We start from the raw sequence: 57,671 nt of genomic DNA on the forward strand, positions 1-57,671 counted from the left end.
CCGAAGGACAAGATCCGCTCGACTTGCATGTATTAGGCACGCCGCCAGCGTTCGTCCTGAGCCAGGATCAAACTCTCCATAATAGGCGAAATGGCAGAGCCATTTGCGCCAAATGAATTTGCTTGTTAGCTCATTCAAAAAACTAGCTCGTCAGAAACACTTTCACCAAATGGCGATCGTTGTTTCGACGTATTTTATGACCTTTTGACAGGTCGCTCATTGTTCAGTTTTCAAGGAACAAATTACTTTGTTTTTCTCTCGTCTGCCGTATGTCTCAGCGGCGACTTGATTAATATATCATAGCCGCCTAAAGGTTTGCAACCCCTATTTTAAACTTTTTTTGATTTTCTTCGTAAAAAATGCAAAAACCGCCGGAGAATCCTCTCCGGCGGTCCTTATAACGAAGTGTTATTCGCCTGTACGTTCACGCATAAGCGGGAACAACAGTACATCGCGAATGGATGGAGCATCAGTAAGCAGCATAACCAGACGATCGATGCCGATACCAAGACCACCTGTAGGCGGCATGCCGTACTCCAGCGCACGGATGAAGTCTTCATCCATATCATGCGCTTCGTCATTGCCTTGCTCCTTCTCAACCAACTGCGCTTCGAAGCGTTGGCGTTGATCTATAGGATCGTTAAGCTCCGTGAACGCATTCGCGTGCTCACGCGCTACGACGAAGAGCTCGAAACGATCTGTAAATCGTGGATCGACATCGCTCTTCTTTGCTAGCGGAGAAATCGCAACTGGGTGACCCGTTACGAAGGTAGGCTGAATGAGTGTATGCTCACAGAACTCTTCAAAGAATGCATTAAGGATATGACCAAACGTCATGTGCGGCTCAACCTTCACATTGTGTGTCTTGGCATGAGCATGCGCTTCTTCATCCGTCATTTGCTGATTGAAGTCAACGCCTGTCGCTTCTTTCACGAGATCGACCATAGACACACGGCGCCATCCTACAGTCAAATCCACCTCTTGGCCTTGATAGTTGATCTTCGTTGTTCCAAGTACTTCTTGCGCAATATGTGCAATAAGCGACTCGGTTAGAGCCATAATATCTTTATAGTCCGCATATGCTTCGTACAATTCAATCATCGTAAACTCAGGGTTGTGGCGTGTCGAGATGCCTTCGTTACGATAAACGCGGCCGATCTCATACACTTTCTCCATCCCGCCGACAATTAGACGCTTCAAGTGAAGCTCAATCGCGATACGCATATAGAGCTGCATATCAAGGGCATTGTGGTGCGTAATAAATGGACGAGCAGACGCGCCGCCTGCAATCGCATGCAAGGTTGGCGTTTCAACTTCTAAGTAGCCACGCGCGTCGAGGTAACGGCGCATCGACTGGATGATGCGGGAACGTGAAATGAACGTTTGTTGTACTTCCGGGTTCACAATCAGGTCTACATAACGCTGACGGTAACGCAGTTCTACGTCCTTTAAGCCGTGATATTTCTCAGGCAGCGGAAGCAACGATTTCGTTAGAACCACTATTTCCTTTGCTTTGATCGACGTTTCGCCCGTGTTCGTCTTGAAGACCGTACCGCGAACGCCAATGATATCACCCAAGTCTAGCAGTTCAAATGCTTGATACTGGGATTCCTCTACAGTATCTTTACGCGCGTAAACTTGGATTTTACCGCTGAGATCCTGGATATGTGCAAATCCTGCTTTACCCATGCCGCGCTTCTGCATAATACGGCCAGCGACTGTTACTTCAATAGCCTGCTCCTCAAGCTCTTCCTTACTCACATTCTCATAAGCGTCAACGATAGCTTTGGCATGATGAGTCCTCTCGAATTTGCCGCCGAACGGATCAATTCCGAGTCCACGCAATTGGTCCAGCTTGTCTCTGCGAATTTGCAGAAGCTCGCTCAGTTCTTGCTCTTGTGTATTTTGCTCCACCGCTAGTCATCTCCTTGTAGTCCCTGGAAGCCCCATAATGAGGAAAAAAGCTTCCGAAGGAAGCTTTCTCAAAATATAAGAAAGTATAAGTTTATCTCTATACTCTTGGCTTATATTTCACCGCGAACCGTCTGCCTTTACCCTTGTGGACGGCATCAGCCCTCTCGCTTGAGGCACCTGGTTATTTTTTAATATCAACGATTTTATATTGAATAATGCCGGCCGGTACGCTTACTTCAACGATTGTTCCTTTGTTCTTGCCGAGAATAGCTTTACCAACCGGGCTTTCATTCGAAATTTTGTTGTTCATAGGATCAGACTCAGCTGTCCCCACGATTGCATATTCCATCGTATCGCCAAACTCCAAATCTTCAACCGTTACGATCGAGCCAATGCTTACCGTATCAATATTGATGTCATCGTTATTGATGATACGCGCGTTGCGAAGCATCTTCTCCAGAGTGATAACACGTCCTTCGATAAAAGCCTGTTCATTCTTCGCATCTTCGTATTCGGAGTTCTCACTGATATCGCCATACCCGATGGCCACTTTGATCCGCTCAGCAACTTCACGACGCTTGACGGACTTTAAGGTCTCGAGCTCATCTTCCAACTTCTTCAGACCATCTTGCGTAAGAATAATTTCTTTATCGCTCATGTTACCATTTCTCCTGTCGTGTGCCATTTTTTCATACCGCGTATGAATTCACTGATATTTAATATATTATGCTGCAGGCTCTTGATGACACCGCACAGGAATCTGATTCAGCTGTCATTACGCCAGGCGGTCGGTTTGTTATTGGAAGATTATATTGCAACTTAACCTATATGTCAACGAAAGGCAAACAGCAAATGTAATCGCTTACCCGCAGGAAACGCGAGAGGCACCCGTCATTGGGGCTCCTCCTTACGATGTAATCAGTGATAAACAACTTCATCCGTGGATGCGGAGGCATCGGCAGTGGCAGGCACTACGCCAAGCTCTCCAAGCGATTCGACATATTCTCCTAAAATCTGCACCATTTTGTCGCGTGTCGTTTCTTCCATAATAACGTCCTTCACACGCGCTGCGCCTGGAAGCCCCTTCAAGTACCAAGCCAGATGCTTACGCATCTCGCGAACTGCTGTACCTTCGCCCTTCAGTTTCACAAGACGGTCCATGTGCAAAATCGCAACGTCCATCTTCTCGCTCGGCGACGGATCAGGCAACAGTTCACCTGTCGTCAAGTAGTGAATGGTACGGTACAACATCCACGGGTTACCCAATGCTCCGCGGCCGATCATAACGCCGTCGCAGCCTGTATGATCAAGCAGCTTGCGCGCATCTTCCGGCGTGAACACATCACCGTTACCGATGACAGGAATGGATACTGATTGCTTAACTTCCCTTATAATGTCCCAATTGGCTACTCCTGTATACAACTGCTCTCTTGTACGGCCATGAACGCTGACCGCTTTGCCGCCTGCACGCTCAACTGCCCGTGCATTCTCAACGGCATAGATATGCTCGCTGTCCCAGCCAATCCGCATCTTTACCGTGACCGGCTTATCAACGCTGTCTACAACGGCGGATACCATCTCGTAGATTTTGTTAGGGTCGAGCAGCCAGCGAGCGCCGGCGTCGCATTTTGTCACCTTCGGCACAGGGCAGCCCATATTAATGTCGATAATGTCAGCATTCGTTTGTTTATCGACAATTTTTGCAGCCTCCACAAGCGACTCACGGTCACCGCCAAATATTTGCAAGCTAAGCGGCTTCTCCCGATCATCAACATACAGCATCTCCAGCGTGCGTTTGTTGCCGTGCAAAATGGCTTTGTCGCTTACCATCTCCGCGCAAACAAGGCCTGTGCCGAATTCTTTGGCGATCAGTCGAAAAGCCGGGTTGCACACACCTGCCATCGGCGCCAGCACGACTTTATTCTTCATCTCGATGTTTCCGATTTTGAGCATGGACGTCCAGACTCCCTTCTGATTGTAAAAAGTAACTTTAGTTTTGATTATTGTAATCAGCGGTCAATTCACTATAGCTGATACCTAGTGTTTCAGAAATCCGCTCGAGCAGCTTCGGATCAGGCTTGCGTGTTCCTCGCTCTAGTGAGCCAAGCACCGCTACCGATACGTTCAGCTTCGCAGCCAACTCCTGCTGGGTATAGCCCTTCAGCTTCCGGAATGCGCGGACGCGCCCTGCCAATTGATCGTATTCCATAGCGCAATCCCTTCCCCTCTGTCCAATAACGCTTGTTGTGCGATAGCACGCACTTCATCTTGCAGAACATGTCCGTCCTGCATGACATCATATAGCGGAACGAGCACGAAGGAACGCTCCATCATCCGCGGATGCGGTAACATCAGTTCTTCACCCTCGAGAGCAACGCCTTCGTACAGCAGCATATCGAGGTCGATCGTTCGCGGACCCCAGCGGATATCCCGTGTGCGTCCAAGCAGCTTCTCCATCTCCAGCATGACATGCAGCAGCTGCAGAGGTTCAAGCGTCGTCCGTAGCGCGGCCGCCATATTGAGAAAAGCCGGCTGGTCTGTATAGCCGACAGGATCTGTTTCATAAATGGCGGATACACGCGTAACTTCGATAGCCGGATGCTGATCCAGCAGCTGCAACGCATCCTGCAACTGCTTCTCACGATTGCCTACATTAGAGCCGAGTGCAATATAAGCTTCAACCCATTCCGGGTGAAGCTGGTCGTTAAAGCCTTGCGGGCCGTGTCTCTCCATGTTCATCCCGCTTTCTGCAAAGTTCAACCGTTACCCCGTCAAAATGAATTTCAAACGGCGGATGCGGCTTCGTTACGGACACCGTCACTTCATTTACACTAGTATAAGCGTCTAGCACACCCGATGCAATCTTGCCTGCCAACGCTTCAATCAATTTAAATGGCGGACCTTCGACAATTGTCTTCACCAGGGCGTGAATGTCGGCATAGTTGATTGTGTGGTCAAGCTCATCTGTTTCTGCCGCAGCGGACAAGTCCATCTGCAGCGACAAATCGACATAAAACTGCTGGCCCAATCGGTTCTCCTCTGGAAATACGCCATGGTAGCCGAAGAAACGCATTCCTTTCAGCGTCATCTTATCCATCTTCGTGAATCCCTCCATTCCTTTGGCAAACTTCGCTTAGATGCGATTTAGTCCGCGAGTGCGATACACAACCGCATCGCTCATTAAAGCCGTTCGCTTGTTGTCTTGCACATCGTGAACGCGAACGATCTGGCAGCCCTGCGCGATGCCAAGCGCCGTCGTTGCGGCAGTGCCGTAACCGAGCTCAGCGGTATCCAGCTGCAGCGTCTCGCGAATGAACTTCTTGCGCGAGGTGCCAAGAAGCACCGGATAGCCTTCCTCAACTAGACGGTCGAGCTGTCCCATAAGCGCGATGTTATCGTCGTATGTTTTTGCAAAACCGATGCCAGGATCTAGCCAGATCGCTTCATCTGCAACGCCGGCCTGCTTCGCGATTGCAATGCTTTCACGAAGATCCCTAATGACGTCCGTTACGAGATCCGAATAATTGGGCTCTTGCCGATTATGACTAATGATGACTGGGCAACCCAATGTCGCTGCAACTTCCGCCATCTTCGCATCTCCCTTGAGTCCCCAGATATCATTAATGATATGGGCACCAGCTTCGAGCGCTTGACGCGCAGTCTCTGCCTTGTATGTATCGATGGAGAGCGTCATCTCCGGCAACGCTTCGCGAATTGCCCGAATGACCGGAATGACGCGCTTCAGTTCTTCTTCGAGCGGGACGGGAGCAAAGCCCGGTCGCGTTGACTCCCCGCCGATATCAATGATATCGGCCCCTTCAGCAGCCAGCTCGCGTGCATGGCGAACCGCTGCTTCGACTTCATTGTAGAGTCCGCCGTCTGTGAACGAGTCTGGTGTTATATTGAGAATCCCCATGAGCAGTGTCCGCGAGCCTAGCTCGAGCTTCACGCCATCCGGAAAGGTGTACGACCTTTGGAATGGCCACTTACTCATCGTGCTCGTATTTATATTTTGTATTGAGTTGATCATCGCTCTGTATCCTCCCGGTAAGCAGCCAGCAGCTCAGTCGTGAGCGGCCCTGCTTGTCCATTGCCTATCATTTTGCTCGTGCCTGTCAGATCTCGTAAGCGGGTGACTGGTACGAGCTCTTGAATGGAGTTCGTAATAAACACTTCATCCGCTTCTATTAGCTCCGACCAACTGTAGAAGCCTTCCTTCACCTCTGCTACGATACCGGCGCTTCGATTTCCTGGTGCCAGCTCCAGTACACGTCCGCGCGTCACTCCCGGCAGGATGCCCGTCTCAATTGAAGGCGTGTAGAGTCGGCCGCCGCGAACAAAAAACAAGTTGCTCACAATGCCTTCAGCTAGATGGCCTTCCTTAGTCAGCATAAGTCCCTCTGCTCCGGCAGGCGCGCCACTAGCCGCCAATTCTCGCTTCGCAATAATATTATTCATATAATGCAGCGATTTCAATCGCACCTCGCCTTCAGGCGTGTTCCTCTTCGTACTCAGTAGCGCCAGCTCGCGTCCATTCTGATAAAGGGAGGGGTTCGGCCCAGGGAGCGATTTGACCATGAGCAGCGTATTCGGCTTCTCGTAGTTGCCTGAGGGAAGACCGAGAATATCCTCTCCGGCTGTAACCGTAAGGCGAACATAAGCATCTGTCAGACTGTTGGCTTCCATCAACTGATGAAGCCAAGCAGTGAGTACATTTTCGCTCAACCACCCGCTGTTACAGATGCCTAGCGACTCGCACCCTCGAGCCAAACGCTCCAGATGCCGCTGCAATAAGTACGGCTTGCCTCCGTATGTACGGAACGTCTCGAACAGCCCCATTCCATACAAAAAACCGTGATCGTAAACCGAGATCACGGCTTCCTCCTGACGAATGATGCTGCCATTCCAACCGATGTTCATCGTACAGCGCCTGCCCGCATGTTCAGGAAATTGCGAAGCAGCTTATGTCCGTTCTCAGTAATGATTGATTCGGGATGGAATTGAACACCTTCGATCATGTACTCTTTGTGGCGCAGTCCCATAATTTCGCCTTCTTCCGTCTCTGCGCTAATTTCGAGGCAGTCCGGGAGTGTTTCTTTTTTGACAATTAGCGAATGATATCTAGTTGCCGTATAAGGTGAAGGGATACCTTCAAAAATCGTACGTCCGTCATGATGAATCTGCGAGGTCTTGCCATGCATCAGCTTCTCTGCGCGAACGACGTCGCCGCCGAACGCTTGTCCAATCGCTTGATGACCAAGGCATACGCCAAAGATTGGGATAATGCCCTTGAACCGCTCGATCAGAGCAAGGCTAATGCCCGCTTCGTTCGGGCTGCATGGCCCTGGCGAGATCAGAATATGATCCGGAGCAAGCGCGGCAATACCATCCAAGCTGATTTCATCGTTACGCTTGACGACAATCTCCTCTCCCAGCTCGCCAAGGTACTGCACCAAGTTGTACGTAAATGAGTCGTAGTTATCGATGACCAATATCATTTGCGTTTCCCCCTTTTGGAAAATACATCGTTCGATTAGACGCGGCTCTGTTCCGCCCATTGCTCGCTATATTGAATAGCCTTCCACAACGCTTTCGCCTTGCTCAGCGACTCGCGGTATTCGCGCTCTGGCTCGGAATCAATGACAATACCCGCTCCGGCCTGAATATGAACGACTTCGTCCTTCACCAGCATCGTTCTAATAATAATATTAAATTCCATATCCCCATTATAGTCAATCCATCCGAGCGATCCGGTATATGGACCGCGTCTTGTCGGCTCAAGTTCCTCGATGATCTCCATCGTGCGAATCTTCGGCGCGCCTGTAATGGTGCCGCCCGGGAAGGTCGCTCCAATGACATCGTAAGCATCTTTGCCTTCGGCGATCGTGCCTTCCACTTGGGAGACCAGATGCATGACGTGGCTATAATACTCGATGACCATCAGCTCTTCGACATGCACGGAGCCAAACTTGGAGATACGACCGAGATCATTGCGCTCCAGATCGACGAGCATGATATGCTCCGCCCGCTCCTTCTCGTTGCTGCTCAGTTCTTCGGCCATCCGAAGGTCTTCTTCCTCCGTCCGTCCGCGCCTGCGGGTTCCGGCAATGGGGCGCGTCGCGAGCTTGCCGTTCTGCAGCTCAACGAGCAGCTCCGGCGAAGCCGAGACGAGTTGAAAGTCCGGACAGCTCAGATAGCCCATATACGGCGATGGATTGAAGAGCCGCAGCCACTCATACAGCTCCTCGGGACTCGTCTTCACTTTGCGGCTTTGTCGCTGCGAGAGGTTCACCTGGAACACGTCACCAGCCGCGATATAGCCCCGGATGCGCTCAACCGCCGCCTTGTACGCCTCCTTGGCAAAAGGAGACTCGATGCCGTCCACTGCTTCAACGTCAATCTGCAGCGTGTGATCTTCCATTAAGCGGGCGCGTGAGCGCTTCAGCGCCTCGTCCTGCTCAGCTGCCGCTCCGCCCATAAGCTGCGACCAGTGCGCGGATAGCCGCTCTACGCTCTCGCAAGCGGCTGCATAGAGTACTTCCAGCTGCGAGACCGGTTCATTGCCTGTGATAGCGGTATGTACCGAGATGTAGAGATGATCTTCCTCATGATCCACGACCCATAGCTCATCCATGCGCATAAACAGATAATCCGGTAGCCCGAGATCGTCGGACGCCAGTTCTGGCAGACGCTCAATCGTTCGGATGACGTCGTAGCTCCAGAAGCCCACGCAGCCGCCAGTCCACTTCGGAGCATCCGGTACACGCGGCGCCCTGCGTTCGCCCATCCAGCTGCGCACCGCTTCGAGCGGCTTCGCGCTGTAGGTAGTCTTCGCGCCGTCGGCGATATTGACCGCTTCAGCCTCGAGATCCTTGCCGCGAATGACGGAAGCCGGACTTAATCCGAGGTATGTATATCGCCCATCCTTACCGCTCTCCAGTACGAAAGCATACGGCGAGCCTGAACCGAAGTTCTTACCCGCCGACTTCCATGCACGCTCCCACGACGCAGGACGCCCTTCACCGCCTATAAGAGGACGCTTCGCAATAAGCGGCAGCGAGTTGTAGCCCTGCTCTCGCCAAGTTAACCAATCCTTAAAGGCTGTCCGTTGCACTATTGCAGCCCCTCCACTTCCAACCGATCATAAGAGTCTCTTGATACACAACGGACGTATGAAGAAAAGCTGCCCACTGCAATCACCGCTCTTTGTTTGGAAGCTAGTATACCGAAATTGCACGAAAAAGGAAAGGGTCACGCTGGTGAGCAGCAATAAAGAAGATCGCTTCTTAAGGGACCTGGAACGGTTATCCGATTAGTGCTCCTGCCGCTTCCTTACTTGTCTCGAAGCAATGAATAATGTCCTTGGAAATGTCTTTATAGGTTTCACGCAGATAATGCCTGATATTATTAGTTACATCTGATGAGTTTTTCACGTAATTACGTACATCTACGACTTGGACTCGTTCATTCTGCTCCGCAAAGCTTTCGAGGACTGCATTCATTGAGCGATGGTGCAAATGCCGATTAATTTCCCACTCATGCTCCTTCTCGACTTCACTGCCATTTAGGAAAATAATCGGCACATGAGCCGGTGTTTGGTTTAGTAGCCACGTCAGGCTTTCCCGGAACTCCTGTTCAGAGTAAGGACCTTCGAAATAAAAATGATCAGCAAACCATTCCAGAAATGACTGCGTTATTCTTCCTTGCTGCATCTCAATGATACGCTCCCAGGAAGAGGTTTCCGTGAGCGGCAAATTAAAGTCCCATACCGCTATCCGAAGTTCCGGATCTATTTTATGGCGATAGATGCCTAACGAATAATCCATTAGCACACTATAGACGAAGAAATCGTAATTGATCTCATTCAACTTGGTTTCAAATATCTTTTTATCATAAAAAGGGATATGTTCGATGAGATATTCCTTCTTCTCTTGTGGGAGGGAAAAGAACTGACGCAGAATCATCGTATGGTCCCGATGCATATTAAAGCCGCGTTCAGATACATAATTAAACTCCGTTTTTATGGAGTAACCTGCGTGCTTCAAATAATGGGCGATCTGACTTAAGTCGCAACCACCACGTAAGAAACACGTTAATTGAGCGTTATCGTTAGCTGCACCTGAAGTTTGGTGCGTACCAACATACTGTTCTTCCTGTATCCAGCTTAGAAATACGGCTGGCTGCAGCGCTGTCGCTACTTGTCCTTCAATGGTGACCGAAGGATAATTCAGCTTCGCATAAAGCCATTGTTCAACGCCAATGTTTAAAACGCGGCAAGAAAATAAGAAATGAATACATTTTTGATGTTGAATCGCATAAAAGCCGACGAGGCCATAATCCCCGTAATTGTCTTTAACATGAACACAAGCAGTCTGCACGGATGAATCTCGGATCAATTCAAGCAGCTCTTGTCTAGCCATCCGGTTTTTCGTGTAGTTTAATTGGTTTGTCCGATGCACCATTTCATGGATTCTTTCTAAATCTGCTTCACAATTATGATTAATAGCGACCCTAATATTAGACTGGATGAGGAACTCCTCGTTCGAACTATATCCCTCATAATCCTTAGCTCGCAATTCTAAATTTTTATAATGCTGCAGCCTGGTGCGCTTAAGATCGAGCTTGCCTTGAAGCGTGGGCTGATTCAATAAATCACGAATTTGCTCAGGCTCCATGACTTGAATGCCCGGCAAGTAATAGCTAATCTCTTCACGATTACCGGAATTATCATCAATGAATAGCACATGCGCCGGCTGCAGCTGGGCTCTTTCAATGATCTTTTTGACAAGAGGCCCCTTCGGTATAAAAGCAATCTCAGGAAATATAAATAGGTCCCATATCGACAGTTCTTCCATTGCCTTCCTGGTATCCTCAAAATTATTTTTAGAGCAAATCGAGTTCATAATTCCTCTGTCCGTAAGCTGCTTCACGATCTCGACATGCTCCGGAATGATTACAATTCCCTCTTCACTTAAAGTGCCTTTCCAAAAGGTCTCATCCAGGTCCCAAATGACCAGCTTAATGTTCTCGATCAGTGGACGGGAGTTGTTCTCCATGCTAGCACTCCTTCATCTAAACGCCTTACTGTTTGTTATCGGAATATGAGATTCCATTGTTTAATTCCTTCATTCTCCAGTTAGACTCTTGCAAAATAAAATTAACCCATGTAGATGCAGCCATTATCGGCGCACTACACGGGTTATGATGAATTGCAGGCTGCTGACAGCCTTCGTATTAGTTCTCGAAGTTGAACAGTGGCGTGGACAAATAACGTTCGCCGTTCGAAGGAACGATTGCAACTACACGCTTGCCTTTGCCAAGCTCTTTCGCCACCTTAAGTGCTGCGAAGATTGCTGCGCCGGAAGAAATACCGCAAAGGATACCTTCTTCTTTCGCTGCACGGCGAGCCGTTTCAAACGCTTCCTCGTTCTCAATCGTGATGACTTGATCATAAATCTCACGGTTCAGAATGTCCGGAATGAAGTTGGCGCCGATACCTTGGATCTTATGGCCGCCTGGGTTACCGCCAGAGAGAAGCGGAGAAGCAGCTGGCTCAACCGCTACGATCTTAATGCCTGGGAAGTTCTGTTTCAACACTTCGCCTGCACCGGAAATCGTACCGCCTGTACCAATACCCGCTACGAATGCATCCAGCTTGCCATCAAGCGAGTTAATCGCTTCTACGATTTCTGGGCCTGTCGTTTCGCGGTGGATCTTCACGTTCGCTTGGTTCTTGAATTGTTGTGGAATGAAGTAATTCGGATTCTGCGCTGCCAGCTCTTCTGCACGGCGAACTGCACCGTTCATGCCTTCCGCTCCAGGTGTAAGCACCAGCTCTGCGCCATAAGCGCGAAGCAAGTTGCGGCGCTCAACGCTCATTGTTTCTGGCATAACGAGAATGGATTTATATCCTTTAGCAGCAGCAACCATTGCAAGGCCGATACCTGTGTTGCCGCTTGTTGGTTCAACGATTGTGTCGCCAGGCTTCAGGCTTCCATCTTGTTCAGCAACTTCAATCATGCTGATTGCGATTCGGTCCTTAACGCTTGCACCTGGGTTCTGGTACTCCAGTTTCACGTAAATTTCTGCGCTGTCCTCTGGTACCAAACGGTTCAAACGAACAAGCGGTGTATCCCCAATAAGCTCAGTCACGCTCTGTACAATTCTAGCCATGAAATGTGCTCCTCCTTATTCCGACTAATTCAGTTGGTATTACTTACATCTTACCAACCAAACCCATTAGTTGTCAATAGCCTGGTTCATTCAAAAGTCCTTATCGTATCAATAAGAAATGATTATGGCTGTACCGTTTTTGCATCATACTTCTGAAGAAGTTGATCCTCGAACGGACGAAGCCCATTCAGCTTGGACAATGCAATGTCCTTCCGCGCTTGTTCTCGCTGTCGACTGCCGCTCATTTCCTCTTCGGTCTTCTTCTCTAGCAGTTGGATGATTGCTTGCCCGCTCTCGACTGCAATTGGACCGCTCACTTCACCGACACCTAGCTGACCAGCCGCTTCAAGCATTGCCTGATCGGCGAACGGATCATCTGCGTCAATAAAGCCAAGATCGCCGCCGCTCTCCGCCGTATCCGTATCCACTGAATACGTACGAGCCATCAGGGCAAAATCTTCGCCGCCTGCAAGCTTATCCAGTATATCGTCCGCCGATTTCGTGTCCGGGACTACGATCCAGGCCAAATGCAATTGCGTCCGTGCCGCATATTGCTCTTTATTATCCGCTATATAAGCATCGATCTCCGCATCGGTGACATCCACCGAACGGACTGCTACCTTCTCGAGCAGCAGCCGGTACATCGTGTCTTCATGGAGGGCTTCCCGCGTTAAGCCAAGCTGTTCCTTCATGGCATCATAATAATGCTGCTCATCCTCATAGCCTTCCATCAACGCCGCCAGCTCATCGTCGATTTCCTGATCTGTCACTTGCAGGCCGTAGGCATCCGCTTCGAGCTTGGTGGCTGCACGCACCATGAGCGTCCGCAGGAGCTGATCGCCATACTGCTTACGAAGCTGCTCATTGAGCTGCTTCACTGTAATCTGCTCGCTGCCGACTTTCGCCGCAATCGGCTCTTCCGCCGATGACGGCGTGCTCCCTTGCAGCTGCCCGCCGTCAACCTCTGTCTGCGGTACTGTCTTGGGCGGGAGCAGAACCCGGAAAACAACGACAATCGCCATAATAATCATACATACAGCCTGAAGCAGCACAATGCTCCTCAGTACCCGGTCTTTCTTCAACATTTGCGCTTAACGCCTTTCGATTATTGAATCGGTTTCGGCTTTGCCTGTTCTAGCAGCATCTCCATCTGCGAACTATCAAACGTATACGTCTCGTTGCAGAAATGACATACCACTTCAGCTTGGCCATCATCTTCAATCAGCCGTTTAATTTCAGGCTCGCCCAAGCTGATCAGTGTCCGCTCGACGCGTTCCTTTGAGCATAGACACTCAAAAGCAATATTCAGCTCATCCATCAGGTTTATATCATCGCCTACGACATTGCGAAGCAAACTCTCCGGGGTCTCCCCTTGGCTAAGCAGCGACGAAATCGGCGGCAGTGCGGAGATCGCTTGCTCGAGCTTCGACAGATCTTCATCGGAAATGCCCGGCAGCACTTGCACAATAAAACCGCCTGCGCTAATGACAGTACCATATTCGTCAACGAGTACGCTTAGTCCCACAACCGAAGGCGTCTGTTCTGATTTGGCAAAATAATACGTGAAATCTTCCGCCAACTCGCCTGACACAATCGGAATGCTGCCACGGTACGGCTCTTTAAGGCCCATATCTTTGATAATGTGAATGTAGCCAGTTCGGCCGACCGCGCCTGCAACATCAAGCTTGCCGAGCTCGTTAGTCGGAAGCTGCACCTGCGGGTTATCAACATAACCTCTCACATGCCCTTCGGCATTCGCATCCACAACGATTGAACCAACAGGTCCATCACCTTTGACTTGAATTGTCAGCTTTTCCGTGCCTTTAAGCATTGCACCCATCATCGCGCCTGCCGTAGCTGTACGGCCAAGCGCCGCTGTCGTCGTCGGTAACGTTTGGTGACGTCCCCGCAATTCTTCAACAAGTACAGTTGTTCTAACTGCAAAAACACGCAGCTGCCCGTTCCAGGCAGTGCCGCGCACTAAATAATCATGTGTTCCTGACATTTAAAGATCCTCCTAAAACGTAAAGCCGGCCGCTTAAAGGCCAGCTCGTCCATTCCTATTCTTGATTGCGTTCGTAAATAATACGCAACCCTTCCAGCGTCAGTAGTGGATCGACTTCCTCAATCGTCTCCGACTCAGCTGCGATCAGGTCAGCTAAGCCGCCTGTTGCGATGACGCGCGGCTCTACATTGAACTCCTTGCGAATACGTCCAACAATACCGTCCACTTGACCGGCATAGCCAAAAATAATGCCCGCTTGCATGGATGTAACCGGATTGCGTCCGATGACGCTCTTCGGCTTCACAAGCTCTATTCGCGGTAGCTTCGCCGCACGCTGATAGAGCGCTTCGGTGGAAATGCCGATGCCCGGCACAATAGCACCGCCGAGATAGTCCCCGCTCACGTCGATATAATCGAACGTCGTCGCAGTGCCGAAATCGACGATAATGAGCGGCGCGCCATATTTCTCAATGCCCGCGATAGAGTTGACGATACGATCCGCCCCCACCTCGCGCGGATTTTCGTAACGAATGTTAAGGCCGGTCTTAATGCCGGGTCCTACGATGAGCGGTGATTTGCGTAGATACTTCTGGCACAGCTGTTCTAGCGTCCGCATAAGCGGCGGTACGACCGAGGAGATGATGACACCGTCGATCTGATCCAGCTTCACGTCTGCAATCTGGAACAGGTTGTGAATCATAATGCCGTATTCATCTACAGTAGCCGAACGATTCGTGCTCAGTCGCCAGTGATAGACCAGCTTCTTCGCTTCATAGATCCCAAGCACAATGTTCGTATTCCCAACGTCGACAACAACGATCATCGCCTTACGCGCCTCCTTTCTTGCCGTTCAAGTCCAGACTAATGTCGAGCGACTGGAACGAATAAGTAAGGCCGCCTACCGAGATGACATCAACGCCGCATTCCGCGATCGAACGAATGGTCGTCAAATTAACGCCACCGGAAGCTTCAACGATCACATGCGGCGAGTGAGCTTTAATCTGCTTCACCGCTTCGCGCATCAAGTCATTCGGCATATTGTCGAGCATAATGATGTCGCTCCCGCAAGCGAGTGCTTCTCCCACTTGCTCGAGCGATTCCGTCTCAACCTCGATCTTCATCGTATGTGGAATCGCATGGCGTGCTGCCTTCACGGCACCGGTAATACCGCCGGAGCCCTTAATGTGGTTGTCCTTAATCATAACGGCGTCGTACAAGCCGAAACGATGGTTATGTCCGCCGCCCACACGAACGGCGTACTTCTCCAACAGTCTGTGGCCTGGCGTTGTCTTGCGCGTATCAACAAGGCGCGTAGTCAGCCCTTCAATCGCGCTCACGAAAGCACGGGTCTTCGTAGCAACGCCGGATAGACGCTGCAGCAGATTGAGCGCAAGCCGCTCTCCTGTCAATATGCTATGCGTGCTGCCTTCAACCTCAGCCAACACAGTTCCTTTCTCCACGGCATCTCCGTCAGCAGCAAGCGGACGGAACGTGAGCGACGGATCGACAACGTCGAACACGAGAGCTGCAATCGGCATACCCGCGAGCACGCCCGCCTCTTTCACATGAATAACCGCTTTCGAGCGGTTGCCCGCAGGAATGGTCGCCCAGCTTGTGATGTCGCCTGTTCCGATATCCTCTGCGAGCCACGCCTTAATCTGTGCCCGCAACGTATCCGCGCTTCCGCCGCCTACTGCTGCAAGTGTAGCCTCATACATGATCAATTCGCTCCTCTGTTAAACCGTACTCCCGGTGGAGTACCGTATGCTTGCGCCAATGCAGGTCATCCCGCTCTGGAAAATCTTCACGACTATGTGCGCCGCGGCTCTCTTCGCGCGAAAGCGCCGATTGCGCCGTCAGCAGCGCACAGGTCAGCAAATTGGCAAATTCATATTCTTCGCGCTTCGTAATGACCGAGGTGAAGATTGAACGAAGTCTCTTCAGCTCGTCCAGTCCTTTGTTCAGCCCGTTCGCACTGCGGCGCAGCCCTACGTAGCGCACCATCAGCTTCTGCAGCTTCAGTCGCTTCTCAACAACCGCTTGAATTGGTGCCTCACTCCGGCCCTGGGACTCCATGTGCACATGCTCATGGCCTTCCAACGGCGTGAGCGCATTGATTCGTTCCACGATGCGGCGGCCGAATACAATCGCTTCCGATAGCGAGTTGCTCGCGAGCCGGTTAGCACCGTGAACGCCCGTGGACGAGCACTCGCCGCAAGCGAACAGACGAGCGAGATTCGTTTCGCCGTTCAGATCGGTTTTGACTCCACCCATCATATAATGCGCCGCAGGCGCGACTGGAATCCAATCCGTAGTCAGATCAAGGCCGTAATTGAGACAGAACTCATAAATATTAGGGAAGCGATGCCTCACCATCTCTGCCGGTTCATGCGTGACATCGAGATAGACGAAGGTCGACTTCGTCGCTTCGATCTCGCTAAGTATCGCACGCGCAACCACGTCACGTGGCGCAAGCTCAAGCTGCTCATGGTATTTCTCCATGAAGCGCTCTCCTCTGATATTACGCAGTATGGCACCTTCGCCGCGAACTGCCTCTGAAATAAGAAAGCGCGGTGCGCCTGGATAACAAAGTGAAGTCGGATGAAACTGAATAAACTCGACATCTTGTATGTAAGCGCCCGCTCGGTAAGCCATGGCAATGCCGTCAGCGGTTGCAATCTCTGGGTTTGTTGTATAACGATATAGCTGTCCAGCTCCACCGGAGCAAAGAATAGTCGCTTTGCCACGAATGAACAAACGTTGTCCGTCCGGCTTCTGCACAAGCACTCCACAACAAACACCGTTATCTGTAATCAAATCAATGACAAAGTGGTCATCCCAAACGCTAATTCTAGGATTCGCGATCGCCTTCTCCGACAGAGCACGGACAATCTCAAAGCCCGTTGCATCGCCGTTGGCATGTAAGATACGGCGCTGGCTGTGCGCCCCTTCCTTCGTCAATGCAAACTCGCCATTCTCTTGGTCGAATTGCGTGCCCATTCGAATGAGATCCTGTACACCCTGCGGTCCTTCGTGCACGAGCGCATCCACCGCTTCATTCAAACAAAGACCCGCACCTGCAATCAGCGTATCTTGACGGTGATAAGCAGGCGAGTCATCCTCTGAGAACACTGCAGCAATGCCACCTTGTGCATAACGTGTATTGCTGTCCATGAGGGACTTCTTCGTAATCATGAGGACGTCATTCGTTTCACTTGCTTTGATTGCGGTAAAAAGACCGGCAATGCCGGCCCCGATCACAATGACGTCTTTATGAATGACTGGCAGCCCTTCCAACTGGGTATCAACTAAATAACGTGGAATCATAATGGCAGCTATCCTCTCTGCGGTTTGTGCGGAAAGAGAGTAGCGCATGCTACTTCACTTGTAACATGCGCTCCAGGGATAAACGGGCTTTGCTTGCGACTTCTTCAGGAACATAAATTTGCGGCTGCATCGTTTCCAGGCATTTAACAAGCTTCTTCAAATTGTTTACTTTCATGTTCGGGCAAACCAAATATTTCGTTGCAAAATGGAAGGTCTTGTTCGGGCTGTCGAGACGTAGCTGATAACCAGTTCCGTCTTCCGTACCGACGATGAATTCCTGGCAATCGGATTCTTTACAATATTTAATAATAGCGGTTGTACTGCCAACGAAATCGCCAAGCTCCACAACTTCAGGACGGCATTCCGGGTGAACGACGAATTGAGCGTTCGGGTACTTTGCTTTCATTTCTTCAACATCTTTAACAGTCAACATGTCATGCGTGTTGCAGTAGCCCTCCCAGAGAATCATCTTCTTGTCGGTCTTCTGCTGCACATAGTGACCGAGATTCTTATCCGGTACCCAGATGATCTCATCGGCATCGACCGAGTTCACGACACGTACCGCATTCGCCGAAGTACAGCAAATATCCGTCTCTGCTTTAACCTCCGCCGACGAGTTAATGTACGTAACTACTTTTGCGTTCGGGTGCTGCGCCTTCAGCTTACGCAAGCCGTCAACATTGACCATGTCCGCCATCGGACAGCCGGCACGCTCATCTGGAATAATGACCGTCTTGTTCGGTGCCAGAATCTTCGCGCTCTCGCCCATAAAATGAACGCCACAGAATACGATGACATCTGCATCGGTCTCTGCTGCTTTCTGTGCAAGTAGGAACGAGTCTCCGCGGAAGTCCGCCACCTCTTGAATTTCATCTCGCTGATAATAATGTGCAAGTATAATTGCGTTACGCTCTTTCTTCAGTTGCATCAAACGTTCCCGCAGTTCGCGGTTTTGCTCCGCTTTCCGCTCGAGAGCCAATGCTTCCATGGTAAATTCCCCTCTTTTCACTAACTTTGTGAACAGATGCACAAACTTGGTTGTTCGTTCACCTAATTTATTGAGAATAACAGTAAAACTGCATGGCGTTCTTCTGTAGTTTGCCCATGCATTCTGCCCCTTGATTCGCGCTTACTTTATTAGTAATTAACATTTAATTTACACAAGGTATGGTATGCTGTCAACCAACTGTAAACGCCACCCACCGCCCTCTAAAGGCAAGAGCCACCGTTTCAAGGGGAAATAGAAGCACAGCACGATGATACCTATTCTTTTCGTAAATTATCACAGCAACTTTAAAAAAAAGAAAAAGCTGCCCGCGCAGTTGCCTGCTTGCGGACAGCTTTTACCTCTTAACCTTATGATTGTGGCGGTGTTCCGTTGCCATCATCGTCATTGTTTCCATTATCCGAATCAAGTGCCGGCGGTGTAATCTCGCTAGCGTCCTTCGAGCCGATGCGTACCTTCACGCCGCCGATTGTATCGATAATCGGCTCAGCTTTCGGCTCCATCACTGCGGATGAAGTGCTCTCGCCCTCGCCGCCTTCCACAGAACCGCCCTCAATGAGGCGTTTGATCTGCTCAAGCTCGAGTGTTTCTTCAGTGAGAAGCGTCTGTGCAATAAGATGCATTTCTTTGCTCTTCTCCGTGAGAACCTGCTTCGCACGTGCATAACAGGATTGGATGATGTTCTGCATCTCTTGATCAATCTCGTATGCGATCGAATCGGAATAATTCTGCTCATGTCCGATATCGCGGCCGAGGAAAACTTGACCTTGCGAGCTGCTGCCGAACTGCATCGGTCCAAGCTTATCGCTCATGCCGTATTCCATAATCATGGCACGGACGATGCTCGTCGCTTGTTTAAAGTCGCTGTATGCACCAGTACCGATCTCGCCGATGTAAATTTCCTCGGCTACGCGACCAGCAAGGAGACCCGTTACTTTATCGAGCAATTCCTGCTTCGTCGTTAGCATGCGGTCGCCATCCTTAGGAAGCATGATGACGTATCCGCCTGCGCGTCCGCGCGGGATAATCGTTACTTTGTGTACTTGGTCGGCGTGCTCCAGGAAGTAGCCCGCAATCGTGTGACCTGCTTCGTGGTAAGCGACAATCCGCTTCTCACGGTCGCTGATAACGCGGCTGCGCTTCTCTGTACCAACGATAACGCGGTCGATTGCTTCGTCAACCTCGGACATCGCAATTTCTTTCTTGTTGCGGCGAGCGGCAAGAAGCGCTGCTTCGTTCAGCAGGTTCTCGAGATCCGCGCCTGTAAAGCCTGTTGTACGCTTGGCAATGACATCAAGCTTCACGTCTTTGGCAAACGGCTTGTTGCGTGCATGTACTTTCAATACCGCTTCGCGGCCTTTCACGTCTGGGCGGTCAACCGTAATTTGACGGTCGAAACGGCCTGGACGGAGCAAGGCAGGGTCAAGAATGTCAGGGCGGTTCGTAGCAGCAACGATGATGATACCTTCGTTCGCGCCGAAGCCGTCCATTTCAACGAGGAGTTGGTTGAGCGTTTGTTCGCGCTCATCATGCCCGCCGCCTAGACCGGCGCCGCGCTGACGACCCACTGCGTCAATCTCGTCGATAAAGATAATACAAGGAGCGTTCTTCTTCGCATTCTCAAACAAGTCACGAACACGGGAAGCACCGACACCGACGAACATTTCAACGAAGTCCGAACCGGAAATGCTGAAGAACGGAACGCCTGCTTCGCCTGCAACAGCACGCGCAAGCAATGTTTTACCGGTACCAGGAGGACCTACGAGCAGTACCCCTTTCGGAATACGCGCACCGACAGCAGCAAACTTGCGTGGATCCTTCAAGAACTCTACAACCTCAATGAGCTCTTGCTTCTCTTCGTCAGCACCCGCAACATCCTCGAATGTCACGCGCTTCTTCTCTTCATTATAAAGACGGGCACGGCTCTTGCCGAAGTTCATCACTTTGCCGCCGCCGCCCTGCGCCTGATTTATCAGGAAGAAGAACAGAATGAAGATAATGACAAACGGGATAATGGATGTCAAGAAGGTGAGCCAGATGCTTTGGCCTTCCATAGGCTTAACTTCCATCTTAAAGCCATTCGTCGACTGTGCGTCAGTTATTTCTTTGACGACATATTCCTCAACGCTGGTATGTGTGTAGAATTGGGCTGAATCCGCCTTTTCCGGTTTGGTCTTGTATTCACCGGTAATTAGATAGGAGTAATTGTCAAATTGCAGCTCCAGCTGGTTGATGTTGTTACCCGCCAGCTCTTTTCTAAATTGATCGTAAGTGATTTCTGTGGTGGAGTCATTTTGGCTGCTAATAAATTGGAAGATCCCGACGGTCACCAAAAAAATAATCAAATAAAAGCCAGTATTACGGATGATCCGATTCATCCCCTACCTCCTCTCAAGACGCGAAAAAATAAGATGACCTTGCACGAGAAGCTCCCACGCTAGGCGGGAGCCCGTCATACATGGCGAGCCTGCTTGCTTTGCGTTTACTTCTCGTAAACCTCGGGCTTCAGGATGCCGATAATCGGCAAGTTGCGGTATCGCTCCGCATAATCCAGCCCGTAGCCGACGACGAATGCGTCTGGCAGTACAAAACCTTTATAATCCGCATCCAATTCCACTTTACGGCCGGACGGCTTATCAAACAGCGTCACGAGCGTGATGGACTTGGAATTACGGCGCTCCAGCACATCAATGAGATAGCTGAGTGTAAGTCCACTGTCGATAATATCTTCGACAATAATTACATCCCGGCCCTGCACGGATGCGTCAAGGTCCTTAATGATTTTGACTACACCGCTTGTTTTAGTCGATGCGCCATAGCTCGATACCGCCATAAAGTCGATTTCCAGCGGGATAGTAACAGTCTTAACCAAATCAGCCATAAAAATAAATGCGCCTTTAAGCACGCAGATTACGAGCGGATTGCGGCCTTCAAACTCACGGCTGAGCGTATCACCAAGCTCTTGAACCTTCTGCTGAATTTGGTTTGCGTCGTAAAGCACTTCTTGAATGTCGTTCAGCAACTAAGGGACCTCCTAAATGTATCTTGCCTATACTTATGAATGGATTGCAGCATCTTATTCAAGGCGCTGAAGCTTACGGCAATTCCGACATTGTCCGCAATGTCATGCGAATGACGCGGCTTGTCGATTCTTGCACCTGCGCATGTCTTGATCTTCGAATGCCCGGTATCCAAAGTACGAAGCCATTGGCGTCGACAACGAGCGGCAATACGTCACGGCGTGACGGAGCGATGCGTTCATCGACGAACATATCTTGTACCTTTTTGGTACCATTTAAACCAAGCACTTGCATTCGGTCACCCGGGATGCGATTTCGTACAGTGAGCGGGTAATGAAGGGCTTCGGCGTCGAATAACGCTTCTAGCTGGCTGGTTGGCATTGAAGCCTCCGACGCAGCGATCTCTTCAAGGGCAAGCTCACACTCTGACTCAAGCAGAGGAAGTACAGCTGTGCCTTCCGGGACAACATATTCGTATCCGCCTTGCCGGGATGACATCCCAGACTGATCTTCGCGGATAAAGATGAGATTGTCATACTCACGCAGAAACTTTGCACCGCTGCCAACATCGAAGCTCCACGTCGATGCTGCGCCTTCCGTGGCCGCAAGCCTGATCGTCTCTACGCTATCGAATGAAGTGGTTTCCGTTTCCAAGCCAATATAACTCAATATTAGTTTAATCAATCTCCTTTGTAAAGCGACATGCAAGCCAAGCAGCGCTTTGCGGTTTAATTGGCATCCATCGCGCAGCTTCGTCGTATAGCGCTCAAATACCGCCCTTGTTTCTTGCTCCAGCCAGTCATCCTCGGCCGCTGCAAGCTCTGACAGTCGAACGAGCGACTGGGCGATCTGGGGGTTAAACGACGCTAAATACGGCAGTACCTCTAACCGGACGACGTTGCGAGTATAGTACTTCTGTCCGTTGCTGCTATCGTGGCTGTAAGGCACCGCCCACTGTTCACAGTAGCGCAGGATGTCTGCCTTGTATGTACGCAAAAGAGGACGAATAAGTTCCACGTTTTTTTCGGATCGTTTCAACGCCATGCCGGCAAGGCCTCCTGGGCCTGTTCCGCGTATCATGCGCATGAGCACCGTCTCCGCCTGGTCGTCGGCGTGATGGGCAAGCGCAATGCGCGCTGCCCGGTAATCGGCGGCCACTTGATGCAAGAACGCATAGCGCTTCTCCCGTGCCGCCGCCTGTGCGTTCATTCGTGTTTCTTCTATATAAGCAGGCAAATTGAATTTCACCGTTTCGCAGGCAATGCCAAGCGCTGCCGCGTACTGCCGGACGGACTCAGCTTCTCGCGCCGACTCCTCCCCTCGGAAGCCGTGGTCGACATGCGCGGCCACTAAGCCAAGGCGCTCTGGCACTGCCAGCCTGTAAAGCATATGGAGCAGCGCCATCGAATCTGGTCCGCCGGATACAGCGACAACGACCGTATCGCCCGGATGCCACAGCTGCTCCTGCTGGGCTAATTTAAGCAGATCGCTCAGCCAATCGTCCATACCTAACACGCCTAAACTCATCCCCTCTTCTCTCTACGGCCCTGTTCGCAGCAGGAAGTAAATTGTGGTCGCGAGAACCGCTGCTGACAAGGCGAACAAGCCCTTCAGCCAGCGCGGCGCAGGCGCCGTTGCCTTGGTTGGCGCGCCCGCCTTGTGCATCCACTGCTGCCAAGCGGCAGCGGCTTCGCGAGCGCTCGCGAACTCGCCGTAGAGCGCCTTGCGCAGCCAGCCGCTGAGCGGCTTCAGCGCCGCGCTCGTCGCAGCGAGCTTCGCCAGCTCATCCGGCGTCCGTGTCTGCGGGAGCAGCCCCGACGACAGCTGCGCCAAGCGGCGTCCTTCCTGCAGCTGCAGGCAGAGGACGGCGAAGGAGAACAGATCGTAGCGCGCATCGGAAATGCGCGATCCGGCATTCCAATAGCCGCGGTCGTAGATCTCCGTAAATTGCCGCACTCCTTTGCCGAAAGCCGTCGCGCCGCCATAATCAACAAGCTCCGGACGACCGTAATCGGCAACCAGTACGTTCTCGATCTTCAGATCGCCGAACGACCAGCCCGCTTCATGCAGCTCCGCGAGCTTACCGAGCAAGTTATAGAGCACAACGGGAAACCACTCCTTACCCTGCGCCTGCAGGTAGTCCGAAAGTGTCTTCCCTTTAATATAACGCATCACATAGAAAGGATATTCCTTTCCGTCTGCAGCGCGGTAATCATCCACATCGACAAGGAACAGGCCTTGTCCTACGGCTGCACCACGTTTCTGCTTCTGCTTATAGATCGATTGCAGCACATTGACCTCAGACTGCAAATCGACCGCATCGGACCCGAGCTTCAGTGCATAATAATACTTCGCTCGTTCAACCAAGAACACTTTGCCATTGGCGCCTTCACCAAGCGGTCTCTCGACGCGGTAGCTGCCTTGCTTCCACTTACCGCTAATGATTGAACCGCGAGGCAGGCTCCATTCAAACGACGTAGTCACTCATCATCCCGTCCGTTCCATCATTCTTCCTATTACCATAATCGGCTTTTTGGTAAAAATCAATGACATGCAGCAGCGCCGGACCGGTTGGCGTCGTTCCGCGCATCTGTAAACGCGGGAAGATCGAGTGAACACCGTTAATATTACTCGTCCAATCAAGGTCCTGCTTGCAGTCCTCACCATAAGCCGAGCCCGGAAAATGAAATACAGCCATCTCGCTCTTGCCTTGCCGTGATTGCAGACTGAGCGCAAGGTCGCGAATCGCTTCCTCTACGGCTTGCAGCTTCGGCTTCATGCTGGCGCTCGCATCAATGAGCAGCGCCACGCGCAGATTGCTCGTCTCGGTCAAGTCGTCGATGACACGCACCACCTCGCCGCGTTTCTCCGGCGGCAGCTCCTCGATCGACGAGTGCCCAAGCACCTGCTTCAACTCACGCGATACCGCATGCTGAATCGTCTGCACGACCGTCTTGCGCGTCATCATCTGCACCGTCTGCGACAATTGGCGTGTATGCGATAATCGGCTTAGGCCTCCGCCAGCACGGGCAATCTCCTCAATCTCCGATGAGCCGAACTCACCAAGATCTCCATGATCAATTACCCCGACAACGTTTACCGTAATCTGGGCAGCATACGCCTGTGCCGCTGCCACGACCGGACTTACTCCGACGTTGGAGCAGCCGTCCGTTATCAATAGAATTTGCTTCATCGTTCATTCCTCCAAAACCTTGGAATCTACTGCTAGTACTAGCTCTATCAGCATTGCCACTTTTGAGAGGCGATAACCCTGAAACCAAGGTGAAACGGCTGTCGCCGTCTCTTGGCGGCGCAGCGCGTTTCATTCCGGAGAATTCTAAGCATATTTATAACGCGAAGCATATAAATTCTTAGAATTCAAGTGAAAACGGCTGTCGCCGTCTTCTGGCGGCAAAGCTTACGCTTCCGGAGAAATCTAAGCAAAGTATATCGAAAACTTATACTTTCTTAGATTTGAACGCAAAAAAGCCTGCCGCTAGCAGGCAGGCTTCATCCTATTGGCTCTACTATTGGTCGTTCACCAGGGAGGGTCTTCGCTTAAACTGCTGGGAGCGCCTAACTCGCTTGCGTGCTCTCCGGCGGGATATCGGCTCGCGAGCCATCACCTTCTCTACACGCTTCCTAGCATTCACCTTTGGCGCAGTACGCTTACCCGCGCCCCGCGCTTTCGACTCAGGCTTGTTTGCTCCCACCGCGGCTGCGGCTCCGATTCTATCTTCTACCCTGGTCCCCACCCCAGTTCCAGCTCCTGCCACCGCTCCTGCCCTGATTCCCACTCCAGCTCCAACTCTGGTTCTCGCTTCAGCCACAGCTTCAACTACAACGCCAACAATATATTTACTCATCAGTCAGCTCACCGTCCTTGGACGCTCGACCGTAGGTCTCCCCGGCCAGCGGAATGTAGCCCACTCGGGCTGATGCTTGTCCACCTTCGCAACGACAACCGTCATATCATCCACAATGTCGCCTTTGTGGTATCGCACTACGGTATCCAACAGCGCGTCCGCAATTTCTTGCGGCTGATCGGATCTGATCTCCTGGATCACCCGTTTCATCCACATTTCCTTATTCACCGCATGGCCCGGCGCGTCATAAATGCCGTCAGTCATCATAATGAGCGTATCCCCCGGGTGCAATTGCACGCGGATCAAGTCTATGTCAATGTCCTGCAAAATACCTACCGGCAAATTGTTGGCCGTGATCGGGATCACTTCGTTACCGCGCTTGATAAAGCTCGGCGTTGACCCGATTTTCATAAAAGTCGTCTTCGCACTGTACATGTCGATGAGCGCTACATCGACTGTCGCGAATATTTCGTCAGATGAACGAAGCAGCAGGACGGAATTCACCGACTTGATGGCCAGCTTCTCATCCATACCCGACTGCAGCAGCTGCTGCAGGATGGTCAGAGCGGTGCTGCTCTCCTGCTTGGCCCTCTCGCCATTGCCCATTCCATCGCTGATTGCGACAGCAAACTTGCCATTGCCCAGCTCAACGGTGCTGAAGCTGTCTCCCGACAGCAAATCACCGCCCTTGGCGAGACCGGCGACTCCAGTCTCCACCTCATACGCTTTGGCCGTACCGAAGACGACGATGGCTGCGCCCTTCTCCGGATACTTCTCTGACATAACGGCGATCGGTTCACCGAGAATGTCAGTCAGCATCGGCGCTATAATTTTCCGGCATTCATCATAGCCCCGGCCGAACGTATGGTACACTTCGATTTCGACGTTTCCCTCCTCCAAATTAATAATTTCAATACCCTGTATGGATAAACCGAGCCCTTCCAGCGCTTCCCGGATTTGTTCTTCCTGCATGTGCAGCTGCTGTCCTTCCCGCTTAATCTCGCGGGCCAAGTCCTCCATGACTTGAGAGACACCAAAAAGCTGCTCGGCGACGAGCTGACGCGATTCGTTCAGCTGCTTTCTCCAATGTTGGTCATGCTGATACAGCTCATACTGCTGCTGCATGACACTCAGTACCTGAGGTGTCTTAATACAGTGCGTGCTCCATTCGCGAGGCACTTCTTTCGGCGTGGTGCGGCGTCCTTCCTGAACCGCGGTCATCATGCCCGTCATCATTTTGTACGTCTCATAATACTTCCCCTCCCAGCAGAGCTCCCTCCGGTGACACGAGTCGCAGGTGCGGTCAGCAACCACATTCATAAAGTGATTGACTACTGCATCCCGCTTCTCCTTCTCATCCGCTTGGCCCTCACCACCGATGGTACCGAACTGCCCAAAGCTGCGAGACAGCTGGCGAAACACCTCCGAGAACTGGGAGACACGCTGTGCCGTGACATCCCGCACCCTTTTTGCATATTCATGCTGTGATTTCACATGCTCCTGTGTGCCAGGCACGTATTTAGAGATAATCCGAATAATCGATTTCGGTGTCAGCATCAGCATCGTCGCTGCAATGACCGACTCCCATGTGGAAGCCATCACATCCGTTTGATTGCCAACATAGATGGTGAGAATGGAGGATCCAAGCAGCATCCCGAAGGCCACTGCAGCCTTGCCGCCTTCCCGCAGCAATCCAGCAAGCAGCCCAGCGAACGCGAGCAAGCTCATCTGAACGATTGCCCCCGTATCTGCGAGGCTCAAGATAAGCCCAGCCACGACGCCGACCGATGCGCCAAGCGGGGCACCGCCGACTAATGCAAAGAGCAGCAGCATGTATCGTGACAAGATATGCTCGATGGAGAGGCCATAAGCCAACCAGCCGACAGCGCCAGTCATAACTGAGGCAAGCATAATCATGAGGCAGATAATCTCCTCATTCTTCAGCGCGGACGTCTTCTTCGTTAACGTCAGTACCGGAACCGCCTGAACGAAGACGAGCGTAAGCACGAATCCGAGCGATGCTTCTACGCCAACCATCATCAGCTCATACCAGCCCAGCTTGTCCGCAATGACATTGTCGAACAGCCTGACCAGCATTGTGGAAAGGAAGACAAGCAGCGGAGCATAAGATAGCTCGGCCCTCTCATAGGCTTCCAACCCCCGCAGCAGCAGATAGACAACGACTACCTCCATGGCGGTCCACATCGGCTCCGATGCGACAGCGAGCCAGCTGCCGGCGATAATAGATACTGCGACTGGCAGAATCATATCTCGCCTTAAAAAATAAATAACGGTAAAGTATGCAACAGCGAAAGGAGTTAGCGATTCCAGAATAACTGCCCGGCCTAATAAGAAACCGACGGCCATTAAGACGAAGGTCCACTTGCGTGAGGTAATCATTCCGGCTAAGCGAAGCAGTCCTGTACGCTCAAGCCCTGTGCGAAGGGCTGATTGTACGAAGTTCCTAGGGCGTACACCCGGAAACATAACAACTTTTGGTTTGTCCACCATACGTGAATGACACCAGCCTTTCCGAATAATTAGTGTAGCCCCATTATAGGAGCAGCAACTTAAGAAAGTTTGTCAGAAAGCGTTGCCAATTCAAAAGTTTTTTCCGACAATTCGCGTACGGTGGGCGGCGACTTGTCAATTGTGAAGCGCACCAGCACTAGCAAGGGAATGACTTCCTTTCGACAGCTGACATGTGTCATCCATTCAACAAAATCTGTTGCGCGGGGCAGCGAATTCGATAGCGAATTGCCGTCCGAACCTGTCGGGATTGAGTGAGAACAGGAGAAAAGTTTTTTGCGTGGGCGGGTATAATAATGCGATGGGCCGCATAGAGTGCTTAAAACAACGGATATGCATAAAAAAAAGACAGTGTCGTAAGAGACACTGCCTGCAATAACGTTCTATAAATTAATCGCGCTTAGCGCCACGGCCACCGCGTTTCGATTCCGTATTCTTCTTCAAGGAGGACATACGCTCTTCGCTGTCCTTCAGGAAGCGTGACACTTTATCCTCGAAGGATGGTTTGCCGAAAGCAGGTTTACCGCCGCCACCTTTGTTGAATGGACGTCCGCCGCCGCCACCGCCGCCGCCTTGACGATTAAAACCGCCGCCACCGCCCGGTCCACGATCTCCACTCGGTCCACCAGTCCGGCCGCCAAAGCCACCTGGTCCGCGATCCGCACTGCGTTCACGCTGAGGAGGTGGTGCAGAGCCTTCTGGACGATCGACTGCCTGTTTAATGGAAAGTCCGATTTTTCCGTCTTTGTCCACATTAATGACCTTAACTGTAACAACGTCTTCCAGTTTCAAATGGTCTTTAACGTCCTTGACGTAATTATCGGCAATCTCTGAGATGTGAACTAGCCCTGTGACACCTCCCGACAAATCGACGAATGCTCCGAAATGCGTAATGCCTGTCACCTTGCCCTCTAACTTGGCGCCCACTTCAATTGCCATAGATAAAAATGTTCCTCCCTAACCGTTATGAGAAGCTGATCGCTTCAATTTCTCTCAGCCCCTTAGGCTGCGAGGTAAATAATTATGACGGTAAGCCGTTAAAAATGCGGTTACTTAAGCTGATTATACCCGAATGAGAGAAGCAAGGCAACAGACGTATACCCCGATGCAGTGCCTATCTATCGCTGTTTAATGGGTACGATTTGTTTCTCACCCTTGCCTACCATGCCCTGCTCTTTCGTAGCTAGCTGACCAATATACTCTTTATCGCTCAGTCGGGTCACTTGAAGTTGCAGATCATTGACCTGCTTCGTCGCGTCTTCAATCTGCTTCGTCGCGTTCGCAAGCTTCGTCTCCGCATCGCCCTGACGCGCGAGCTGCGTAAGCAATGTATACAACGCCCAGCCCATGAAGAGAGCGACAAAGATAAACCAGATTCTCAGCCTACGTTTCGTGCCTGCATAGCTGGCAGCGGCGGATGAATTCGTACCTGTATGTGCAATCGCCATTTCATGGACCTCCTGACGCTAATGATTTCATTCATTTCCCTTATGATCATCATCGGAATCCGGCTTCCGTTTCATTAGGCGCTCCCACACGCGGACTGCGCGCTCCCGAACCGCCAGAGACCGTTCCTTCAGCCGCCACTTGGCGATAATTGGATTTACCCGACTTGTCCAGTAACGAACCACAGGCTTCCAAATTGGCTTCGTCATCCAAGCAAACAATTTCCAAAAAGGACGAACCAATTGTAACACAATTTTGAATATGAAAATAGTAAATGCCCGCAAAAAAGCTAAAAGCACTCTGCTAATCCGATAGAGCAGCAGCAATGGCTTAATGACGAGCAGAACGAATGCATGAATGACAAAATGGATAATCGCCCGAACCGTCCCGATCAGCACATGCACGATCTTCATCGTAATCTTGCTGAACAGCCAATAATAGAGGCAGATGCCGATAAGCAGGCCGAGGAACACATAAGCTCTCACTTCCCCTTCATTGCTGGAAGAGAGCACTTGAAACACGATAATTGTCGCAGCGATCCAGTAGAGCAAATCAAGTACTGGAATCCATAAGCGGTTAATCTTCAGCTCGTCCGACACGACGCGATACCCGTCGAAGACGATACCCATCCCGATCCCAGAGAGCAGCATCGTCGTCATCGTCAACCATTGTATGCTGAGGCTCACTTGAATAACTTCCCGAACAGGCCCTTCGACTTCGCGGCCGTATTGCCATCCAGATAGTTGAGCGAATGGACGAGCCCCTCAATCGCTACCAATCCTTGCTCCAAGCTAAGATGCTTCATATGCAGATTCTGCCCGCGAATGGCCAAGAAACCAAGCTCAGTCTCAAGCAGAAACTCTTCATTGTCGAAGCTCTCCACATTATTGACGCCGGTAATCTCAAGGATCTTGCGGTTAAGCATTTTGATTTCCTGGCGTTTCTGACCTTTGCCTTGCTCGTTCATTGCCCGTCACCCTCCTATAAGCGGTCCTATTAACTAAGACTAGCTTATGGGTGTCGGACAGGTTTTAGAACACAAAAAGACCGCTCCGATAACGGGAGCGGCCTTACGTTTCTATTGCTAGTCAAGTGTAAACAGCAGTTGCCACCCTCACAGTAAAAGCTTACGTTTCGCCGAGACATTATAGAAATGCATACACGTGAAGCCTATAAATTCTACAATGTTAAAGGGTAAATGGGTTGTTCTCAGACTGGCGTGCTTCTTCTTTCAACAAAGTATACATACCGCTAGCCTCGTCCTTCTTGGTCGTCTCCACAATCCGCTCAACGCGAATGGAGACGATCTTCTGGCCGTATTGAATCTTGAGCTCGTCGCCGACTTTGACGGTGCTGCTAGCTTTGGCTTCGCGATCGTTGATCCAGACGCGCCCCTGCTCGGAGACGTCCTTCGCGACGGTACGCCGCTTGATCAAACGCGATACTTTGAGAAATTTATCCAGACGCACTTACTTAATCGCGTCCTTCAGTTTATTGCCGGCCTTGAATGCTGGAACCTTGGATTCTGCAATTGTGATCGGGTTACCTGTTTGCGGGTTGCGGCCTGTACGACCGGAACGCTTGCGCGTCTCGAAAGTGCCGAAGCCGATCAGTTGTACTTTGTCGCCGCTTGCAAGCGCGACTGTTACTTCGCCCAGGAAGCCGTTCAATACGGATTCCACATCACGCTTAGTGAGTCCGCTCTTAGCTGCAATGTTGTTGATCAAATCAGTCTTGTTCATCCTTCAATTACCTCCTAAATGAATTATACTTTTAGGCAGCTAAAAAGCCGCCGCTTAGCTGATTCCCTCAAGTGGTACTATTCTGCCTGTTAGCAAATAAATCCTGCTTTCTGGAAAATATTTTCGGAGTTTGTGAGGAAAAAAGCCGAAATTTGACGAATCTCTTTGTCTACCTACTAGGGTAGCCTTTTAGCAATCTCCCAGTAACGATCCATCTCTGTTAAATCAGTTTGGTCAAAGGATCGGCCGCTTATACGAAGCTGCTCCTCAATATATGAAAATCGTTTCTTAAATTTCTGATTCGTACGTGCTAGAGCTTCTTCCGGATCAGCGTGAATGAATCTCGCTGCATTTACAGCCGCAAATAATAGATCTCCAAGCTCGCCCGCTTGCTCCTCCGCGTCCTTGCTCGCTATCGCTTCACGCAGCTCGCCGAGCTCTTCGGCAATCTTATCTAGCACCGGACCGAGATTATCCCAATCAAAGCCAACCTTTGCCGCTTTCTTCTGAATCTTGTAAGCCTTCATCAGCTCCGGCAGACCCGGCGGGATGCCATCCAGCTGCGAAGCTTGCGACGCATCAATGCCTTTGATCCGTTTCTCTTCGGCCTTCATCTGTTCCCAATTCGCAAGCGCCTCTGTAGCATTTCCCGCGTTCGTTTCGCCAAACACATGCGGGTGACGGAACAGCAGCTTCTCATTCAACGATTGAATCACATCATAGACAGAGAACGTCCCAACCTCTTCTTCCATCTGACTGTGCAGCATCACTTGCAGGATGACATCGCCGAACTCTTCCCGCATGCCGTCCGGGTCATCGTTGTCGATCGCCTCAATCGCTTCATACGTTTCTTCGATGAAGTTCTTACGGATGGATAGATGCGTCTGTTCACGATCCCACGGACAGCCTTCGGGACTGCGCAATATGGCGACGATTTCGTGCAGACGTTCAAAGGTACGGTTGCGCAAGCTCTCATCGCTCGAACGCGGCAAGTAGATCAGCGACAAATTGCCGTAGCCAGGCGTACGGTCCAGCTCATAAAGCGGTACCGTTAGAATCTGCTCTTCTCCAGGAACGCCGAGAGCATGTCCGATGACAATTGGATGATCGTCCGGCAGCAGCTCCATCAGTGACAGCTTTACATCCGAAGCGGTGTACTCGTCGTACACCTGCCCAATGACCGTGTGCATGTCCGTACGGATGAGCGACGACTTTAGCTCCGCCGCGTCCAGCAGCTGGAACCCTTCAATCGGGTCAAAGCCGAGCCTTGTGAACGCTTGGTCGAGGAAGCTCTCGCCGCCAAGAATGTGCAACTCTATGCTATGCTCTGGGCAGCGCTCGCGCAGCAGCTGTACGGCGCGTTCCGCCACCATCGGATGACCAGGGACCGCATAGATGATGTTTTGTTTGGTCTGCGCATGCTCGATCAGCTGCGTTGTAATCGCATCGTACACATCCGGGAACGAGTCCATCTGCTCGTAGATCGCGTCGAACGACTCATAGCTAAGCTTGTTGTCGTGAAACAGGCGCATCATCGGGTGCTTGTCCGTTCTTACAAAGCGGTGCTCCGCCTCTTGCAGTCTGCGCCAGACGCCAAGCGTAAGCTGGTCTTCGTCGCCGGAACCGAGTCCGACGACGGTTATGGTTGATAGCATTTATGTATTCCTCCTTGGAAGGTGGTGAGATTAGCGGGATGATTGGGGCCAAACGGCTAGTCGCCGCGAAGAGCATATGGATCGGCTAGTCGCCAGAAAAAGCAAGGCCAAACGGCTAGTCGCCGCGAAGGGCATATGGATCGGCTAGTCGCCGGACGGTAGCAGCCGCAAGCTTTGTAGCTTGGCGGCGAGTGCTCCGCCGCCCGGGAGCGCGCGCAGCTCGCGCGCCGTTATGCCGCCGAAGCGAAGCACGGCGGCGAGGAAGAGCGCTCCGCCGAGGGCGACGCCACCGAGCGCGAGCGCTGCAGCTGCCGCCCTCGGCGGCAGGGAGCCGAGCAGCGAGGCAGCGCCGCGCTCGGCCGGTACGAGCACCGCGGCCATGACCGCGAGTGCGAGTACAATGCCCGCGGCGCGCCGCGCGGGCATTGCCGCGCCAGCGGCGCGGCGGACGGCGCCCGCGCCCAGCAGGGCGGCCGCCGTGAGCGCCGCGATGCCGGCGCAGGCACTGCCGGCGATGCCGAGCGCCGGCACGAGGGCGGCGTTGAGCGCCGCCTTCAGCGCTGCCGCGGCGAGCATGAACAAGGCGGGGCCACGAACCGCCCCAAGCCCTTGCAGCACCGCCGCGGTTAGCGCACTGACGGTGCCGGCCAGCGCCGTGCACCCGACAAGGGCGAATGTACGCGTGCCTGCATCGTCCGCGTACAGCATCACATTAATGGGCTCGGCCAGAACCGCGAGCCCGAGAGCCGCGGCTGCGCCGATCATCCAGGCGGCCCGCATCACGATGGCCGCCTGCTGTCGCACCGCAGCCTCATCGCCGCGCAGACGTGCGGCTGCAAGTGCGGGAATTAGCGCGGAGCCCATCGCGCCAGCAACCATGACGACCAGCTGCACAAGCGGCTGGCCCCGGCTATATAGGCCGAAGAGAGCCATCGCTTCGGCCTGTCCATCTCCCGCGGCGCGAAGCAGCCGCGGCACAGTAAATGCATCCACGGCGCCAAGCACCGGTACGGCAAGCGCCCCCAACGTCACGGGCACGGCAAGCAACGCCAGCCGCCGCATCAAAGCGCCAAGCGATTGCGCTTCACGTTTTTCTTTATCTACATCCACTGCTTTCCATTCGTACCCATTAAACGCTTCCCGTCCATCACGAGCCCGCTCCCGCGCCCATATCCCTACAATAACCGCAAGCCCTGCCGCACCACCGATCGCCGATCCTGCATTCGCTCCAGCGGCGAGCTCCGCGTCCGCCCAGCCGTAATGCCAGCCGAGCGCCAGCAGCGCCAACATACCGGCAACGCGCACCGTCTGTTCCGACAGCTGCGACACGGCCGAGGGCAGCATTTCACCACGCCCCTGATAATAACCGCGCAGCGCAGCCATGACCGGCACAACCCACAGCGCGAGTGCAGACATCCGGACCGCTTGCGCCGCTTCCGTATCGCCTATCCATGAGGCAATTACGTCAGCGCCGCTCCACATGAGAACAAAGCAGACCACGCCGTAGCCAAACAACAGCAACGCACTCGCACGCAATATCCGGTTCGAGCCGCCGCGAGCGCCATGAACCTCCTGCTCGGCGACAAGAATGGAGATCGCGACCGGAAATCCGGCCGTTACGAGCGCGAGCAGCAGTTGGTACAGTGGATACACCGCGTTATAGATACCGAATACGCGGTCCCCGGCTATATTTTGCAGCGGAATCTTCTGCAGTGTCCCGAGCGCCTTGCTGATGAGCATCGCAGCGCCCATAAGCGCAGCACCTCTATATATAATCAGCCGTTTCCCATGAGCGCTCGCACGCCTGCCGGACTCCGCTTGAATCCCCTTTTCACTCTTCAACCACGTGCACCTGCCTATCTCTTCTCCTACTCCCATTATACCCCAAAGTCGACCTATACAGAAAAAAGCTCCCATGAAGACCTCTCTTCAAGGAAGCTTATTATTTGCTACTGCTCCATTTGCTTAGCGAGAAAACCTGCTGCTGTCTCTGCCATTTTCGTTTCCATCTGCGACATCTTTATATTCTCATCCTTGCTCAGCAGCACAACCGTACCGATGGGATCGCCCCCCGCCACGATAGGGGCTGCCACGAAGGAGCTAAATGCCTCGCCGATATCCTTCACGATTTCAAACGAGCCGCCTCCGGTTTCCATCACAGTCTTGCGGTTCTCCATACAGTTCTCTAGCATGGCTCCGATCTGCTTCTCCAGATAGTCCTTCTTGGACGCTCCTGCTACAGCAATAATGTTATCCCTGTCTGTAATCAAGGTAATATGATTGGTGCTTTCCGAGAGAGACTCCGCATATTCCTTGGCAAAGTCGCCAAGCTCCCCAATGGGAGAATATTTCTTCAAAATCACTTCTCCGTCGCGGTCGACGAATATTTCCAGGGGGTCACCCTCACGTATACGCAGTGTTCGGCGGATTTCCTTCGGGATAACGACCCGACCGAGATCATCAATACGACGGACAATTCCAGTTGCTTTCATGTTCTAGTTGCCCCACTTTCCTTGAAGGTTGTGAATTGGACTGGACGCAAACGCGCTTGCTGCAATGTCTATGGTTCAAGAGGAGAGGATCCTTGAATAAGGTGATTTTCGTTCTGACCATAGTATTCATCCCCTCCCATTTTCTTATTCACGTGGAAAAGGGGCTAAAGCCTTGATTCACCGCGACTGGAGAGATCTACCACTTCAGCTTGCGGTTGGCGAGCGCGACCTCCATTACCAGCTAGCCTGCACAAATTAGTTGGAAATATCCAATCATGCTGCAAACAAAAAAAAGCCGCTCTAACGAAGAGCGGCAGGATGACGGAAAAACATAATCTTCACGATAGACCCGAGCAGCGCCAGCAGCCGATTGTTGAACTCTCTACGCGTATCTGCGCCTTCACGATTTGTTTCACGCTTCCCTGGCATGGTCGGTCACCCCTTCGTGTTTAATGCTTCAGCAGCAGCCCAAGCTCTCGCTTGAGCGCCAGAAACTCCGGCAACTCCCGCACTTCAGGCGTCCGCTGAGCAGGCAGTGATATATCGAATGTCTTCAATATCCGTCCGGGACCTGCCCCCATAACGACAACCCGCTGGGACAGGAATACAGCCTCGTCGATGTCATGCGTGATGAAGAGAACCGTCGTCTTCTCCTTCTCCCACACCTCAAGCAGCATCTCCTGCATCTCGAGCTTCGTCTGCGCATCAAGCGCGCCGAACGGCTCATCCATGAGCAGCACCTTCGGGCGGTTCGCAAGCGCTCTTGCGATAGCAACCCGCTGCTTCATCCCCCCGGACAGCTGCTTTGGGTAGGCGTTCGCGAACGATTCGAGCTTGATCACTTTCAGAAAATGATTGCTGATGTTTCGGCGCTCAAGCGTAGGTACGCCCTTCAGCTTCGGGCCATACTCGATGTTCTCTCGTACTGTAAGCCACGGGAACAGCGTATAGCCCTGAAACACCATGCCCCGCTCCGCGCCTGGCCCGATCACTTCTTCGCCGTCCAGCGTCACCGAACCTTCGCTCAGCTCGTCGAGCCCAGCCACGATGCGCAGCAGCGTGGATTTGCCGCAGCCGGACGGACCGACGATGGTCACGAATTCATTCGTCTGCACGCTCATGTCGATGCCACGCAGCGCCTCGAATCGGCTTTTCTTCGTTTCGTACACTTTGCTAAGACCGCTGATCGTAATCTCGCCCCGCTGCGCCACCGCTTTGTCTATCTCTACCGCGTGCACGCTTCTTCCTGCCTTTTCCTGCACCGCAACAGCTTCCGTTGTACGTTTTGCCGCTTCCATGGCATTCACTCCTTGTTCACTCATTCGTGTTATGCCTTGCTTGGGTGCCCTATGCCCATGGGAACAGTCGGCGGTTCAAGAAAGCGAAGATCCGGTCGCTGATGAGTCCGAGCAGTCCGATGACGATGATGCCGACGAAGATTTGATCGGTGTTTAGGAAGCGCTGCGCCTTCATAATGGCGTATCCGAGACCGCTGTTGACCGCGACAAGCTCCGCAACGACGAGATACGTCCACGCCCAGCCGAGGATGAGCCTAAGTGTATTCATCAGCTGCGGCTGGATCGCTGGAATGAGCACCGTCTCAATCGCCTTCCATCTTCCTGCGCCGAGCGTGAACGACGCTTGCAGCAGGTCATGGGAGACGCGGCGCGTATTGTCGGCTACCATCAGGACGAGCTGGAAGAAGCAACCCAAGAAGATAAGCAAGATTTTCGCCCATTCGCCTATACCTGCCCACACCATGATGAGCGGAATAAACGCAACTGCAGGCATATAGCGGATAAATTCCATCGGCGGCTCCACGAACGCCTCACCGTACTTGAACGTACCTGCGAAGATGCCGATCGGAATTCCGATGACACAGGCGAGCAGGAAGCCCGATGTTACACGGAATACGCTGATGCCGATGTGATGCCAATACTCGCTCGTGCCGAGCATATGGAACATCTCAATGAACACTTTATCCGGGGTCGGCAGGAAGATTGGATTGACTGATTTCGTATAGCTGAGCAGTGACCAGAGCGCGAACAGCAGAATAAAGGAGAAGCCCGCCGTGAATGCAAAAGGCCTGTTGCCGATATCTTTGAAGATTTGAAGCCGGTTCGGCTTCCTCTTTCTCGTTTTCGTTGATGCTGCTGTCGTCGCGCTCATAGGGCTCACTCCTTCGCTGCTTTTTCTACAAACGATGAATCAAAGAGGACGCTAAAGTCTTTAATCTCATCTACCATGTCGAGCTTCTTCAGGAAGTCTGCCGTCTTCTCTGCCGTATACGGAAGCGATGTGTACTCATCCCGTTTACCGAACGCTGTCACGTTGTCTTCCTTCGTAAAGAGCTTAATGCTATCAAGCCCAAGCTTGAAGTCCTCTGGCGTCGTCTCTGCCTTCTCCGCCATGAGTTTGATTGCTTCGTCTTCATGAGTCTTGAAGTAGTCCAGCGCATCGAACCAAGCGTCGACGATCTTCTGAATATCATCCGGGCGGTTCTTCACAACCTCGTCGCGGAAGACAAGCAGATCGGGGATTAGCCCAGGTGTTTCCTTCGAGGAGAAGAGCACCTTGCCTTTGCCTTCCTTCACCGCTTTCGTTTGGAATGGCTCCCAGAGCACGGATGCATCTGTTTTGCCAGTGATAAAAGCAGGTCCTGCATCGTTAACCGTCATATTCACGTAATTGACATCCTTCTCGGACAGCCCGTTCTGCGCGAGTGCCGTCAGAAGGAGGAGATGATCGACTGTACCAAGCTCGGTCGCTACCGTCTTGCCCTTCAAATCTTTGATCGACGCGATATCAGGCTTACTTACAATGGCATCGCCGCCGAAGGAGTTGTCGTTAACCAGCACAGCCTTGAGACCGATGCCTTTCGATGCTGGCGCAAGCGTATCGCTCAGCGTTTGGCTGTTTGCATCGACCTTTCCTGTCGCGAGTGCCTGCAAGGAATCACTGTAGACCGGGAACCATTTGAGATCGACCTTCACGCCATGCTTATCGAAGAAGCCTTTCTCATCGACGAGGAACCAGAAGAACCAGCCCGGCCAAGGGCTTAGCGCAATCGTAATCGGTGAATCATCTGCACCTGTGGAAGCGTCCTTCGATCCACCGCATCCAGCGAGTGTAATAAGCATTGCAGCGAGCACAGCTACCGTAACCGTTCGTTTCATTCTTCTCTTCATTCGTCCCCACTCCCATCGTTTCTCTTTTATGTACCTAAGGCTGCCTGATACGAGAACCCTGTGTACAAGAAATAGAAAAAGCCTAAGGAGAGATCTCCCAGGCTTTTGTCCTTCCGTGTATATGAAGCGATTCGCTCCATACGCCATCTCTCGGACCAGCTGGCACTTTTCTGTGCGCGCCACGGAACCCTAGACAGCTTGTTGTTCCCTATCGGAATGCGGGGAACCGATATTCTATTGTTAGATAATCTAACATCTGTCTTTATATTAAAAGGAGGATCATGGATGTGTCAACACTTGTGTTAGGTTTTATTACATAATTGTTTATACCGTCAGGTAATGACGAATCACTTCGTCATTCAAATCCGATAGGCCGCCCTCCCAGGCAACAGAGCCCTTCTCCATAATGTAGAAGTAATCGCCAACACTCTTCACGAACTCTAGGCTTTGCTCAGCAAGCAGAATTGACGTCTCCCCTCCTGCCTTGATTGAGCGGATGACATCGCGGATATCATCAACGATGGAAGGCTGAATGCCTTCGCACGGCTCATCGAGGAGCAGCAGCTCCGGCTCCGAGGCGAGCGCTCTGGCGAAGGCGAGCTGCTGCTGCTGCCCGCCGCTTAAGTCCCCGCCCTTGCGGTCGTACATTGCAGGCAGCACAGGAAACTTGGCGACTGCGGACTCCGGTATGGCGTGACGCCGCTTCTTCCCTCCTGCCGCTTCAAGTCCAAGCAGCACATTCTCGAACACTGTGAGCTGCGGGAAGACCTCACGCCCCTGCGGCACATAACCGATCCCCTTCTTCGCCCGCTGCCCCGGTGGCAGCTTCGTCATATCATCGCCTTTGTAGGTCACTGTTCCCCGGCGCGCTTTGAGCACGCCCATAATGCTCTTCATGAGCGTTGTTTTGCCAACCCCGTTGCGCCCGAGCAGGCAGACGACCTGCCCCGGCTTCACCTGGAGCGTCACCTGTCTTAAGATGACGCTCTCCCCGTAACCTGCTTCAAGCTGTTGAACGGCTAGCATCGGCATCCCGCCTTTTCCCTAAATACACTTCCGCGACGCGGTCATCCCGCTGCACATCCTCCATGGACCCTTCCTTCAGCAGCCGACCTTCATGCATGACGGTCACCTTGCTCGCGAAGCTGCGTACGAACTCCATGTCGTGCTCCACGACGACAATTGACTGCGTCTTGCGGATTTGCTGCAGCAGCTCGCCGGTTTTCTCTGTCTCCCGGTCTGTCATGCCTGCTACCGGCTCATCCAGCAACAGAATCTCTGGCTCCTGCAGCAGTATCATGCCGATCTCCAGCCACTGCTTCTCGCCATGCGACAGCCCGCCTGCCCGCCACGACGCCTTCCCCTGCAAACCGACCATTTCCAGCTGTGCCGCGAGACGATCAGCCTCCGCAGGGCGCAGCTTAGCGCGCATCGCCGCGAAGACGCCCCGATTCTGCTTCATCGCGATCTCGAGATTGTCGTAGACGGTGAGCGACGGGAAGATCGACGGCGTTTGGAACTTCCGGCCGATGCCAAGCTCCGCAATCTGATGCTCCCGCTTCCGCGTAATGTCAACGCCGCCGCGCAGTGTCACCTTGCCTGACGCCGGCTTCACTTTACCGCAAATGACATCCAGCATCGTTGTTTTGCCCGCGCCGTTCGGACCGATGAGAAACCGCAGCTCGCCGCGCGTAAGCGTCAGATCCATCCCTTGCACCGCTTTGAAGCCGTCGAAATCAACCGTCACACCATCACACTGCAGGATTACGGATTCCATTCGTTCGTTCATCCGATTTCCTCCTCCTTCCAACAAACCCCTTCAAACTACCAAACAGTCCCGCAGCACCCTTCGGCAGGAACACGACGACGACCACAAACAAAGCGCCTAAGAACAAAGTCCACATGTTCGGATAAGATTCACTGAACGTGCTCTTCGCCGAATTAAGCAGCACCGCTCCAAGCACTGCGCCGCCGAGCGTGCCGCGCCCTCCGATCGCCACCCAGAGCACCATTTCAATCGAAGGAACGATGCCCATCATCGACGGTGAAATAATGCCGACATGAAGCACGAATAGCATGCCCGCAAGCCCTGCGAGCCCTGCAGAAATCGCGAATGCGACCATCTGATAGATCGCTGGATTGTAGCCGATGAAACGCACCCGATTCTCGCCGTCTCTGATCGCCCGCAGCACCTTGCCGAAGCGGCTCTTCACAATTAACCGGCAGATCAAGAAAGCGCCAATCAGCACCGCCACCGTTACAAAATACAACCATCGCTTCGTGTTCGGCGCTGCGAGTGAGTACCCGAACAGCTTGCCGTAGCCAGTAACGCCGTTGGTACCGCCTGTATAGGCTTGCTGCCCAACGAACAGAGTCACCATAATGATGACGAGCGCCTGCGTCAGAATCGTAAAGTAGACGCCGCGAATGCGGTTGCGGAACGTCACATAGCCAAGCACAAGCGCGAGCAGAGCGGGCAACAGAATGCCTGCGGCTAGAGCGAAGCCGATCGACTCGAACGGCTTCCAGAACCATGGCAGTGCGGTCAGCCCGCTCCAGTCCATGAAATCCGGCAGCCGCCCTCCACTTGCTTCGAGCTTCAAGTACATCGCCATCGCATAGCCGCCGAGTCCGAAGAATACGCCATGGCCCAGACTAAGAATGCCTGTGTAGCCCCAGATTAGATCAAGCCCGAGCGCTACGATTGCATACGCCAGAAACTTCGCCAGCAGGTTAAGCCGAAAATCACTGAGCACAAGCGGCGCGCAGAAGAGAACGACTGCCGACGCCGCATAAACCGCCAGGAGCCACAGACGCCGGGACGATAATGTTCGTAGCAGCATGCCCTCACCACCTTTCAAAGTAGAACCTCTTGCTTAGTTATCGAGCGAGCGAGAGCGCATCGCCACAAATCCGCTTGGCTTCCACTGCAGGAACGCGACGATGCATAGAAACACGAGCACCTTCCCGAGCGAGGCCGTCGTCCAATATTCGAACAACGTATTCGACAAGCCAATTCCAAATGCGCCAAACACGGTGCCTACTAGCTTGCCGACGCCGCCAAGCACGACGACCATAAAGGCATCCACAATATAATAAGTGCCGATAGACGGCCCGATTGGTCCAATGAGTGTAAGCGCGCAGCCTGCAATGCCTGCAATGCCTGAGCCGATTGCGAACGTAACCGCATCGACCCGGCGCGTCGAAATGCCAAGGCATGCCGCCATCTCCCGGTTCTGCATGACCGCCCGCATACGGCGTCCCGAATGGCTCCGGTAAATGTACACGTACATGAGGAACAAGCAGACAAGTACCAGTCCAAGAATGAACAGCCTTTTGTACGGAAACACGATATCTCCAAGTACAGTTACACCACCGTTCAGCCATGCAGGGCTCGTTACGCCAACATTCGGTGCGCCAAATATACTGCGCGCGAGCTGCTGAAGCATGAGACCGACACCCCAAGTAGCAAGCAAGCTGTCGAGCGGGCGCCCGTATAGGAAGCGGATGAGGCTCATTTCGAGGACGAGGCCGAGTAAGAAAGCGATGATGAAGCTCGCCGGAATGGCGAGAACGAAATACCAGCCGAAGAGCGAGGCGGGCATATAGGAGGTAAACAAATTTTGCACAACGTAGGCGGTATATGCTCCAATCATAATGAGCTCACCATGTGCCATATTAATGACCTTCATGAGCCCGAATGTAACCGATAATCCAAGCGCAATCAGCAGCAGGATCGAGCTGACGCTAATTCCGTTAAACAGCTGCAGCACAACAACGTCCATGCACCCACCCCTTATCGCGTCCCAAGCAACCGACTTTCGCAAACCAGGCCGCGCCGCCAGGCATGAAGCGGCGGCGCAGCGCGATTCGTATATTGCAAATTGCGTTAATCCCTTACTTGCCTGCAGTTAAGCTAGCTGCCCACGTGTAACCTTTCAGGAATGGATCTGGCTTCACGGGCTCACCGGAATTCCATACTTCCTTAAACTGGCCATCCGTCTGCACTTCGCCGATACGAACGGTTTTGTATAAGTGCTGGGTCTCGCCGTCAATCTTCACTTTGCCTTCCGGCGCATCCCATTCAAGTTCCTTCGCCGCCGTTTTAACCTTCTCGACATCGGTGGAGCCTGCTTTCTCGGCGGCTGCAGCCCACAGGTATACAGCATCATAGCCTGCTTCAATCGGATCAGCAGTTACACGGTCATCGCCGTACTTTTTCTTATAATTCTCTACAAAGGTTTTGTTGGCAGGGGTGTCTGTTGTTTGGTAGTAGTTCCAAGCGGCGTATGTACCAGCGAGTACGTCTGTGCCGATACCGCGAATTTCTTCTTCTGCGACGGAGACGGACAATGTTGTGAGGTCTTTGGAGGTAATGCCGGCATCCTTCAACTGCTTGAAGAAAGCGACGTTGCTATCACCGTTCAGCGTGTTGAACACGACATCCGGCTTCGCTTCTTTGATCTTGGCGATAACTGTGGCGTAGTCGGTATGACCGAGCGGCGTGTACTCTTCGCCTGCGAGCTCTCCGCCTTCAACCTTGAGCTGTTCTTTGATGATTTTGTTCGCTGTGCGTGGGAATACGTAGTCTGAACCAAGGAGGAAAAACTTCTTGCCGTGGTTTTGGAGGAGCCAGGTGACAGCAGGTACGATCTGTTGGTTCGTCGTAGCGCCTGTATACATGATGTTCGGTGATTGCTCAAGTCCCTCATACTGGACCGGATACCAGAGCAGCCCCTTCAGCTCTTCGAATACGGGCAGCATCGCTTTACGGCTCGAGGACGTCCATCCGCCGAACACCGTCGCGACTTTATCTTCGGAGATAAGCTTCCGCGCCTTCTCCGCAAAGGTCGGCCAATCCGACGCACCGTCTTCGACGACAGGCACGATCTTCTTACCGAGCACGCCGCCCTTCGCGTTGATTTCGTCGATCGCCATCATCTCTGAATCTTTGACCGACACCTCGCTGATTGCCATTGTGCCGCTGAGAGAATGAAGAATACCCACTTTAATTTCCCCGCCGCCGGTCGAATCTGTCTGCGTGCCCTCATTCGGGGATGCAGCTTTATCGTTGTTTGTACCGCATCCCGCGAGCGCCAAGCATAATGCAATGAGTACCGCCGCACTGCCCTTCGCCTTCCTACTCCTCATTCTCCCACTCCCAATCCCTATTTTTCTCTTTCTCTATTCCGAACGTTTTTCTGGATTTGTCTTCCAACGTTCGTGGTCTCATTATAAAATCCGCTCTAGATTGATGTCAATAAACTTTACATAAAATAATCAAATTTTTCTTAACTGCTGATAATATGCGTTATTCGTTCATATTAATGTTAATTTAACTCACAATATTGAGCGATATGCTTACGGGACACACCGTATATATAGCACATATATAACAAGACCTTCTTTTCGAACAACACAAAAAAACCGGACAAGCGAAGTCCCCGCTCATCCGGCCCTATATGATCTTCCGCTCACGCGGCTTACTTCACGAATGCAATGCAAACCGGCTTATTCGTCTCGATGCTGTGCCCTGTCGGCTGCAATTCACCTGTCGCCTGATCGATCCGGTAGGTGACGATGATGCTCGATTCCTGGTTCGCCGACAGCAGATATTGTCCGTCCGGTGATATCGCAAAGTTGCGCGGCGTCTTCCCACCGCTTGGCGCGAACTGCACAAGCGTAAGCGAACCGTCCGATCCTACGCGATATACCGCGATGCTGTCATGTCCGCGATTCGACGCATATAAGAAACGCCCGTCAGCCGTCACATGAATGTCCGCGCAGGTCGTCTCCTCAGTGAACGATTCCGGCAGCGTCGAAATGACTTGCTTCAGTGTCAGCTGAGACTGTTCCGCTTCATAGCTGTAAACGGCAACGGTGCTGTCCAGCTCATTGATGACGTACAGAATCGGCTGCTGCGGGTGGAACGCCATATGCCTAGGACCCGCTCCCGGAGCAGCAGCAGTCGCCCCTTGCTTGATCAGCTTCTTCGCATCTGAATCCATTCGGTACGAGACGACTTCATCTGTGCCGAGATCAGCAATGAGCACATAGCGCCCTGCTGGATCAACGATCGCCGAGTGCGGATGCGGCGCTTCCTGGCGGTCATCGCGCGGTCCGCGGCCCTCATGCGAGATATGATCAGCAAGTGTAACGGAACCATCCTCACCGAGCGCATACAAGCTGAACGTGCCGCCCGTATAGTTCGTCACGACAAGCAGCTGCCCGCTCCTGTCAAATTCGACATGGCATGGCGAACCGCCGAGCGTGGACGCTTCGTTAATCGCCGTTAGCCCACCGTTATCGCCTGTCAGCGCATAGCTCAGCACACTGCCAGGCTCCACGCCGGTTTCGCTTACCACGTAGAGATGAGTGCCTGCATCATTAACACGCAAGAAGGATGGATTATGAATGCCTGCTACACCGGACAATCGGCTGATTGCACCCGTCACTGTATTCAGAGTCATTGCCGATACACCCTCTTGCTCCTCCGAGGAGTAGGAACCTACAAAGAATAGCTGCTGTGTCACTTTGTGACCTCCTATGAAATGATTATAAAGTCAAAACAAGCCCAGCCCTTCATAGCTTAGGCTGAGCTTGTCTTGTTGTTACCGCATCCGTAAGGATTGCTCTTTATTACTTCGTTTCTGTTTTTTTGTCGGCATTTGTATTCGTATTCGTGTTTGCGTCTTTATTCGTATTCGTCGTGCCGCCTGCATTGGAACCGGAGTCAGTCGCCGGCGTTTCAGTCTTCGGCAGATCGATCTTCGTAATTAGTTTCGGCAGCTCGTCCGTCATATATTTGTTCAAGTTTGTGGACGCCAGCGTTGATTTGAGCTGTGCCTTATCATCTGCCGTCAGCTTGTCGAACGCAGTCGGCGTGCGCTTCTCCACCTTCATGACATGGTAGCCGTACTGCGTTTTCACCGGATCGCCGACTTTGCCGATTGGCTGCTTGTTCGCTGCCTCTTTAAATTCCGCTACCCAGCTCTTCGCCGGTTGGTTTTCATACAGGCCGCCGTTATCCTTGGAGCCTTGATCCTCGGAATACTTCTTCGCAAGCGCAGTCCAGTCGCCGCCTGCATCCAGTTGAGCCTTCACTTCTTTTGCAATCTTCAGCGCGTCTGCGTCTTTGCGCTTCTCAGCGCCTGTTGTCAGATCAACGGTGCTAATCAGAATATGGCGAACGCTAACGACATTGTAATCATCCTTCGTTGCGTCATACTGCTTCTTCACTTGGTCATCCGTAACTTTGCTCTCTTGCTCCTTCATGATGGTCGAAATCATCGTGAAGAAGTAACGAATGTCGCTTTCTTTCAAGCCTGCGTCGTCCACTTTCTTCTTCGTCGCTGCGTCAGCATCCACCGACTGCTTCAGCTGCGTATAGAACGTGTCGACATTCTTTTTCTCTTCATCCGTTTGCTTTTTATCGCCCAGTTGCTTGAACAGAATTTTGTACCCGATATATTCACGCAAGAACTGCTCTTGCAGCTGCGGAATGCTTAGATACATCTCCGTCTGCGGCTGTACGACGCCGAAGAACGTGGAGTAGAGCTTAAACTCCTTATCCGTGACGACACCGTCCTTATAGGTTGCAATCGTCTTGCCTTCTCCAGCTCCTGGTACGCCGCCGCTCTCCTCTTTCTTGCCGCAACCCGCCATCAGCGTGATGACGAGAATGCCTGCAAGGACAAGCAGGATCGCTTTTCTCCAATTGTTAGTGCGTAGCATTCTGTAGTTCCCCTTTCGATTGAATGGTGTCTTTATATTGGGTCAAAAACCGTTCCAGCAGTTCAAGCTTCTGCTCCACCTGCAGCCCTCTCCCTCTTAATTGCATAAGCGGATAGGGCTCCTGGCCGGTTGAACGCTTGAATCTGTTCTCTAGCTGCAAGCAAATCATGTCAACCTTCTTGTTATCGAACCGCTGCTTCTCCCGCTCAGCGAATTTCAAGGTGACATCCTCGCTCTTACCGCTAATTTGCTCGATTCCGCATGCAGCACCGAACACTTTAAGACGGGCAACCGACAGCAAATTATCGACAGCCTGCGGCAAATCTCCGAACCGGTCAACAAGCTCTTCGCGCAAATCGTCAACTTCCTCAAGCGTGCGCATTGCGGCTACTTTCTTATAGATCTCTATCTTCTGTATGCTATCGTAAATATAGGAAGACGGCAAGTAGGCATCGATGCTCATGTCGATAACCGTATTCACTTCCTTCACCGGCGCTACTACTTCCCCATCCATGCCGGCTTTGCGCTTCGCGATTTCATCGGCAAGCATTTGCGAGTACAGGTCGAAGCCGACGGACGCAATGAAGCCATGCTGCTCCGCGCCGAGCAGATTGCCTGCGCCGCGAATCGACAAGTCGCGCATCGCAATCTTGAATCCGGAGCCAAGCTCCGTGAACTCCTTGATCGACTGCAGCCGCTTCTCCGCGACCTCAGTCAGCACTTTATCCCGCTGGTATGTGAAATACGCGTAAGCGATCCGGTTCGAGCGACCGACCCGCCCGCGCAGCTGATACAGCTGGGAGAGGCCCATCTTGTCCGCATCATGGACGATGAGTGTATTCACGTTTGGTATGTCGACGCCTGTCTCAATGATGCTCGTGCTGACAAGTACGTCTGACTCCCCGTCCAAGAAGTCCAATATCGTCTTTTCGAGCTCCTGTTCGGACATTTGGCCGTGGCCGACCGCCACGCGCGCATCCGGAACGAGCGCATTAATTTGTTCCGCAATCTGATGGATCCCTTGCACGCGGTTATAGAGATAGTACACTTGACCACCACGCGCCAGCTCGCGCTCAATGGATTCACGCACGAGAGACGTGCTGTATTCAACGACATAGGTCTGTACCGGGAACCGGTTCTCTGGCGGGGTCTCAATGACCGACAGATCGCGCACGCCGAGCATCGACATGTGGAGCGTCCGTGGAATTGGCGTTGCCGTCAGCGTCAGCACGTCGACATTCGTTTTCAGCCGCTTCAGCTTCTCTTTGTGCGATACGCCAAAGCGCTGCTCTTCATCGACAATGAGCAAGCCGAGGTCTTTAAAAATAATATCCTGCGACAGCAAACGATGCGTACCGATGACCACATCGACCGTACCCGCCTTCAGCCCCTTCATCGTTGCGGTCTGATCCTTCTTGGAACGGAACCGACTCAGCACCTGAACGTTGAACGGGAAGCCAGAAAACCGCTCGCGGAACGTCTCATAGTGCTGCTGCGCGAGAATCGTCGTCGGCACCAGAATGGCCACCTGCTTGCCCTCGATAGCCGATTTGAACGCTGCCCGCACCGCAACCTCAGTCTTGCCGTAGCCTACGTCGCCGCAAAGCAGACGGTCCATTGGACGCGCAATCTGCATATCCTGCTTGATCTCGCTGATCGCACGCAGTTGATCATGCGTCTCATCATACGGGAACATCGCTTCAAAATCCTGCTGGTACGTCGTGTCCTGCCCGAACGCAAAGCCTGTGGTCGCCTGACGCTCCGCATAGAGCTTAATGAGCTCGTCAGCAATGTCCTTGACGGATGATTGCGCCTTGCTTTTCACACGTGTCCATTCGCTGCCGCCTAGCTTATACACCTTCGGCTCTTTCTCTTCGGAGCCGACATACTTCTGAATGAGGTCAATCTGTTCAATTGGAACGGACAGCTTATCGCCACCCGCATACAAAATATGCATGTAGTCCTTATGAATCCCGGAGATTTCAAGCGTGCCGATCCCCATATACTTGCCGATACCGTGGTTCTGATGGACGACATAATCGCCAACCTTTAGCTCCGTATAGCTCTTAATCCGCTCCGCATTGTCTATCTTCTTATCGAGGCGGCGCGCCTTGCGCTGCTTCTGCGAGAACATCTCGCCCTCGGTAATCACAATCAGATGAATCGACGGCAGCTCAAAACCACTCTGGAGGTTGCCCTCAATGAGCGTAGGCGGCTCAATGCCGTAATCGTGCAGCACCCTGCGCATCCGATCCATCCGCTCCGCGTTACCGGCGAGCATAATGACTGTCGCGCCTGTTTTGCGCCAGCGCTCCATCTCTGCCTTCAGCACGTTCATTTGTCCGTGGAAGTTCTGCATGGAGCGGCAGACGACATTCAGAATATTCTGCGGTTGCGTATGCGGAATTTGCCGTAAGAATAGCGATAAGAACAGCGTTTGAAACGGTCGGTGGAACAAGACATCATCCGAAGGGCGCGCCAAAGCAAGCGCAGGCAGCGCTTTGCCATGCGTCATCAGATGCGTCGCCCACTCCGCCTCGTCCCGCTCCAGCTGGCGGCCCGTCTCAATGAGACGAGTTGGCTCCTCATAAATCAGCAGCGTGTCCTTCGGCATATAATCGAATAACGTTTGCCGTTCTGGATAAAGCAGCGAAATATATTTATAAATTTCTGGAAAATAATGATGCTCCCGTAGCTTCTCGATTTCCGAGCCGATCTCCGACCGCAGCCGATCCTTCGCTGTCCGGTCCGTCATCTTTGCAAGCTGCTGATCCAGCAGCGATACTGCATGCTCCGCGGCATTCTCGAAGCGGCGCTTATCCGCCATCAGCTCTTGGCACGGCGGCACGCTGTAATGCTGCAGCTTCTCGATTGACCGTTGATCAGTTTGATCGAACGTACGAATGGAGTCGATCTCGTCGTCGAACCATTCAATCCGGTATGGATGCGGAGAGGTTAGCGGGAACAGGTCGACAATTCCGCCCCTGACACTCATTTCCCCTTTGCCCTCCACCTTATCGACACGCTCGTAGCCGAGCTCTACCATTTGCCGTAAGAACGCTTCCAAAGATAGTGTCTCACCGACACGCAGCTCTGCCCGCGCGGAAGCCATCGCACTGCTTAGCGGCAGGTAGCGCCGGACGCCGGAGAACGGCACGACAACAATCCCGCGAAACCCTTGGGACAGCCGGATCAATACATCCATCCGCTGAGCCAACGTTTCCGGGCTCGATATAGCTGCTTCTGCAGCGACTAACTCATTGGCCGGATAGAGCAGCACCTCATCCTCGGACAAGCACTCCACCAAGTCCTCTGCGATCTTCTGCGCCGCGAACATGTTATGCGTGACGACGAGCATCGGGCGATCGAACTCCCGCTTGAGCGCCGCAATCATCACTTGCCTTGATGAGCCTGCGAGCCCCGAAATGAGCTGCTCCTGCATCCCTTTCTTGATCCCGGATACGACAGATCCAAAGTCCGTATCCGCAGCGTAAGCTTCCAGTAATGCTTTCAACTTCAGCGGCACCTCGTTTCATTCACAACAGACCAAATCCCATTTCAGAAATGAACAAGCGTGAAACCCTTTCATTCTGAATGGTCAAGGTGAACCGGCTGTCTCCGCCCTTCTGGCGGAGCAGCGCGTTTCAATCCGGAGACATTATAGAAATTTATACAAGTGAAACTTATAAATTCTATAATGTTAAAAAAAGAAGCCTCAGCCATACGCCAAGGCTCTCTTGTCCATACAATTTCTTTCCCTGCTAGCCCGCCCGCTATTGCAGCGGATTCGATACAAGCAGCAGCTCGGGATTGCTCTCAATCGCCTCGCGACAGTAATCGCAAACGACATTAACCGTAACGTCTCCGTTTGGATTATAGGCTATTATATCGCTGCGCTCTTCGGGGGTCAAGAAATGGAAACCGAGCTGAGTTTCCGATACATGGTCGCTGTTGATCGATCCCATGGCCGATTTACAGTGCCGGCAAACGTAATTTACAGCCATATTTATGCCTCCTGAGTAGTTGTTATACCCTCAGTATGCCCTCATACGGTGAAATTTAACGGTTATATTTGGCCATTGTCCGCTCGAATGAATTCGTCAAACCGAACTCAATCGCATCGCAAGACTCTTCGACCATACTCTTCAGCAGGTCCCCTTCGCTCTTCGCGAAGTTCGCGAGAACATAGTCCGATATGCTCATACCCGGCTGCGGGCGCGATATGCCGAGGCGAATCCGGTTGAAATTCTGCGTGCCGGTATGCTGAATGATAGATTTAATGCCGTTATGACCGCCTGCGCTTCCCTGATAACGAAGACGGATCTTGCCCGTTACTGTATCCAGATCATCATATACAATTATCGCATCCTCGAGTTCGGCTTTGAAATAGTCCATAAAGCCCCTTACCGTCTCCCCCGACAGATTCATATACGTCATCGGTTTAATAAGCGCGACCTTCGTCCCGCCTACGTTGCCTTCACCGATTAATCCTTTACACTTACTCTGCGATACATTGATGCCCCAGCGCTTCGCGAGCGTATCCACGACCATAAACCCCACGTTATGCCGCGTACCTTGATAGGCGGTGCCGGGGTTGCCGAGTCCGACAATCCATTTCATGCTGTACCTTCACTCCTGCTCTACTACTAATATTCATACTGCCTGCGCAGCGAAACCTATTGTCCCTCTATTTTCTACAGAGCCTGTCCGTTTACCTGCGAACGTGCTAATAAAAAAGTAAAAGGGCTGCATCTTGCCCGCAGCCCTTGATCATTATTTTTCGAATCTGACTGCGTGCATTTCTGCTTCATGTGCACGCTGCTCCGCTTCGTGAGCTTCCACAGCTGCGTCGTGCGCTTCCTCAGCCGACAGACCAAGCTGAGGCGCCAGAATCGTCACGATCACATGATCGGCATCCAGCTTCGTCGTTACGCCTTCCGGTAGCTGGAGATCGGAGAGCAACAAGTTTTCGCCAATGCCGAGGCTTGCCACATTCACTTCAATGACCTCTGGAATGCGATCCGGCAAGCAATGAATCTCCAGCTCGTGAAGCATCGGCTGCAGAATACCGCCCTCGCGAACGCCAACTGAATCGCCGATAATTTCAAGCCGTACCGGCGTCTTGATCGATTCGTTCATATTCACTTGATGAAAGTCGACGTGAATGACATGACGTGACAGCGGTTCTCGCTGCACTTCATTCAGCATAACAGGCTGCTTGCCTGCACCGGGGATATCTAGCTCCAGCAAGGAATGCGGGTGCGAGCGTAGCAGTGCTGCCAGCTCCTTCTCATTCACCGATACATTAATCGGCTTGCTCAGCTTCGTTCCATATACGACGCCGGGCACGCTGCCCTGCTGTCTCATCGTTCTCAATTGGCCGCTGGTTGATAACTTCCGTTCTTCAGCACGAAATGGTATTGCCATGTGGAACCCTCCTCGCGAAATAGATTCCATATATTCATACCCATTCCTGCCCTGAAATAAACGAACGAGCCTCTCTTACGCGTCCTTTACCTTATCCTTTGGACTGGCTTTCCTTCCGTGCCTTCGCGCGTCCGCGCAGCTTCTCCGCGTAGCCTGGTTTATTCACCTGGCGCTCGCGTGCAATCGCCACGTCATTCTCCGGTACGTCCTGCGTAATCGTCGAGCCTGCAACCACATAAGCGCCATCGCCGATCTTCACAGGGGCGATTAGGTTCACGTTGCTGCCGACGAACGCACGGTCGCCGATCTCTGTCAGCGACTTGTTATAGCCGTCATAATTGACGGTGATCGCGCCGCAGCCGATGTTAACATCCTTACCGACCTTCGCATCGCCAACGTAGCTCAGATGTGACACCTTCGTACCATCGCCTAGCTCGGCGTTTTTAATTTCAACGAAATCGCCAATCTTCACGCCTGTGCCAAGCTTAGCACCTGGACGTAAATACGCGAAAGGCCCTACCGCGCACTCATCGCCGATGATTGCTTCCGTCGTTACCGACTGCTTCACATTCGCACCATTGCCAACCTTCGTATCCGTCAATTCCGCATGCGGTCCGATGACGCAATCTTCCCCGATTACTGTGCTGCCGCGCAGGACGGAACCTGGGTAGATGATCGTATCCGAGCCGATCACGACATCTGCCTCAATGTAAGTCGCCGCTGGATCTATCACCGTTACACCGTTGATTTGATGCTTCCGGATAATACGGGCACGCATGAGCGCTTCCGCTTCGCCAAGTCCAACGCGGTCATTGACGCCGATACCCTCTGCGTAATCCGGCGTGCAGTATGCACCGACAGTCTCGCCCGCTTCCCGCAGAATCTCCATCACATCTGTCAGGTAGTACTCACCTTGTGCGTTCTGGTTCGTCACCTTCGCCAAAGCTTGGAACAGCTTCTTATTGTCAAAGCAGTACATGCCCGTGTTGATCTCCGTAATTGCCGCTTGTTCCGGCGTGCAATCCTTCTGCTCCACAATGCGCAGCACATTACCCGCTTCGTCGCGGATAATACGGCCTAGGCCCTGCGGATTCGGCACAACAGCCGTCAGCACCGTAGCTGCCGCTTCATTCTTCGTATGGATATCGAGCAGAGACTGGATCGTCCCAGACGTCACGAGCGGCGTATCACCATACAGAATAACCGTCGTACCTGCCTCTTCGCCAAGCAGCGGCTCTGCCATCTGCACCGCATGCCCTGTGCCCAGCTGCTGCGCTTGAAGCACAAACTCCGCGCCATCACCCAAGTAGGATTGGACCGTTTCCGCACCGTGGCCGACAACGACAACCGTCCGCTCGCAGTTTGCGTCCTTCACCGTCTGCAGCACATGCCCGACCATCGGCTTGCCGCATACCGGATGAAGCACTTTATATAGTTTCGATTTCATTCGTTTTCCTTGACCTGCTGCAAGAACAACTGCCATTACTTTCAAAGGAATCCCTCCTATAAATAGGGAGTTCAACTGGAGTTAAACTCTCACTTTAATCCGCCAATTCGATAAATGCTCTACTGAATATAGCGTATTACAAGGCAAAAGAAAAGAGAGCCCCATAAGGGGCTCTCCTCACTTATACTAAGTACTCTCTTCCTTACGCGCCTTCTTCAATTACTACTTCTTCTTCCGTTGCAGCACGCTCGTATTCAGCGAGTACGGCAGCTTGAATCTTCTCCCGCGTCGTCGAAGAAATCGGGTGTGCGATATCGCGGAATTCTCCATCAGGAGTACGCTTGCTTGGCATTGCCACAAACATTCCATTGTTTCCGTCTATCACGCGAATATCGTGAACGACGAATTCATTGTCAATGGTAATTGAGGCGATTGCCTTCATCCGACCTTCGGAATTTACTCGGCGGAGTCTAACATCGGTAATTTGCATCTGTGTTCACCACCTTTATCTATCTAAGACTTGGTGTAGTACTTCCACATTCCAATGCAAAATCCTTCACAAGTTTGGAAAATAAATGATAAGTTTAAAAGTTTTTTTAAAGAAAAAATATAATCCCCGACGATTCGACTTATATTGATACGATTAGCTCGATTTCGACAAGGACATCCTTGGGAAGCCGCGCCACCTCTACAGTTGAACGAGCGGGCTTATGATCGCCAAAGTACGAAGCATAGATGCTGTTCAGCGCAGCGAACTGATTCATATCTTTAATGAACACAGTTGCCTTCACAACATCTGCGAATGTAGCGCCCGCTTCCGCGAGCACAGCTTCCAGGTTGCGGAACACTTGATGCGCCTGTTCCTCGATGCCGCCCTCAACGAGCACGCCTTCCGCCGTCAGCGGAATTTGACCGGATGTGAATAACAAATTGCCAAGCTTCATCGCTTGGGAGTAAGGACCGATCGCAGCTGGCGCTTTATCGGTTGCAATCATTTGCGGCTGTGCTTTCATGTGCAAGAAATCCTCCTCTAGTTTACGTTGCCTGTAAAATAGTTACCCGGTACAACTGTCGTATGCTTCGACTTCATATCAACCGCCGTCAACTTCGCGAGCGACACATAGTCTTCGAACAGTCGTTCTTCGCCCTCAAGCTCGCCGGACTCGACGAAGACGCCGACTCCCGCTACCTTCGCGTTGAATTCATAGAGCAGATCCATCATGCCTTGAATCGTTCCGCCTGCTTTCATGAAATCATCAATAATAAGCACGCGTGCATGCTCCTTCAGCGCGCGACGCGTAAGTGACATCGTCTGAATCCGTTTATTTGATCCGGAGACGTAGTTAATGCTCACAGCGGAGCCTTCGGTTACCTTGTTATCCCGACGTACGATGACGACCGGCAAGTTCATGCAAGCCGCCGTAGCGTAAGCAAGCGGAATACCCTTCGTCTCAACGGTCATAATAACATCAATATCGAGATGGGCAAAAGCAGTTGCAAACATCCGTCCAACATCCGACAGCAAGCCAGGTTGTCCAAGCATATCGGTCATGTATAAATACCCGCCTGCGAGCACTCGTTCCGGCTGCTCCAGCTTCCTGCAGATACTATTCATTATGGTGAGCGCCTCTGCGTCGCTCATCTTCGGAATATACTTCACACCGCCTGCCGCGCCTGCCAACGTATGCAGCTCACCCAGTCCCTCTTCCTCGAACACTTCTTTAATAATCGCCAAATCTTCGCTAATCGATGACTTGGCAGACTGGTAGCGATCAGCAAATGCTGTTAGAGAAATTAACGTATGGGGGCGAGTAAGTAGGTATTGCGTCATTTCTACTAACCTTGCACTTCGTTTCAACTTCCTCAAAGCGTACTCCCCCTTGCTAAACCCGAATATTATAATGACAATATAACATTTTCATACGGATTTAATCAAGACACACGTCTGCTTCATGTCAGCATTCTTACCACGTATACTTCTTTGCAGAAACCGCGCAGTCCATTATAGATTCGCGAAACCTTCGCTTCCTTGCTCACAAGGCCGAATACAGTCGGACCGCTGCCCGACATGAGAACACCATCCGCACCGAGACGATGCATAATCTCCTTCATCTGCAGCACCTCCGGATGAAGCTGAAGCGTTACCGTTTCAAGCACATTGCCGAGATAGGTGCATATGCCTGCGAACGAGCCGCTCGATATCGCCGACAGCATGTCGGACGTCGAAGGGTGCTGCTTCAGTTCATTCGCGCGCAGCTTGCCGTATACATCTGCCGTCGATACGTTAATCGGCGGTTTCGCTAGAATGACCCAGCATTGGGGTGGATTGCTGATCCGCTCGAGCTTCTCCCCCCTCCCACGGGCAATCGCCGTGCCGCCCGTCACACAGAACGGCACATCGGATCCAAGCTCTGCGCCAAGTTCACACAGCTCCTCCTCCGAGATGCCAAGCCCCCACAAGCGGTTCAGCCCACGCAGCGTCGCCGCCGCATCACTGCTTCCACCGGCGAGGCCTGCTGCAACCGGTATCTTCTTGTCCAAATGGATATAGACGCCCTTACGGACGTTATAGCGGTCTTTAATGAGTCTTGCGGCTTGGAACGCCAAGTTCTTCTCATCTAGCGGTATGTATCCGGCCTGACTCGATATGATGATCGTGTCTCGCGGCAGCTCCTCCATCTCGAGGCGATCCGCCAGGTCGACCATCGTCATGATCATCTCCACCTCGTGGAAGCCATCCTCGCGCTTACGCTTGACGTCCAGCAGGAGGTTGATCTTCGCCGGTGCTTTCTCATAAATTTTCATATATGCTCACCCGTTCATTATCGTTAGAAAACTTATACATCTTTATATTTTAACAAAAGGTCATAAGAAAAGCTAAGATGCGTTTTTACGCTCATCTTAGCTTCATGGTGAATGGCTTATTAATGCGGATAGTGGTTCGCTTGCTGCTGAGCGGCCTGCACGGCTTGATGCATATAGGCTGGAACCGTTACGCGGCTAGCGACTGATTGCCTGCTGGAAGATGCGGCATACGATTGCTGTTCTGGCGGCATATACGTCGTTCTGCCAGTCTGCTGTTGCTGAGCGGCAGCGTTGTAAGCTCCCGGTTGCTGTTGCTGTTGTTGCGCCGCCTGGTACTGCTTCGCCACGGTCTGCTCGGCGAGCTGAATGGCGCGCTTCACCATATTGCCAGCATCCTTCGCTTTTATCGCCCCCCAGCCTTCCTTCTGGACGGTGTCATAGAAGCCCAGCTCCTTAGCCAGCGCATTCTTCATTTCCTCACTCATCATACTGCGGTTTCTGCGGGACACTACTCGTCGCCTCCTAGTTCTCGGATCGTACCGTTAGTATGTGTTCCAGCCGGACTTTCTCATACAGCTATATGACCATAAAAAAAGTGCAGATGCTGCCAATTGGGAGCAAGCCTGCTCTCACTAGCATCATCTGCACATGTACTGCAATTGCAATTTGTTTTTTAGCTGCAATTCACTGTATATACGTAATGCGAACTTGACCATCATCGCTATCGACCGTCACTTCAACGGACTCCGTCAAAATATCAGCGTAGCTGTAGGAAACACGCTTAAATGCATGTTGATCCTGATCAAGCCTGACAATAAATACAGAAGGGTAGATTTCTTCTAACACACCGGTCCGTTCAATAGTCTTTCGACGACCACCGTTTGCACGAAGACGTATTTTGGATCCGACATGGGTTTCCAAACTGCGTTTGATCTCCAATAGCGCATTTTTTGCCATTGTGCACTACCACCTCTTTCCTTGTCCATTATAACCAAAAGGAGGTGGTTTGTCAAAAAATAATAATTATAACAGCGGTCTTCATATCATGTCAACAATTATTAAGATTGTTTTAGGAACTCATGTATATTTTATTAGGAGCTCTGCCATATTATACGGTTGGCTTCACGCCGACAAGCGCCTTCGGCTTTGGCATGCCAACTCGAAATTTGCCAAGTGTCTCGATGCCTCCAACGCCGTCAATGCCGCTGATCGTGCCATGAATGACGTCCGACAGGTTAATTGTCTCCCTGATGGACGTGTAGCTTGCTTTTATAGCGACGTAGACCGGGTCGAGCGCATGAATGAGCACGCGGCCAGGGGAGCTAGCAAAGTTCGAGCCAGACTGCAGCAGCGCCTCATAATGAGACTGGCAGGCGCCAGCGATTACGATGAGATTGTCTCTGCTCTTCTCATACTGGCGCGCGATGCGCACGGCGTCGACAAAGTTCTGCGAGTTCTTGTAGCTGGAGAGGTTGTGCAACTCATCGCGATTGCTTGTTTTGAGCACGCCATCATGGCCTGTAATGACGATAATATCCGGCTTGATTTGCGGAAGCAGGCGGTATACGACATCGGCCATTTGCGACTCATGCACAAAGACACCATAAGCAGGCACCTTCATTTGCGTATACAACTGCATGCTCTTCTTCATATAATTGCTGTCCCCATCTAGATGAAGGACTTTTCCTGGCACCTCAAAATAAGAGTGGTTCTCACTCTGCGCACGCGCAAGTTCACGCGCAAGCGCCTGCTGCTCACGCTGCTCCTGTATCCGCAGGGTAGACTCGCTTGCTTTTATGCGGGCCTGCCTGGCGGCGCCTGACGATTCCGGGTCGCTGACTACCGATAAATCGACAATAGGCGCGTCTGCAAGCAGACGATAGTCAGTTCCCTTC

Annotated in this window: 56 protein-coding genes, 1 rRNA gene, 1 pseudogene and 1 riboswitch (1 of these 59 running past the window's edge); all 58 genes and pseudogenes read right to left on the reverse strand. The window is 52.3% G+C overall.

All coding sequences use genetic code 11. The features are described from left to right. Positions 1 to 83, reverse strand: a 16S ribosomal RNA gene (locus tag BMY11_RS26215); the annotation flags it as partial. A 325-nt stretch (positions 84 to 408) separates the two neighbouring features. Then, entirely contained in the window at positions 409 to 1,914 is a 1,506-nt protein-coding gene (lysS, locus tag BMY11_RS26220; protein ID WP_090583009.1) for a lysine--tRNA ligase, read from the reverse strand. 181 nt (positions 1,915 to 2,095) lie between these two features. Further along, positions 2,096 to 2,572, reverse strand: coding sequence for a transcription elongation factor GreA (gene greA / locus BMY11_RS26225; RefSeq protein ID WP_090583012.1), 477 nt, complete (start codon positions 2,570 to 2,572; stop codon positions 2,096 to 2,098). Positions 2,573 to 2,832: 260 nt separating this feature from the next. Further along, positions 2,833 to 3,867 carry a tRNA dihydrouridine synthase DusB gene (gene dusB, locus BMY11_RS26230; RefSeq protein ID WP_090583014.1) on the reverse strand — a complete coding sequence of 345 codons (1,035 nt, stop codon included), beginning with the start codon at positions 3,865 to 3,867 and terminating at the stop codon, positions 2,833 to 2,835. Between the two features lie 37 nt (positions 3,868 to 3,904). Further along, positions 3,905 to 4,123 (reverse strand): helix-turn-helix domain-containing protein, encoded by a 219-nt coding sequence (locus BMY11_RS26235; protein ID WP_090583016.1) that lies wholly within the window; start codon positions 4,121 to 4,123, stop codon positions 3,905 to 3,907. Further along, positions 4,075 to 4,647, reverse strand: a complete 573-nt coding sequence (gene folK, locus BMY11_RS26240) for a 2-amino-4-hydroxy-6-hydroxymethyldihydropteridine diphosphokinase (protein ID WP_090583018.1) — start codon at positions 4,645 to 4,647, stop codon at positions 4,075 to 4,077. The genes BMY11_RS26235 and folK overlap by 49 nt, the downstream gene beginning before the upstream one ends. Further along, positions 4,619 to 5,011, reverse strand: coding sequence for a dihydroneopterin aldolase (gene folB, locus BMY11_RS26245; RefSeq protein WP_090583020.1), 393 nt, complete (start codon positions 5,009 to 5,011; stop codon positions 4,619 to 4,621). The genes folK and folB overlap by 29 nt, the downstream gene beginning before the upstream one ends. A 36-nt stretch (positions 5,012 to 5,047) precedes the next feature. Then, complete coding sequence (gene folP, locus BMY11_RS26250) at positions 5,048 to 5,944, reverse strand: dihydropteroate synthase (protein ID WP_371262953.1); 897 nt, start codon at positions 5,942 to 5,944, stop codon at positions 5,048 to 5,050. Then, entirely contained in the window at positions 5,941 to 6,834 is an 894-nt protein-coding gene (locus tag BMY11_RS26255) for an aminotransferase class IV (protein ID WP_090583022.1), read from the reverse strand. The genes folP and BMY11_RS26255 overlap by 4 nt, the downstream gene beginning before the upstream one ends. Further along, positions 6,831 to 7,412, reverse strand: a complete 582-nt coding sequence (gene pabA / locus BMY11_RS26260; RefSeq protein WP_090583024.1) for an aminodeoxychorismate/anthranilate synthase component II — start codon at positions 7,410 to 7,412, stop codon at positions 6,831 to 6,833. Before pabA ends, BMY11_RS26255 begins: the two co-directional genes overlap by 4 nt. A gap of 35 nt (positions 7,413 to 7,447) precedes the next feature. Next, positions 7,448 to 9,028 (reverse strand): anthranilate synthase component I family protein, encoded by a 1,581-nt coding sequence (locus tag BMY11_RS26265; RefSeq protein WP_090583026.1) that lies wholly within the window; start codon positions 9,026 to 9,028, stop codon positions 7,448 to 7,450. Positions 9,029 to 9,218: 190 nt separating this feature from the next. Then, on the reverse strand, positions 9,219 to 10,970 hold the full coding sequence (locus BMY11_RS26270) for an HAD-IIIC family phosphatase (protein ID WP_090583028.1): 1,752 nt from the start codon (positions 10,968 to 10,970) through the stop codon (positions 9,219 to 9,221). 178 nt (positions 10,971 to 11,148) lie between these two features. Beyond that, the gene (gene cysK / locus BMY11_RS26275; protein ID WP_090583030.1) at positions 11,149 to 12,087 is read right to left on the reverse strand and encodes a cysteine synthase A; all 939 of its coding nucleotides are present in this window, start codon (positions 12,085 to 12,087) and stop codon (positions 11,149 to 11,151) included. Positions 12,088 to 12,209: 122 nt separating this feature from the next. Then, complete coding sequence (locus tag BMY11_RS26280) at positions 12,210 to 13,172, reverse strand: peptidylprolyl isomerase (RefSeq protein WP_090583032.1); 963 nt, start codon at positions 13,170 to 13,172, stop codon at positions 12,210 to 12,212. Between the two features lie 20 nt (positions 13,173 to 13,192). Next, positions 13,193 to 14,092: an Hsp33 family molecular chaperone HslO gene (gene hslO / locus BMY11_RS26285; protein ID WP_090583033.1), complete on the reverse strand. Its 900-nt coding sequence runs from the start codon at positions 14,090 to 14,092 to the stop codon at positions 13,193 to 13,195. A 55-nt stretch (positions 14,093 to 14,147) separates the two neighbouring features. Then, the gene (locus tag BMY11_RS26290; protein WP_090583035.1) at positions 14,148 to 14,915 is read right to left on the reverse strand and encodes a type III pantothenate kinase; all 768 of its coding nucleotides are present in this window, start codon (positions 14,913 to 14,915) and stop codon (positions 14,148 to 14,150) included. A gap of 4 nt (positions 14,916 to 14,919) precedes the next feature. Then, a complete protein-coding gene (gene nadC / locus BMY11_RS26295; RefSeq protein ID WP_090583037.1) occupies positions 14,920 to 15,810 on the reverse strand; it encodes a carboxylating nicotinate-nucleotide diphosphorylase in 891 nt (296 codons plus the stop codon). Then, on the reverse strand, positions 15,803 to 17,419 hold the full coding sequence (gene nadB, locus BMY11_RS26300; RefSeq protein ID WP_090583039.1) for an L-aspartate oxidase: 1,617 nt from the start codon (positions 17,417 to 17,419) through the stop codon (positions 15,803 to 15,805). Before nadB ends, nadC begins: the two co-directional genes overlap by 8 nt. A 49-nt stretch (positions 17,420 to 17,468) precedes the next feature. Then, on the reverse strand, positions 17,469 to 18,407 hold the full coding sequence (gene nadA / locus BMY11_RS26305; protein ID WP_090583041.1) for a quinolinate synthase NadA: 939 nt from the start codon (positions 18,405 to 18,407) through the stop codon (positions 17,469 to 17,471). A gap of 368 nt (positions 18,408 to 18,775) precedes the next feature. After that, the gene (ftsH, locus tag BMY11_RS26310; protein WP_090583043.1) at positions 18,776 to 20,803 is read right to left on the reverse strand and encodes an ATP-dependent zinc metalloprotease FtsH; all 2,028 of its coding nucleotides are present in this window, start codon (positions 20,801 to 20,803) and stop codon (positions 18,776 to 18,778) included. A 104-nt stretch (positions 20,804 to 20,907) separates the two neighbouring features. Continuing rightward, positions 20,908 to 21,447, reverse strand: a complete 540-nt coding sequence (gene hpt, locus BMY11_RS26315; RefSeq protein WP_090583044.1) for a hypoxanthine phosphoribosyltransferase — start codon at positions 21,445 to 21,447, stop codon at positions 20,908 to 20,910. Between the two features lie 73 nt (positions 21,448 to 21,520). After that, positions 21,521 to 22,972, reverse strand: a complete 1,452-nt coding sequence (gene tilS, locus BMY11_RS26320) for a tRNA lysidine(34) synthetase TilS (RefSeq protein ID WP_256217789.1) — start codon at positions 22,970 to 22,972, stop codon at positions 21,521 to 21,523. Between the two features lie 12 nt (positions 22,973 to 22,984). Further along, positions 22,985 to 23,929, reverse strand: coding sequence for a protein kinase domain-containing protein (locus BMY11_RS26325; protein WP_090583048.1), 945 nt, complete (start codon positions 23,927 to 23,929; stop codon positions 22,985 to 22,987). Continuing rightward, positions 23,913 to 24,638, reverse strand: coding sequence for a vWA domain-containing protein (locus BMY11_RS26330; protein WP_090583050.1), 726 nt, complete (start codon positions 24,636 to 24,638; stop codon positions 23,913 to 23,915). Before BMY11_RS26330 ends, BMY11_RS26325 begins: the two co-directional genes overlap by 17 nt. Positions 24,639 to 24,972: 334 nt before the next feature. Then, the gene (locus BMY11_RS26335; protein WP_090583052.1) at positions 24,973 to 25,311 is read right to left on the reverse strand and encodes a hypothetical protein; all 339 of its coding nucleotides are present in this window, start codon (positions 25,309 to 25,311) and stop codon (positions 24,973 to 24,975) included. Positions 25,312 to 25,314: 3 nt separating this feature from the next. Beyond that, positions 25,315 to 27,822 carry a stage II sporulation protein E gene (gene spoIIE, locus BMY11_RS26340; RefSeq protein ID WP_090583054.1) on the reverse strand — a complete coding sequence of 836 codons (2,508 nt, stop codon included), beginning with the start codon at positions 27,820 to 27,822 and terminating at the stop codon, positions 25,315 to 25,317. 408 nt (positions 27,823 to 28,230) lie between these two features. Further along, positions 28,231 to 28,779, reverse strand: coding sequence for a S1 domain-containing RNA-binding protein (locus BMY11_RS26345; protein WP_090583056.1), 549 nt, complete (start codon positions 28,777 to 28,779; stop codon positions 28,231 to 28,233). Between the two features lie 179 nt (positions 28,780 to 28,958). Continuing rightward, the gene (locus tag BMY11_RS26350; protein ID WP_090583058.1) at positions 28,959 to 29,288 is read right to left on the reverse strand and encodes an FtsB family cell division protein; all 330 of its coding nucleotides are present in this window, start codon (positions 29,286 to 29,288) and stop codon (positions 28,959 to 28,961) included. Positions 29,289 to 29,315: 27 nt separating this feature from the next. After that, positions 29,316 to 29,972: a spore cortex biosynthesis protein YabQ gene (gene yabQ, locus BMY11_RS26355; RefSeq protein ID WP_256217790.1), complete on the reverse strand. Its 657-nt coding sequence runs from the start codon at positions 29,970 to 29,972 to the stop codon at positions 29,316 to 29,318. After that, positions 29,969 to 30,253: a sporulation protein YabP gene (gene yabP / locus BMY11_RS26360; RefSeq protein WP_090583060.1), complete on the reverse strand. Its 285-nt coding sequence runs from the start codon at positions 30,251 to 30,253 to the stop codon at positions 29,969 to 29,971. Before yabP ends, yabQ begins: the two co-directional genes overlap by 4 nt. Before the next feature lie 220 nt (positions 30,254 to 30,473). Further along, positions 30,474 to 30,755 (reverse strand): RNA-binding S4 domain-containing protein, encoded by a 282-nt coding sequence (locus BMY11_RS26365; RefSeq protein WP_090583062.1) that lies wholly within the window; start codon positions 30,753 to 30,755, stop codon positions 30,474 to 30,476. Further along, the gene (locus BMY11_RS26370; protein WP_090583064.1) at positions 30,756 to 31,028 is read right to left on the reverse strand and encodes an HU family DNA-binding protein; all 273 of its coding nucleotides are present in this window, start codon (positions 31,026 to 31,028) and stop codon (positions 30,756 to 30,758) included. Positions 31,029 to 31,204: 176 nt separating this feature from the next. After that, on the reverse strand, positions 31,205 to 32,683 hold the full coding sequence (mazG, locus tag BMY11_RS26375; RefSeq protein WP_090583066.1) for a bifunctional methyltransferase/pyrophosphohydrolase YabN: 1,479 nt from the start codon (positions 32,681 to 32,683) through the stop codon (positions 31,205 to 31,207). Between the two features lie 144 nt (positions 32,684 to 32,827). After that, entirely contained in the window at positions 32,828 to 34,525 is a 1,698-nt protein-coding gene (locus BMY11_RS26380; protein WP_256217791.1) for a polysaccharide biosynthesis protein, read from the reverse strand. 107 nt (positions 34,526 to 34,632) lie between these two features. Beyond that, positions 34,633 to 35,175, reverse strand: a complete 543-nt coding sequence (gene spoVT / locus BMY11_RS26385; protein WP_090583070.1) for a stage V sporulation protein T — start codon at positions 35,173 to 35,175, stop codon at positions 34,633 to 34,635. A gap of 300 nt (positions 35,176 to 35,475) precedes the next feature. Beyond that, entirely contained in the window at positions 35,476 to 35,604 is a 129-nt protein-coding gene (locus BMY11_RS29550) for a hypothetical protein (RefSeq protein ID WP_256217792.1), read from the reverse strand. Positions 35,605 to 35,624: 20 nt separating this feature from the next. After that, on the reverse strand, positions 35,625 to 36,473 hold the full coding sequence (locus BMY11_RS26390; protein ID WP_090583072.1) for an ABC transporter ATP-binding protein: 849 nt from the start codon (positions 36,471 to 36,473) through the stop codon (positions 35,625 to 35,627). A 49-nt stretch (positions 36,474 to 36,522) separates the two neighbouring features. After that, a complete protein-coding gene (locus tag BMY11_RS26395) occupies positions 36,523 to 37,344 on the reverse strand; it encodes an ABC transporter permease (protein ID WP_090583074.1) in 822 nt (273 codons plus the stop codon). 5 nt (positions 37,345 to 37,349) lie between these two features. Further along, positions 37,350 to 38,363, reverse strand: a complete 1,014-nt coding sequence (locus tag BMY11_RS26400) for an ABC transporter substrate-binding protein (RefSeq protein WP_090583076.1) — start codon at positions 38,361 to 38,363, stop codon at positions 37,350 to 37,352. Between the two features lie 92 nt (positions 38,364 to 38,455). Beyond that, positions 38,456 to 38,567, reverse strand: a riboswitch (guanidine-I (ykkC/yxkD leader). A gap of 120 nt (positions 38,568 to 38,687) precedes the next feature. Beyond that, positions 38,688 to 39,389 carry an urea ABC transporter ATP-binding subunit UrtE gene (gene urtE / locus BMY11_RS26405; RefSeq protein WP_090583078.1) on the reverse strand — a complete coding sequence of 234 codons (702 nt, stop codon included), beginning with the start codon at positions 39,387 to 39,389 and terminating at the stop codon, positions 38,688 to 38,690. Beyond that, a complete protein-coding gene (gene urtD / locus BMY11_RS26410) occupies positions 39,367 to 40,152 on the reverse strand; it encodes an urea ABC transporter ATP-binding protein UrtD (protein ID WP_256217793.1) in 786 nt (261 codons plus the stop codon). Before urtD ends, urtE begins: the two co-directional genes overlap by 23 nt. Further along, positions 40,115 to 41,206: an urea ABC transporter permease subunit UrtC gene (gene urtC, locus BMY11_RS26415; protein WP_090583143.1), complete on the reverse strand. Its 1,092-nt coding sequence runs from the start codon at positions 41,204 to 41,206 to the stop codon at positions 40,115 to 40,117. Before urtC ends, urtD begins: the two co-directional genes overlap by 38 nt. Before the next feature lie 33 nt (positions 41,207 to 41,239). Then, positions 41,240 to 42,148: an urea ABC transporter permease subunit UrtB gene (gene urtB, locus BMY11_RS26420; protein WP_090583080.1), complete on the reverse strand. Its 909-nt coding sequence runs from the start codon at positions 42,146 to 42,148 to the stop codon at positions 41,240 to 41,242. A 112-nt stretch (positions 42,149 to 42,260) separates the two neighbouring features. Further along, positions 42,261 to 43,514: an urea ABC transporter substrate-binding protein gene (urtA, locus tag BMY11_RS26425; RefSeq protein ID WP_090583082.1), complete on the reverse strand. Its 1,254-nt coding sequence runs from the start codon at positions 43,512 to 43,514 to the stop codon at positions 42,261 to 42,263. 332 nt (positions 43,515 to 43,846) lie between these two features. Then, positions 43,847 to 44,896 carry a lactonase family protein gene (locus BMY11_RS26430; protein WP_177182842.1) on the reverse strand — a complete coding sequence of 350 codons (1,050 nt, stop codon included), beginning with the start codon at positions 44,894 to 44,896 and terminating at the stop codon, positions 43,847 to 43,849. Positions 44,897 to 45,002: 106 nt separating this feature from the next. Further along, positions 45,003 to 46,097 carry a peptidylprolyl isomerase gene (locus BMY11_RS26435; protein ID WP_090583086.1) on the reverse strand — a complete coding sequence of 365 codons (1,095 nt, stop codon included), beginning with the start codon at positions 46,095 to 46,097 and terminating at the stop codon, positions 45,003 to 45,005. Beyond that, entirely contained in the window at positions 46,084 to 49,611 is a 3,528-nt protein-coding gene (gene mfd / locus BMY11_RS26440; protein WP_090583088.1) for a transcription-repair coupling factor, read from the reverse strand. The genes BMY11_RS26435 and mfd overlap by 14 nt, the downstream gene beginning before the upstream one ends. Positions 49,612 to 49,870: 259 nt before the next feature. Continuing rightward, the gene (locus tag BMY11_RS26445) at positions 49,871 to 50,101 is read right to left on the reverse strand and encodes an anti-sigma-F factor Fin (RefSeq protein WP_090583090.1); all 231 of its coding nucleotides are present in this window, start codon (positions 50,099 to 50,101) and stop codon (positions 49,871 to 49,873) included. 55 nt (positions 50,102 to 50,156) lie between these two features. Continuing rightward, positions 50,157 to 50,717 carry an aminoacyl-tRNA hydrolase gene (pth, locus tag BMY11_RS26450; RefSeq protein ID WP_090583092.1) on the reverse strand — a complete coding sequence of 187 codons (561 nt, stop codon included), beginning with the start codon at positions 50,715 to 50,717 and terminating at the stop codon, positions 50,157 to 50,159. Positions 50,718 to 50,870: 153 nt separating this feature from the next. Continuing rightward, positions 50,871 to 51,524, reverse strand: a complete 654-nt coding sequence (locus tag BMY11_RS26455) for a 50S ribosomal protein L25 (RefSeq protein WP_090583094.1) — start codon at positions 51,522 to 51,524, stop codon at positions 50,871 to 50,873. Between the two features lie 91 nt (positions 51,525 to 51,615). After that, a complete protein-coding gene (gene glmU, locus BMY11_RS26460) occupies positions 51,616 to 53,016 on the reverse strand; it encodes a bifunctional UDP-N-acetylglucosamine diphosphorylase/glucosamine-1-phosphate N-acetyltransferase GlmU (RefSeq protein WP_090583096.1) in 1,401 nt (466 codons plus the stop codon). A gap of 157 nt (positions 53,017 to 53,173) precedes the next feature. Further along, on the reverse strand, positions 53,174 to 53,461 hold the full coding sequence (gene spoVG, locus BMY11_RS26465) for a septation regulator SpoVG (RefSeq protein WP_090583098.1): 288 nt from the start codon (positions 53,459 to 53,461) through the stop codon (positions 53,174 to 53,176). Between the two features lie 139 nt (positions 53,462 to 53,600). Continuing rightward, positions 53,601 to 53,984: a RidA family protein gene (locus tag BMY11_RS26470; protein ID WP_090583100.1), complete on the reverse strand. Its 384-nt coding sequence runs from the start codon at positions 53,982 to 53,984 to the stop codon at positions 53,601 to 53,603. A gap of 17 nt (positions 53,985 to 54,001) precedes the next feature. Continuing rightward, positions 54,002 to 54,838, reverse strand: a complete 837-nt coding sequence (gene purR, locus BMY11_RS26475; protein WP_090583102.1) for a pur operon repressor — start codon at positions 54,836 to 54,838, stop codon at positions 54,002 to 54,004. Between the two features lie 83 nt (positions 54,839 to 54,921). Next, the gene (gene ispE, locus BMY11_RS26480) at positions 54,922 to 55,776 is read right to left on the reverse strand and encodes a 4-(cytidine 5'-diphospho)-2-C-methyl-D-erythritol kinase (protein WP_090583105.1); all 855 of its coding nucleotides are present in this window, start codon (positions 55,774 to 55,776) and stop codon (positions 54,922 to 54,924) included. 335 nt (positions 55,777 to 56,111) lie between these two features. Then, positions 56,112 to 56,285, reverse strand: a pseudogene (locus tag BMY11_RS26485) (small, acid-soluble spore protein, alpha/beta type); the annotation flags it as partial. Between the two features lie 175 nt (positions 56,286 to 56,460). Next, positions 56,461 to 56,733, reverse strand: coding sequence for a biofilm formation stimulator Veg (veg, locus tag BMY11_RS26490; protein WP_090583107.1), 273 nt, complete (start codon positions 56,731 to 56,733; stop codon positions 56,461 to 56,463). Positions 56,734 to 56,884: 151 nt separating this feature from the next. Next, on the reverse strand, positions 56,885 to 57,671 hold the 3' portion of the coding sequence (gene yabG / locus BMY11_RS26495; protein ID WP_090583109.1) for a sporulation peptidase YabG. Its footprint extends 89 nt past the window's final position; the window shows 787 of its 876 coding nt (coding positions 90–876); its start codon lies off the right edge, out of view; it ends in the stop codon at positions 56,885 to 56,887.

Source organism: Paenibacillus sp. OV219, assembly GCF_900110075.1.
GTDB lineage: Bacteria > Bacillota > Bacilli > Paenibacillales > Paenibacillaceae > Paenibacillus_Z.

Coding starts and splice junctions, on each gene's coding strand:
- greA (WP_090583012.1), bottom strand. CDS start 2,572: ATGAGCGATAAAGAAATTATTCTTACGCAAGATGGTCTGAAGAAGTTG.
- dusB (WP_090583014.1), bottom strand. CDS start 3,867: ATGCTCAAAATCGGAAACATCGAGATGAAGAATAAAGTCGTGCTGGCG.
- BMY11_RS26235 (WP_090583016.1), bottom strand. CDS start 4,123: ATGGAATACGATCAATTGGCAGGGCGCGTCCGCGCATTCCGGAAGCTG.
- folK (WP_090583018.1), bottom strand. CDS start 4,647: ATGGAGAGACACGGCCCGCAAGGCTTTAACGACCAGCTTCACCCGGAA.
- folB (WP_090583020.1), bottom strand. CDS start 5,011: ATGGATAAGATGACGCTGAAAGGAATGCGTTTCTTCGGCTACCATGGC.
- folP (WP_371262953.1), bottom strand. CDS start 5,944: ATGATCAACTCAATACAAAATATAAATACGAGCACGATGAGTAAGTGG.
- BMY11_RS26255 (WP_090583022.1), bottom strand. CDS start 6,834: ATGAACATCGGTTGGAATGGCAGCATCATTCGTCAGGAGGAAGCCGTG.
- pabA (WP_090583024.1), bottom strand. CDS start 7,412: ATGATATTGGTCATCGATAACTACGACTCATTTACGTACAACTTGGTG.
- BMY11_RS26270 (WP_090583028.1), bottom strand. CDS start 10,970: ATGGAGAACAACTCCCGTCCACTGATCGAGAACATTAAGCTGGTCATT.
- cysK (WP_090583030.1), bottom strand. CDS start 12,087: ATGGCTAGAATTGTACAGAGCGTGACTGAGCTTATTGGGGATACACCG.
- BMY11_RS26280 (WP_090583032.1), bottom strand. CDS start 13,172: ATGTTGAAGAAAGACCGGGTACTGAGGAGCATTGTGCTGCTTCAGGCT.
- hslO (WP_090583033.1), bottom strand. CDS start 14,092: ATGTCAGGAACACATGATTATTTAGTGCGCGGCACTGCCTGGAACGGG.
- BMY11_RS26290 (WP_090583035.1), bottom strand. CDS start 14,915: ATGATCGTTGTTGTCGACGTTGGGAATACGAACATTGTGCTTGGGATC.
- nadC (WP_090583037.1), bottom strand. CDS start 15,810: ATGTATGAGGCTACACTTGCAGCAGTAGGCGGCGGAAGCGCGGATACG.
- nadB (WP_090583039.1), bottom strand. CDS start 17,419: ATGATTCCACGTTATTTAGTTGATACCCAGTTGGAAGGGCTGCCAGTC.
- nadA (WP_090583041.1), bottom strand. CDS start 18,407: ATGGAAGCATTGGCTCTCGAGCGGAAAGCGGAGCAAAACCGCGAACTG.
- ftsH (WP_090583043.1), bottom strand. CDS start 20,803: ATGAATCGGATCATCCGTAATACTGGCTTTTATTTGATTATTTTTTTG.
- tilS (WP_256217789.1), bottom strand. CDS start 22,972: ATGAGTTTAGGCGTGTTAGGTATGGACGATTGGCTGAGCGATCTGCTT.
- BMY11_RS26330 (WP_090583050.1), bottom strand. CDS start 24,638: ATGAAGCAAATTCTATTGATAACGGACGGCTGCTCCAACGTCGGAGTA.
- BMY11_RS26335 (WP_090583052.1), bottom strand. CDS start 25,311: ATGAGTAAATATATTGTTGGCGTTGTAGTTGAAGCTGTGGCTGAAGCG.
- spoIIE (WP_090583054.1), bottom strand. CDS start 27,822: ATGGTGGACAAACCAAAAGTTGTTATGTTTCCGGGTGTACGCCCTAGG.
- BMY11_RS26345 (WP_090583056.1), bottom strand. CDS start 28,779: ATGGCAATTGAAGTGGGCGCCAAGTTAGAGGGCAAGGTGACAGGCATT.
- BMY11_RS26350 (WP_090583058.1), bottom strand. CDS start 29,288: ATGGCGATTGCACATACAGGTACGAATTCATCCGCCGCTGCCAGCTAT.
- yabP (WP_090583060.1), bottom strand. CDS start 30,253: ATGAACGAGCAAGGCAAAGGTCAGAAACGCCAGGAAATCAAAATGCTT.
- BMY11_RS26370 (WP_090583064.1), bottom strand. CDS start 31,028: ATGAACAAGACTGATTTGATCAACAACATTGCAGCTAAGAGCGGACTC.
- mazG (WP_090583066.1), bottom strand. CDS start 32,683: ATGCTATCAACCATAACCGTCGTCGGACTCGGTTCCGGCGACGAAGAC.
- spoVT (WP_090583070.1), bottom strand. CDS start 35,175: ATGAAAGCAACTGGAATTGTCCGTCGTATTGATGATCTCGGTCGGGTC.
- BMY11_RS29550 (WP_256217792.1), bottom strand. CDS start 35,604: ATGCCAGGGAAGCGTGAAACAAATCGTGAAGGCGCAGATACGCGTAGA.
- BMY11_RS26390 (WP_090583072.1), bottom strand. CDS start 36,473: ATGGAAGCGGCAAAACGTACAACGGAAGCTGTTGCGGTGCAGGAAAAG.
- BMY11_RS26395 (WP_090583074.1), bottom strand. CDS start 37,344: ATGAGCGCGACGACAGCAGCATCAACGAAAACGAGAAAGAGGAAGCCG.
- BMY11_RS26400 (WP_090583076.1), bottom strand. CDS start 38,363: ATGAAGAGAAGAATGAAACGAACGGTTACGGTAGCTGTGCTCGCTGCA.
- urtE (WP_090583078.1), bottom strand. CDS start 39,389: ATGCTAGCCGTTCAACAGCTTGAAGCAGGTTACGGGGAGAGCGTCATC.
- urtD (WP_256217793.1), bottom strand. CDS start 40,152: ATGAACGAACGAATGGAATCCGTAATCCTGCAGTGTGATGGTGTGACG.
- urtC (WP_090583143.1), bottom strand. CDS start 41,206: ATGCTGCTACGAACATTATCGTCCCGGCGTCTGTGGCTCCTGGCGGTT.
- urtB (WP_090583080.1), bottom strand. CDS start 42,148: ATGGACGTTGTTGTGCTGCAGCTGTTTAACGGAATTAGCGTCAGCTCG.
- urtA (WP_090583082.1), bottom strand. CDS start 43,514: ATGAGGAGTAGGAAGGCGAAGGGCAGTGCGGCGGTACTCATTGCATTA.
- BMY11_RS26435 (WP_090583086.1), bottom strand. CDS start 46,097: ATGCTACGCACTAACAATTGGAGAAAAGCGATCCTGCTTGTCCTTGCA.
- BMY11_RS26445 (WP_090583090.1), bottom strand. CDS start 50,101: ATGGCTGTAAATTACGTTTGCCGGCACTGTAAATCGGCCATGGGATCG.
- pth (WP_090583092.1), bottom strand. CDS start 50,717: ATGAAATGGATTGTCGGACTCGGCAACCCCGGCACCGCCTATCAAGGT.
- BMY11_RS26455 (WP_090583094.1), bottom strand. CDS start 51,524: ATGGCAATACCATTTCGTGCTGAAGAACGGAAGTTATCAACCAGCGGC.
- spoVG (WP_090583098.1), bottom strand. CDS start 53,461: ATGCAAATTACCGATGTTAGACTCCGCCGAGTAAATTCCGAAGGTCGG.
- BMY11_RS26470 (WP_090583100.1), bottom strand. CDS start 53,984: ATGAAAGCACAGCCGCAAATGATTGCAACCGATAAAGCGCCAGCTGCG.
- ispE (WP_090583105.1), bottom strand. CDS start 55,776: ATGAAAATTTATGAGAAAGCACCGGCGAAGATCAACCTCCTGCTGGAC.
- veg (WP_090583107.1), bottom strand. CDS start 56,733: ATGGCAAAAAATGCGCTATTGGAGATCAAACGCAGTTTGGAAACCCAT.